Below are 44,318 nucleotides of genomic sequence, written 5' to 3' on the forward strand. Positions count from 1 at the left end.
GATCCGGAGCGTGGTCGACAGCCCCTCGGCGACGATCTTCATCTTGGCCAGCAGCGCGTAGCCCGCGGCCGCCAGCGAGCCGACGACGATGACCATCAGACCGCGCTTGTTCTCGTTCGCGCCCTCCGCGGTGTCGCCGACCTTGAGCACCTCGGCCGCGGCGACGCCCTCGGGGAAGGGCAGGTCCGAGCCCGTGACCAGGGCCCTCCGCAGCGGGATCGAGTACATGACGCCCAGGACGCCGCCGATCAGGCAGACGAGCGTGGTGGTCCAGTACGGGAAGTTCGCCCACCACCCGATCATCACGAGGCCGGGGAGGATGAAGACGATGGCCGAGAGGGTGCCCGCGGCCGAGGCGATCGTCTGGACGATGTTGTTCTCGACGATGGAGTGGTTCGCGAAGTAGCGCAGCAGCGCCATCGAGATCACGGCCGCCGGGATCGACGTGGCGAAGGTCAGGCCGACCTTCAGGCCCAGGTAGGCGTTGGCCGCGGTGAAGACGAGCGTGATGATGCCGCCGAGGATGACGGCGCGGGTCGTGAACTCGCGGACGCCGGATTTCGGCGCGGCGGGTACCGGTGTGGACATGGATGTATCCCTTCTCAAGGACGTGGCCGGTTCGGCCGAACGTGAAAACACTAGGTCCCAGCACGCGATCGCACGACTCGAACGCGCGAGGTCGTGTGTAACGGTCACGAGTCGTAGGGTGGAAGCGTGCGATTCGGAGTGGTGATCCTGCCCCAGTACCCGTGGCCCGAGGCGCGTCGGCGCTGGCGCAAGGCGGAGGCGCTGGGCTTCGATCACACGTGGACCTACGACCACCTATCGTGGCGCACCCTCGCCGATCAGCCCTGGGGCGCGACGGTCCCGCTGCTCACCGCGGCGGCCACCGCGACCGAGCGGATCCGGCTGGGCACCTTCGTCACCTCCCCCAACTTCCGCCACCCCGTCCCGTTCGCGAAGGACCTGGCCGGCGTCGACGAGATCGCCGGCGGCCGCCTGCTGCTGGGGATCGGCTCCGGCGGCACCGGATTCGACGCCTTCGTCCTCGGGCAGCCCGAGCTCTCCCCGCGCGAGCGGCACGACCGCTTCGTGGAGTTCACCCGGGACCTCGACGTGCTGCTCCGGTTCGAGCAGGACGGACCTATCTCCTTCGACGGTCCGCTGTACCGCGCCGTCGATGCGCGTATGGTCGGCGAGCCCGCGCAGGCGCCGCGCATGCCCTTCGTGCTCGCGGCGAACGGCCCGAAGGGGCTGCGCCTCGTGGCCGAGCAGGGGCAGGGCTGGGTCACCACCGGGCCCGACGGTGACGGCGGCGACGCCTGGTGGTCCCGCGTCGCCGGGCTGTCGAAGCGGCTCGACGACGCGCTGGACGCGGCGGGGCGCGACCGGGGCACCGTCGACCGCTACCTGTCGATCGACTCGGGCGGCACGTACTCGCTGAGCTCTACAGGCGCCGCCGACGACGCCGTGGGCCGCGCAGCGGAGCTCGGCTTCACCGACGTGATCCTGCACTGGCCACGCGACGGCGAGCCCTACGCGGGCACCGAGGCCGCCCTGGACGCCTTCGCGGACCGCCACCTCACCGTCGGCGGCCACTGACCTCCGAGGTTCGGCGCCGACTCGCTCGGACTATTTCCTGTGGGTACCTAAATGTACTTTGGGCTTCCGTTACCGCGACTTTCCCTGACGCTCACGTCGCCCTGACACATTGACCGGGATTCAGCCACACAGATCCCGCTCAGCCCTCAGCCTCAGGGAGACCCCATGCGCCTGCCCAACCTGCGCCTGCTCACCGATCACGACGGTAAGTCGGCCCGCTCGCACACGACCTGCAAGTACAAGTGCGGCAACCAGTGCTTCCGCGAGCACGACAACCAGTCCGACAACGAGTACTTCGGCGACATCACCCGGCGCACCGTGCTCCGCGGCGCGGGCGTGGCGGCGCTGGGCGCGGGCGCGGTCACCGTCCTCGCGGCGTGCGGCGACAACGGTTCCACCGGCGCGGGTGCCTCCTCCAGCGCGGCGGCGGGGAACGGCGCACCGTCGGAGAACGTGAACGCCCCCGGCCTGAACTTCAACGCCATCACCCCGAACAAGGCCGACGCCGTGACGGTGCCCGAGGGCTACGAGCAGGCCGTCATCATCCGCTGGGGCGATCCGGTGGTCCCGGGCGCGCCGCAGTTCGACTTCGACAACCAGACCCCCGAGGCGCAGGCGCAGCAGTTCGGCTTCAACAACGACTTCACGGATCTCATCGCCGTGGACGGCAAGCCGGACACCTTCCTCATGGTGTGCAACCAGGAGTACACGACCGGCACCGCGATGTTCAAGGGCTACAAGGAGGGCGATCCCACCGAGAACCAGGTGCGGGTCGAGATGGCCGCGCACGGCATCACCGTGGTCGAGGTCAAGGGCGAGCCCGGCTCGGGCAAGCTGACTCCCGTTCTGGGCGAGTACAACCGGCGCATCACCGCGTCGACGGAGTTCGAGCTGCGCGGCCCCGCCGCGGGCACCTTCTTCACCCGCACCGCCGCGGACCCCACCGGCACCCGCGTGCTGGGCACCATCGCGAACTGCTCGGGCGGCATCACGCCGTGGGGCACCATGATCTCCGGCGAGGAGAACTACACCAACTACTTCTCCGGCACCGACAAGCCGCCGCTGGACGGCCTCAAGGAGGGCTGGAAGCGCTACGGCGTGGGCAAGGACGAGGACGCCCACCACTGGATGAAGTACGAGGACCGGTTCGATCTGTCCAAGGAGCCCAACGAGATCAACCGCTTCGGCTACCTCGTGGAGGTCAACCCGCACGACCCGAAGTCGACGCCGATCAAGCACTCGGCCGTGGGCCGGATGAAGCGCGAGGGCGGCAACATCTACGTCACGCCCACCGGCGAGGTCGTCACCTACTGCGGCGACGACTCGAAGTTCGAGTACATCTACAAGTTCATCAGCTCGCGGAAGATCCAGCCGGGCAAGGGCGCCGCGGCCATGGAGTCGAACATGCGGATCCTCGACGAGGGCACGCTGTACGTCGCCAAGTTCGAGGGCCAGCAGGTGGAGAACGGCAAGGTCCCCGAGGGCGGCTACAAGGGCACCGGCAAGTGGATCCCGCTGCTCACCACCAAGGCCGACGGCAGCGCCGAGTCGCACGTCGACGGCATGCCGGCCGAGAACGTGGCGCTGTGGACCCGCGTCGCGGGCGACAAGGTGGGCGCCACCAAGATGGACCGCCCCGAGGACATCGAGCCGAACCCCAAGACCGGCAAGATCTACTGCGCGCTGACCAACAACAGCGACCGCGGCACCGAGGGCAAGGCCGGCATCGACACGCCGAACCCGCGCGTGAAGAACAAGAGCGGTCAGCTGCTCGAGATCACCGACAACCACACGGGCACCGAGTTCTCCTGGGACCTGCTGCTGGTGTGCGGTGACCCCGCCGCCGCCGACACCTACTACGGCGGCTTCGACAAGACCAAGGTCTCGCGGATCAGCTGCCCCGACAACGTCACCTTCGACTCCCACGGCAACCTGTGGATCTCGACGGACGGCACCAACGCCACCTTCGACAGCAACGACGGCCTGTTCGGTGTCGTCCTGGAGGGCAAGGACCGTGGCCTGACCAAGCAGTTCCTCACGGTGCCCTTCGGCGCCGAGACCTGCGGCCCCGTCGTGCGCGACAACCGCGTGCTCGTCGCCGTGCAGCACCCGGGCGAGACGGACGACGCCACCGCCGACAAGCCCACCTCGCACTGGCCCGACGGCGGCTCCAGCCAGCCCCGTCCGTCGGTGGTCGCGGTGTGGAAGAAGTCGGGGAACATCGGGTCGTAACCCCTCGCTCCTCCGGTCCGACGGTGCCGGGCTCGCCCACGGGCGGCCCGGCACCGTCGGATTTGTGCCTAGTATCGGGGCATGAATTCCGTGTCCGATGCGCCCGGCGCACCGTCGACCCCGCCCTCCGACGCCGAGGTGGACGACCTCGCCGCGAGACTGCGATCCCCCTTGCTGCAGCTCCACTTCCTCATGCGGCGCAACACGCCGGGACCGGATCTGACCCCGGCGCAGCAGTCCGCGCTGCAGAGCCTGCTGCGCCTCGGCCCCGTGCGGATGGGTGAGCTGGCGCGGTTCCTGCGGATCCGGCTGCCCTCCGCGACGAGCGCCGTCGACGGACTCGAGCGCCTGGGGCTGGCGCAGCGCACCCCCGACCCGGACGACGGGCGCGCGGTCGTGGTGCAGCTCTCCGAGCACGGCGAGCAGCTCACCTCGGAGCTCATCGCGGCGCGCAACGCGGTCCTCGCCGAGCACCTGCACGAGCTGACGGACGAGGACCGCCGGAACCTGGACCTGGCGGTGCCCGCGCTCAACAAGCTCATCGACCGGTACCGCGACGGCGACTGAGGAATCGATCACACCGACTTGTCCTTAACACGGGGTAATAGTTAGAATTTCGTAGTAACCCGAGAGGAGCTGCGATGACGACCACCGCCGAACGAACCCAGACAGAGCACGCGCACGCCAGCCTGCGCGACACCCTGTCCCATCAGCCCAAGGCGGTGTGGGTCACGGCCTTCGCCGCGGTGATCGCCTTCATGGGCATCGGCCTCGTCGATCCGATCCTGGTGTCCATCGCCGACTCCCTGCACGCGACGCCCAGCCAGACCACCCTGCTGTTCTCGTCCTACCTCGGCGTCCAGGTGGTCGCCATGCTGTTCATCGGCTGGTTCACCTCGATGTTCGGCGCGAAGCGCACCGTCATCGCGGGCCTGCTGCTCATCGTGATCGCCGCCGGGGCGTGCGCCCTGGCGAATTCGATCGGCGCCCTCGTCGCGTGGCGCGCCATCTGGGGCCTCGGCAACGCGCTGTTCATCGCGACCGCCCTGGCCGTGATCGTCGCCGCCGCCACCGGCGGCCAGCAGGGCGCGATCCTGCTCTACGAGGCCGCGCTCGGCGTGGGCCTGGCCGTCGGGCCGCTGCTCGGCGCCGTCCTCGGCGGCGTCTCCTGGCGCGGACCGTTCGCCGGCACCGCCGTCCTCATGCTGATCGGCGCCGTGCTGTGCGCGACGATGCTGAAGCCCGATGCGGCCGAGGCGAAGGAGAAGCGGCAGCGCGAGGGCACCGTCTCCCCCCTGGCTCCGCTCAAGGCGCTGCGCCAGCGCGGCCTGTTCCTCACCGGACTCGGCTCCGCGTTCTACACCGCCGCCTTCTTCACCATCCTCGCCTGGTCGCCGTTCGTGCTGCATCGGAGCGCCTACTTCGTCGGCGCCGTGTTCGTCGGCTGGGGCCTGCTGGTCGCCGTGAGCGGCGTGTGGCTCGCGCCGAAGGTCGCCGCCGCCCTCGGCGAGCGCACCGGCTCCATCGTGGCCGTGCTGGTCTACGGCGTGCTGCTGGTGGTCGCCGCCATCGGCCATGAGAACGTCGCGGTGGTCGTCACCGTCGTCGTGCTGTCCGGCATCCCGTCGGGCGTGCTGAACACCCTGTTCACGGGCACCGCGATGTCGATCGCCGACGCGCCCCGCCCCGTCGCCAGCGCCGGCTACAACTTCCTGCGCTGGGCCGGCGGCGCCCTCGCCGCGACCTTCGTGGCGCACTTCGCGAACTGGTTCGGCAGCCCCGCCGCACCGTTCTACATCGGCGCGATCGCCTGCGTCGTGGCCGCCGTGGTCCTGACCCAGGTGCGCGGCAAGGACGCGGACTCCCACGAGGTCCCGGCCGAGGCCGCCCTCGTCGGCGACGCGGAGTTCTGAGCGCTCGTCCCAGACCCGAGAACCCCGGCGGATCCCAAGGATTCGACCGGGGTTCTCCCGTACCCGGGGCCTTCGGTAGCGTGACCGCATGACCGACGACGCCCGCCCCCTCGCCCTCGTCACCGGCGCCTCCCGCGGGCTCGGCGCGCACATCGCGCGCGGGCTCGGCGGCACGCACCGGCTCCTGCTCGGCGGCCGCCCCTCCCCCGCGCTGGACGGCCTCGTCGCCGAGTTCGACGGTGCCGCACCGTTTCCGGCCGACCTCACCGATCATTCCGCGGTCCGGGAACTCGTCGCACCGATCGACCGGCTCGACGTGCTCGTGCACAACGCCGGCGTCGGCCGCATCGGGCGGATCGAGGACACGCCCGCCGCCGACTGGCGGGAGATGTTCGAGGTCAACCTGCTCGCGGTCGTCGAGCTCACCCGCGCCCTGCTGCCGGCGCTGCGCGCCGCGGGCGGCCACGTCGTGCTGATCAATTCGGGCGCCGGCAAGCGTGCCAACCCCGGGTGGTCGGCCTACGCGGCCAGCAAGTTCGGACTCACCTCCTTCGCCGAGGCGCTCCGCGCGGAGGAGCCCGCGCTGCGCGTGACCAGCGTCTTCCCCGGGCGGATCGACACGGACATGCAGCAGGGCATCTTCGCCGCCGAGGGGCGCGAGTACGCCACCGAGGGGCTGCTCCGGCCCGAGAGCGTCGCCCGCGCCGTGGTCCAGGCGATCGAGACCCCGGGGGACGCGCACCCCACGGAGATCGTGCTCCGGCCCCGCTGATCCCCGTGGCCGGGGTTCGTCGATCGGCGTAGGGTCGGGACGGTGAGCAGCGAGTTCTGGGCCGAGACGGACGACTACCTCGAGCGGACGGTGGCCGTCGACGCGGCCGCGTTCGAGCCGATCCGCGCCGCGCAGGCCGCGGGCGGCCTCCCGGACATCGCCGTCTCCGCGACGCAGGGCAAGTTCCTCTACCTGCTCGCGTCCATCGCGCGCGCCGACCGGATCCTCGAGATCGGCACCCTCGGCGGATACAGCACCGCCTGGCTGGCCCGGGCCGTCGGGCCGTCGGGATCGGTCGTCACCCTGGAGTTCTCACCCGAGCACGCCGCGGTCGCGCGGGCCAGCCTCGACGAGGCCGAGTTGGGCGACCGCGTCGACATCAAGGTCGGTGCCGCGCTCGATACCCTGCCCTTCCTCGAGGGCCCGTTCGATCTCGTCTTCATCGACGCCGACAAGGCCAACAACCGCGCCTACCTGGATTGGGCTCTGCGGCTGAGTGTTCCGGGCACCGTCATCGTGCTCGACAACGTGGTACGTCGCCTGCAGGACGAGGGGCCGGACGCCGACGGTATCCGCGGCGCCCTCGAGCGCCTCGGCTCCGACCCGCGGCTGGATGCCACCGCGCTGCAGACCGTCGGGATCAAGGGCTGGGACGGCCTGGCGATCGCCGTCGTCCGCTGACTAGCTCCGATACGCGGGCAGGGTGATCGGGGACTTGTAGAGCGAGTTCACCCGCTCCCCCGCCAGCCAGTCCTGCAGCCGAGCGGCCTCCGCGTCGAGGGCCTTCCGCGCCGCACGGGGCGTGCCGGGCGCGAGGACCAGCCCGACGGCGCCCTCGTCGTCCTGGACGTAGGCCCCGACGACGCGGCCGTCCCACCACGCCGTCGTGCCCGCGTTGCCGGCGCTGTCGTAGATCGCAGTAGCGAACCCGTGATCGAGGTAGAAGGCGCGCTCCTTCCATCCCATCGGCGTGGGATCCAGTGCGGGCAGGAGCGCGGCCCACGGCTCCACCGGCGCCACGGGATCCACGTCCTCCGGCAACACCCAGCCGGTGCCGTCGCGCTCCAATCGCACGTGGACCGCACCGATCTCGGCGAGCGCGGCGCGGATCGCCGTCTTGGTGGCGCCGAACCACCACACCACGTCCGTCTCCGTGACCGGGCCGAAGGCACGCAGGTACTCGCGTACCAGAATCGCGTAGGCCTCCGCCGGATCGATGCGCTCGGCCGGCCCGCCGAGCCACTCGTCGGCGCGGGACCACTGGTTCCGGTTCACCCGCCAGTGGCTCTCGTTGTGCCCACGCACCAGCTCCCCCGCCGCGCCGAGCCAGGTGAGAACCCTGGGCGCCAAGTGCATCTCGCCGCCGTACTTCTTGCCCTCCGACATCATCACCTTGCCGTCGAGCTCGGGCACCTGCTCGCGGAGCCGCACGGCGCTGAGCTCGCAGCCGCGGAGGGCGTCGAGGACCGCGGCGCGCGCCTGTGCGAGCCAGGCCTCGCCGTCATCGGCGATGCCGCCGCGGACCGCGTCCTTGGCGATCTTCGCGTGCTCCTGGGCCGCGACGCGGTCTGACGGGCCACTCAGCGCCGGGCCGTACAGATCACGCGGGAAGACGAACATGGTGCGGCGCATGGCGAGCTGCTTGACGAGCGAGCGCTCCTCCCAGAGTTCGCGCTCGTACTCGTCACGGGCGAAGTCGTGCATCCGCGCGTGCACCGACAGGTACGGCGTCGCCGGCTCCGTGGCGTGCAGGACGCCGACGGCGCGCACCGCGTCCAGCACGGAATCGGTGCGATGCTGCGGCGCGAGGGCGTGGCGGCGAGCCATGCGAGCGCGGCGCTCCGCATCGTCGATCAGGCGCATCCGGCGCTCCCCTCATCCGAGGACTCCAGGCTAAGGCATCGTCGCCCCGTCGGAAACATGTTCGAGTATATTGTTCTTTCTCGCACACGAGCGTAGAATTGCAGTAACGAAGGGAGGCGGCTCATGATCGATTCCGGCACTGCGGCTGAGTATCTCGATGCGCTCGCCTCCTTCGAACGGGCCGCCGACCGCTTGGCCTCGCTGAGCCCCGTCATGCTGTCCTCGCAGGAGGTCCTCGGCAGCCTCCGGCGCCTCGAGCGCGCCGCGCGCACCGTCCCCAGCAGCCAGTACTGGCTCACCGAGGTGGCCATCGAGCAGGACCTGCCGGCCCAGCTCGGCTACACGGGCGCCAAGGAGCTCCTGGTCGATCAGCTGTGCCTGGCGGGCGTCGAGGCACGGGACCGGATCCGCGGCGCCCGTTCGCGCGCGCCGCGGCAGGAACGCGGGCACGCTCCCGATCCGCGCCTGCCCCTCGTCGCCGCCGCCCAGCGCGCGGGCACGCTGTCCGAACGGCACGCCCTGGCGATCGAGAAGGCCTTCGACACCTGCTCCCCCAAGCTCTCCCATCCCGACCTGCACGATCTTGAGGACATGCTGGTCACCGCCGCCGTCGGCGGGTGCACGCCGGAGGACGTCGTACTCCTCGGCCGGCGTGCGTACGAGCTCCTCGACCCCGACGGTGCCGAACCCTCCGCGGAGGACGTCGCCCGCAAGCGCGAGTTGACCGTCGGCAGGCAAGGCGACGACCTCATGTCCGCGCTCGGCGGGGTGCTCTCACCGGAGGCCCGCGCGCTGATGGACACGATGCTGGAGAAGCTCGCCCGCCCCGGCGTGAACAACCCGGCGGACGCGGAGCACCCCGTCGACATCGACGATGCGGAGGCCGTCGCCGAAGCGGCGAAGCGGGATCGACGAAGCGCCGTGCAACGCAACCACGACGCGTTCGTCGCGGCACTCCGGATCGTGATCGGCTCGGGTGCGCTCGGGCAGCACCGCGGGATGCCGTGCGTCCCGATCATCACCCTGGGGATCGATCAGCTCGAGTCCGAGACCGGCATCGCCACTACCGCCACCGGTGGTCGACTACCCGTCGAGGACGCGCTTCGGATGATGGGCGCCAACCCCAAGTACGGTCTGCTGCTGGATGTCGCGTCGCGCCCGCTGTACCTCGGCCGCGAGAAGCGCCTGGCGTCCGCGGACCAGCGCATCGCCCTCTACGGATCCGAGCAGGGCTGCAGCGCGCCCCGGTGCGATGCGCCTGCCACCCGCTGCCAGGTGCACCACAAGACCGAGTGGCGCGACGGGGGCGCCACCGACATCACGGTGCTGACCCTGGCCTGCGATGCCCACCACGGCAAGGTGGTCCCCAGTGACGACGAGGTGCGCCGCGGATTCGAGACCGTCACGCTGCCCGAGGGCGACGAGTATGCCGGCCGCACCGGGTGGCGCCGCACCGGCGATCCCACCGGTGAGTACCGCGTGAACCACTCGCACCACGCGGAGGAGCTCTACCGGCTGGCGCAGGAGCACCACCGGCAACGGCACCAGCAGTACGCCGACGCGTGGCGCGCGCAGGACGAACGCGCCCTCTACCGCGACTTCGTGGGCACCATCCACGACGACATCGCCGCGATGCTGGACGGGCCGAATGGCCCTCCGCTGCTGGAGGACCTGCTCTCCGACCACGACGCCGACAACCATTGGCGCGAGGATCCGCCGTGCCAGCTCGCTGTCGTGGCATGACCCGAGGTGACATTCGGCGACTGCTCAGCCGCGCCGGCGGAGCGCACGGCGGGTCAGCACATCGGGGCCGTCGGCTCCGTGCAGGGCACGTCCGCACGGGGCGGGCTCAGCGCGTACCGAGGGCTCCCAGGTTCCGGGTGAATCGACCCAGGCCCGGCCCGGTCAACTCGTCCAGGACGACGGTGCGGCCGCCCATGGCGAGCAGCAGCGCCTCGGCCGTGCCGCGGACCTCGGGCCCGCGGCCGAAGGACCAGTCGAGGTCGTCGGCGACGAGGCGCACTCCCCTGCCCCGGAGCACGCCCCGCACCGGCGGCGCCCAGAGTGCGAAGTTCAGCGCCGGCCGGATGCGCTCCCCGGGGATCGTCCGCGGCAGGCTCAGCGGTCGGCGGACGTCCTGCTGGTGGATCATGCCGTCCAGCAGGGAGATACGGCAGCCGAAGCCGGAGGTCAGTCCCGTGGGCCGCTGGTGTGCGCGGAGGGCGGACACGACGTCGCCGGTGGTGAGCCCGGCGAGCTCCGCGAGGCGTGCGTCGTTCGAAGAACTGCCAGGATGCGCGCGGCCGGTGACCATGCGCTGCAGCGTCTCCCGCCCTGCGAGCAGGTCGTAGCTGATGTGGTGCAGCACCACGTCCCGGACGCTCCACCCCTGACACAGACTGGGCGCACTCCACTGCGCTTCCGTGAAGCCCTCCACGAGTTCGAGCAGACTGCGCCGCTCCTCGGTCGCGAGGTCCGCCACGGATCCGATCACGGGTTCTCCTCCTCCGCGTGCCACAGGTCGTCGTCCCGATCCTTGACGAAGATCCGGCCGCGAGGTTCCACTTCGACGGCATCCGTGAGCCAGAAGGTGTCGCCCGGCGCCCACCCCGCGATCACCGAGTGCACCCCCGGCTCCACCTCGATCGCGGTGCCACTCGCCGCGAGATAGGCCCCGACCTGCAGGTGCACCGCGTCGTACTCCTGCGCCACCGCCGCCCAGTCCGGCATGACCCAGCGGGTGTCCGCGAGGCCGGTGGTGCGGTACCAGTCGTGGCGCTTCGAGGCGGTCACCTCCAGCGGATACTCACGACAGAGATCCGCCCACACCGCTGCGGAATCGATCTCGAGTACCCGGCCGGCGCCACTGACGCCGTGCACCGTCGCCCGAGTCTCGCCTAGCCCGTCCTCCACCAGGTACAGACCGGTGGGGACGCACGCCTGCGCCGAACACGTCTGAATCAGCTGGTGCGGCGGACAGGACCACCAGATCGCGCTGTAGGCCGCACGCGGATCGCTCGGGCGTTCCACCGCCGCCCGTGCCTCCTCGGATCTGGTGTCCTCGGCCCACGTCGTGAGGACGGATCCCGCTGGCAGCCGAGCTCCTTCGCGCCAGCCCTCCCTGCGCACCTGGAACTGATCCGCAGCCATCGGATCCGTCCACCACTGTGCGATCGGAGACTTCGCGATGAGATCGGCGATTCCATTGATCTCGGGCGCGATCTCCGGTCTCGCCGCCAGAATTTGCGCGCCTTCGGGTTCCTGCCAGTACATGGCCTGCTCGACCGCAGTCTCGAGTGCGAGGTGCACAAAATGCTCCTCGACGTCGCAGACCGACGCCAAAGCCTCTTTCAGCGCGATCATCTCCGCACTCACATCGATCGGCTCATCGTCCCCGTCGCCGATCCGGAGCCGGACGGTCGGCCCCGGGTCCAGGTGATGACGCAGCTCGAATCGTGCTCGGGTAAGGGCAGGATCCGTGAAGGACGGCGTCTCCACGCACACCTGCCGACCGCGAGGGCCGGCCATGAGTTGCTCGGCGAGAGAACTCATGCCCGGACTCCTCTGTTACGGAACGATGTTGACGAGCTTGCCGGAGACGACGATCACCTTGCGCGGCGCGCCGTCGAGCAGCTCGGCGATCCTCGGGTCCGCCAGGGCGGCGGCCTCGAGGGCCTCGTCGGAGGCGTCGGCGCCCACGGTGATCCGCGACCGGACCTTGCCCTTGACCTGCACCGGGATCTCGACGGTGTCCTGCACCAGCCACTGCCCCTCGGCCACGGGGAAGGGGCCGTGCGCCAGCGACTCGGCGTGGCCCAGCCGGCTCCACAGCTCCTCCGCGATGTGCGGGGCGACGGGCGCGAGCATCAGCGTCAGCGGCTCGGCGAGCGAGCGCGGCGCGCCGCCGGGGTACGCCTTGGTGAGGTGGTTGGTCAGCTCGATCAGCTTGGCGATGGCGGTGTTGTCGCGCATCTCCGCGTAGTCCTCGCGGACGCCGGCGATCGTCTTGTGCAGTACGCGCATCGAGTCGTCGGACGGCGTCTCGTCGGTGACGCGGACGGCGCCGGTCTCCTCGTCGATCACCGCGCGCCAGGCGCGCTGCAGGAAGCGCTGCGCGCCCACGACGTCCTTGGTCGCCCAGGCGCGGTCCTGGTCCAGCGGGCCCATGGACATCTCGTAGACGCGCAGGGTGTCGGCGCCGTAGTCGCGGGCGATGTCGTCCGGAGCGACGGAGTTCTTCAGGGACTTGCCCATCTTGCCGTACTCGCGGTTCACCTCCTGCTCGCCCAGGAAGAACTTCCCGTCGCGCTCCACGACGTCCTCCGCGGGCACGTAGACGCCGCGGGAGTCGGTGTAGGCGAAGGCCTGGATCATGCCCTGGTTGAACAGCTTCCGGTACGGCTCACGCGAGGTGACGTAGCCCAGGTCGAAGAGCACCTTGTGCCAGAAGCGCGCGTACAGCAGGTGCAGCACGGCGTGCTCGACGCCGCCGACGTACAGGTCCACGCCGCCGGGATCGCCCGCGCCGTTGACCTCGGGCCGCGGGCCCATCCAGTAGGCCTCGTTCTCCTTGGCGCAGAAGGCCTCCGCGTTCGTGGGGTCCACGTAGCGCAGCTGGTACCAGGAGCTACCGGCCCACTGCGGCATGACGTTCGCGTCGCGGGTGTAGTCCTGCAGGCCGTCGCCGAGATCCAACTCGACGTTCAGCCAGTCGGTGGCCTTCGCCAGCGGGGGAGAGGGCTGCGAGTCCGAGTCCTCCGGATCGAAGGCGACGGGCGCGTAGTCCTCGACCTCCGGAAGCAGCACGGCCAGCTGGGATTCCGGCAGGGCGTGCGGCGCACCGTCGGCGTCGAAGACGATGGGGAAGGGCTCGCCCCAGTACCGCTGGCGCGCGAACAGCCAGTCGCGCAGCTTGTACTGCACGGTGCCCCGGCCCGCGCCGGTCTTCTCCAGGTACGCGATGACGGCGGCCTTCGCCTCCGCGACGGCCAGACCGTTGATGTCGAGGTCGGCGTTCGCCGAGTTCACCGCGGGTCCCTCGCCGATGTAGGCCTCGTCGGCGACGCCGGCCTCGCTGCCCACCACCTCGACGATGGGCAGGCCGAACTTGGTCGCGAACTCGTGGTCGCGCACGTCGTGGCCGGGGACGGCCATGATGGCGCCGGTGCCGTAGCCCATGAGCACGTAGTCGCCGATGAAGACGGGGATCTCGGTGCCGCTCAGCGGGTTCACCGCGAAGGTGCCCAGGAAGACGCCCGTCTTCTCCTTGCCCTCCTGGCGCTCCAGGTCGGACTTGGCGGCGATCGACGCCCGGTACGCGGCAACGGCCTCGGCGGGGGATCCGGCGCCGCCGGTCCAGCGCTCGTCCGCCCCGGCGGGCCAGGCGTCGGCGGTCAGCCGGTCGACCAGCGGATGCTCGGGGGAGAGCACCATGTAGGTGGCGCCGAACAGGGTGTCGGGGCGGGTGGTGAAGACCTCGATCCGCTCGCCGGCGGCGGTGAAGGCCACACGCGCGCCGCGGCTGCGGCCGATCCAGTTGCGCTGCATGGACTTGACCTTCTCGGGCCAGTCCAGCACGTCCAGGTCGTCGATCAGGCGGTCCGAGTACGCGGTGATCCGCATCATCCACTGCCGCAGCTGCTTGCGGTACACGGGGAAGTTGCCGCGTTCGCTGCGACCGTCGGCGGTGACCTCCTCGTTGGCGAGCACGGTGCCCAGCCCGGGGCACCAGTTCACCAGCGAGTTGCTCTCGTAGACCAGGCGGTGATCGTCGAGCACGGCGGCGCGCTCGGCCACCGTCAGGCCCGACCACTCCCGGCCGTCGTCCAGAGCCCGCGCGCCCGAGGCGAACTCGGCCTCCAGCTCGGCGATCGGCCGCGCGCGGTCCTGGGCGACGTCGTACCAGGCGTTGTAGATCTGCAGGAAGATCCACTGCGTCCAGTGGTAGAACTCCGGGTCCGTGGTGGAGACGCGGCGGCGCTCGTCGTGGGCGAGGCCCAGCGAGCCGATCTGCTCCAGGTACCGCTCGATGTTCTTCTCGGTGGTCACGCGCGGGTGCGTGCCGGTCTGCACCGCGTACTGCTCGGCGGGCAGGCCGAAGGCGTCGAAGCCCATCGTGTGCAGGACGTTGGCGCCGTTCATCCGGTGGTAGCGCCCGAAGACGTCCGTCGCGATGAAGCCCAGCGGGTGGCCGACGTGCAGGCCCGCCCCCGAGGGGTACGGGAACATGTCGAGGATGAACAGCTTCTCGGGGGGCAGCGCACCGTCGGCCACCGCGAGCGGCCCGACGGGGTTCGGGGCGTTGAAGACGCCGCCGTCGCGCCACTGATCGCGCCACCGCTGCTCGATGGCGCCCGCGAGCTCGGCCGTGTACCGGTGGGCGGGGCCGGCCGAGGGAGTCTGTTCAACGTTCTGCGTCACCCCACCAGCTTAGTGACGGTCCTGGTCGGCCCCGCAAACACCTGCATGAACGCGATTTGCACGGGTCTCTAAACTAGAGATCGTGTTCGTGCTGGTTGTGATCCTCGCCCTGGCCGCCGTGGCGGCCGTCGTCGTCGGCGGCGCCGGGCTCGCCGGCCGCCTCCCGGAGAACGGCATCGTGGGGGTCCGTACCGAACAGACCCTCTCCGACCCGCTGCTCTGGCGCACCGCGAATCGCGTCGCCGGGCCCGGTCTCGTGGCCGCTGGCGTCATCTTCGGCGGCGGCGCGCTCATCGGACTCGCGATGGACGCGCCCTGGTCGTACGTCGCGATCGTCGTCGCCGTGGTCGCGGGCCTGTTCCTCGCCGGTTTCGGCGCGCTGCAGGGCGCGCGCGCCGCGTCGATCCAGGCGCGCCTGCAGATGCCCGAGGCCACCTGCTGCAGCGCCGACGACGAGGCACCGTCGGACGACCCCTCGGCGGATTGCGGCGTGACCGGCGGCTGCGGCGCGTGTGCCCTCAAGGGCATGTGCGACCACGAGGCGCGGCCCGCCTAGCCGATGCGGAACCTCCTCGGCAAGCTCTCGATCGACGGCTTCATCCTCGCGATCTTCGCCGCCGTCGGCCTCGCGGCCCTGTTCCCGGCGGAGGGGCGCGCGGTCCCCGTGGTCGACGGTGCCGTCACCGTCGCGATCGCGGTCCTGTTCTTCCTGTACGGGGCGCGGATCCACCCGATGGAGGCGCTGGCCGGCCTCAAGCACTGGCGCCTGCACGTGGTGATCCTGGGCTTCACCTTCGTGGTCTTCCCGATCATCGGGGTGCTCCTGCGCTTCGCACCGGAGGTGCTCCTGCGGCCCGAGCTGTACGCGGGCGTGCTGTTCCTGACGCTGCTGCCGTCGACGGTGCAGTCGTCGATCGCCTTCACCTCGATCGCGGGCGGCAACGTGCCGGGCGCGATCGTGAGCGCCTCGGTCTCCAACCTGCTCGGCGTCTTCATCACGCCGCTGCTGGTGCTCGCGCTGATGGCGACCACCGGCGAGGTGCAGTTCCACAGCAGCTCGATCGTCGACCTGTGCCTGCAGCTGCTGCTGCCCTTCATCCTCGGCCAGCTGCTGCGGCCGTGGGTGGGGGAGTTCGTGGCGAAGCACGCGGCCGCGCTGAAGTACGTCGACCGCGGCTCGATCGTGCTCGTGGTCTACTCCGCCTTCTCCGCCGGCATGCGCGAGCACATCTGGAGCCAGGTCTCCTGGGTGGGCGTGGTGCAACTGATCGTGCTGTCCGTCGTGCTCGTGGTGGTGATGCTGTGGCTCACGCGGAACACCGCCGAGAAGCTCGGCTTCGACCGCGCCGACATGATCGCGATCCAGTTCTGCGGCACCAAGAAGTCCATGGCCACCGGTCTGCCGATGGCGGCCGTCCTGTTCGCCGGACAGCCCGTCGGCCTGCTGGTACTGCCGCTGATGATCTTCCACCAGGTCCAGCTGATGATGTGCGCCTGGTTGGCCGCGAAGTACGGGCGCGAGCTGGAGCCGGAGACCGTGTCGGCCTGATCGGTCCGCCGCCCCGTCGCGCCGCGTACGCTGCCCGAGAAGCAGCCGACGATCGGGGTGGGGCGAGTGGGGACGAAGATCGCGATGTGGCGGATCGACGGGGAGCCGCGGCGAGTGCAGCCGGCGAAGCTGGCCCTCGAATCGCGCCTCGAGGACATCATCGAGACGCAGACCGACGTGCTCGGCCAGCCGATCCTCCTGATCGGACGCCAGGTTCCCACCAAGTACGGGAAGTTCATCGACCTGCTCGGCGTCAACGCCGACGGCGACGTGGTGGTCATCGAACTCAAGCGCGACCGCACGCCCCGGGACGTCGTGGCGCAGGTCCTCGACTACGCCTCGTGGGTCCAGGATCTGGAGAATCCCGAGGTCCGTGCGATCTTCGACGACTACCAGCGGCGTACCGGCGGCGCGGCCTCCTTCGACGAGGCCTTCGCCGAGGTCTTCGGCGACGGCGCGCCCGACGACCTGAACACCCGGCACCAGCTGATCGTCGTCGCCAGCGACATGGACGACGCGACCGAACGACTGGTGGCGTACCTGTCGGGCGGTTACCAGGTGCCGATCAACGTGCTCCTGCTCGACTACTTCGCCGACGGTGACCGCGAGTACCTGGCCCGCACCTGGCTCATCGACGATGCGAGCGTCACCGCGACCCGCAGCGGGGCGGCGTCCGCGGCGAAGAAGCAGGCGGCGTGGAACGGCCACGACTGGTACGTGAGCTTCGGCGAGGAGGCGGGCGGGCGCAGTTGGGACGATGCGCGGACGCACGGGTTCGTCTCCGCGGGCGGCGGCGAGTGGTTCTCCCGCACGATGCGGCAACTGCCCGTCGGCGCCCGCGTCCTCACCCACATCCCCAAGTCGGGCTACGTCGCCGTCGGTGAGGTCCTCGCGCCCGCCCGGCCGTTCGAGGACGCCGTCGTCGACCGCGACGGCTCCGAGGTGCCCCTGTCGTCATTGGCGCTGCAGGGCACCTACGTGTTCCCGGAACGCGACGATGACCAGGACCAGCGCGAATGGGTCGTCCCCGTTCGATGGCTCACGGCTGTGCCCCGCGCCGAGGCCTTCTGGAAGCCCGGCTTCTTCGCGAACCAGAACTCCGCCTGCAAGCTCCGGAACGAGTACACGATCTCCGAGGTCTCCAGCCACTTCGGTCTCGACTGAGCCGCTGCGGATCCGCCCGTTGACCACCCGGTGGTCGCCCACGAACAGGTCCGGCTGGTACTTGGCGATCTCCTCGGCCGGCAGGCTCGTGGCGCCGGGCGCCTTGATCACCGGCACGTCCTTGAGCAGCTCGCGCTGCCACGCGGCGGGCAGCGGCTGGGTCAGCTGGACGATCGCGACCGGCTTGATGCCCAGGGCCAGCACGTTGTCGATCGCGTAGCCCTGCGCCACGATCCGCTTCGCGCCCACGGGGTAGTCGATGGTGCCGTTGGCCTGGGCGATCGACACAGTCGAGGCCGACGGTGCCGCCGGCTCCGTCGCGCCCGATCCGCAGCCCGCGAGCAGGGCGAGCGCCGCGGCGGCCGCCGCGAGCCGGCGCATCATGCCACCGCCTGCTGCTGCGCCGCGTTGACGAGGAGCGGCTCCAGCTGCGGCAGGATCCATTCGCGACTCAGCGGGGTGGGCTGGTTCAGCGCGATCACGGTCTGCAGGTCCACCACCTGGGTGGCGCCCGAGGTCACCTGCGGCAGGCCCGCGTAGCCGGGCAGGCGCTGCAGATCCGCCGCGGTGGCGCCGTTCGGGTAGATCACCATGAGGTTCGAGGCGATCTGGGGGAGCAGCTCCAAGGAGACCGGGGTCCGGCCGCCCTGCTGGCCCGCACCGACGGCGAAGCGCGGGTTGTCCTTGATCGCCTTCGGGAGGGTCATCCCCAGCTCGGCGAACATGGTGTTCGTCGGGTCGGCGGCCGAGGAGACGAAGTTGAACGTGCTCGACGCGGCGATGTACTGCGCGAGGACCGCCGACTTTCCCCGCAGTCCCGGATGCCGCTCGCGGACGGCGGCGAACCGGGCCTTGTCGTCCGCGAGGATCTTCGTGACGGCGTCCTGCTTGCCCAGGATCTGACCGAGGGCCTTGAGCTGGACGTCCCAGGCCGCGCTCGTCCCGTTCTCGCTGATGCCGCCCAGCACCTTGGTGACGGCGGACAGCCGCTCGAAGGTGGGCCGGTCGACCACGTAGTTATCGCCGGCGAACAGCTCGGGGCGGTACTTCGCGATCTCCTCGACCGGCATGGACTTCTTGTCCGGGGACTTGATGATCGGGATGCCGTCGAGCTGTTTGCCGTGCCAGGGCGCGGGCAGCGGCAGCCCGCCCTCCACCACGGCGACGGGCTTGATGCCGAGGGCCAGGATGTTGTCGATCGAGTAGCCGGTGGCGACGATGCGGGTCGGGCCGACGGGGAACTCGGTGACCCCGTTGACCTGCGTGATCGTGACGGTGCTCGCCGCGGGGGCGGCACCGTCGGAGCCCGATCCACCGCACGCCGTCGTGACCAGCCCGACCACCGCCACCGCGGCGACGAGCGCCGAGTTGAACCGCCTCATGACACCCTCCATCGAATAGGAAGGTAAGACTAGCCTAATCTTCTCGCGGAGTGACGGCCGATCGGTACCAGAGGTAGGCGGCCAACGGGATGACGGCCGCGAACAACACCGAGTACAGGACCCCGACCGGGGTCCGGGCCGAGAACAGGCCGTGGTCGCTGTAGAACAACGCGGCCAGCGGAAGCCCAACGGCCGCCATGTATCCCAGCGGACGCCCGAGGAAGACGCACACGGCGATCACGGCGTACGCCAGCGCCGCACCGATGGAGCCGGCCGACGTGTTCGTCACCGGGGACTCGAGCGCTTGCGCCACGTGCGCGACCGTCACGACCGTCAGCAGCAGGCCGAGCGTCACCCTCGCGAGCCGGGGGCGCGGACGTGACCCGTCGACCACTGCCATCCGCCGATTCCTTTCCGAAAGACCGTGCTCGGAATGCTACGACGACTACTGCTGTCAGACCGGTCGAGCGAGCCGCGCGGCCCGCGGCCTACCGGCAGCACTCCTCCCGCATGGTCGCCCGGATCACGAACACGGCAACCGGAACGACGAGGAGCTCGACCACCGGGTCCATCGCGTCGATCGGATTCCCGTAGTAGGCGAACGACCGGTAGTCGCCGAGGAGCACCACCCCGATCAGCGGGAAGATCGCCGCTGCGAGGTTTCCCCACCGCTCACCGAGCAGCACCATGCCGACGAGAACCAGGTACACGACCCCGAGGCCGGCACACGCGGCATCGTCCGCGGCGCAGGGCAGCGAGCCGATCCGCGCGAGGTGGACGAACGCCGCCACCGCCAGGAGACCGGCGAGCAGGAGCCGGCTCGGGGGGTGCCCAGCGAGTGCGCGCTTGACGGCGGTCATCTCGTCGCTCCTTTGGTCAGTCCGACCTGACTAAGATACGACAACACATGTTGTCACGCACGGCGGAGTGACGTGTCCGACAATCGTCCGGTTACCCTGACCATCATGTCCAGGGGGAGATCCACGACCACCGATTCGCTCGCGATCGTCGATCCCGGCCCCGACGCGCGGATCCACCTCCTCGCCCGCCGGGTCGGCGTGATCGTCGCCGACCTGCTCCTCGAGGAGGTCCATCAGCGCGATTCCCGCCTCCGCACCGGGCACATGCGGGTGCTCGCGCTGATCGACGCCGAACCGGTGCGGATCGTCGACGTGGCCGCCCACCTGGGGACCACCAAGCAGACCGTCGCGCCCACCGTCGACGAGCTCGTCGCCTGGGGCTACGTGGCGCGCACCGTCGACGAGAACGACCGGCGCGCGCGCATCCTGACGCTGACGCCCGAGGGCGAGGAGCTGACCGCGGCGATGCTCGGCCGGTCCGTCGCGCTGGACGAGGAGTTCGGCCGGCTCCTCGGGAACGACGTCGAGGTATGCCGATCCGCGCTGTGGCGGATCATCGAGTCGCAGCGGACGCCGCGCGACTGACGGTCAGTTCACCGACACGTCCACCGGGTGGGTCGCGAGCAGCGCGGTCGGCAGGCCCTGGCGGCGGAGCACCCTGCCCCACAGGTCCACCCGCGAGGGCACCAGGACGTCGGTGTGCAGGGAACCGCAGGGGATCCAGTCGTCGCGCTCGAGCTCGTCGTCGAGCTGACCCATGCCCCAGCCGCTGTACCCGGCGAAGACGCGCACGCCGTCGAGCAGCTCGTCCATCATCTCCACGTCGGAGTCGAGGTCCACGAGCACCACGCGGCCGGCGACGGGCTGCAGGCCGCGGATGCCGTTCACGTCGACGCCGGCCTTGACCACGCCCAGGCACAGCGCCGCGGACTGATTGACCGGGCCGCCGACGAAGACCGCCTTCGGCTTCGCCGCCAGATCGTGCCACCGGGGGAGCACCCCGTGGACCGCGGACTCGCTGGGTCGGTTCAGGACCACGCCCAGGCTGCCCGACTCGTTGTGCTCGATCAGGTAGACGACGGTGCGCGAGAACGTCGGCTCGACCAGCTCCGGCGAGGCGACCAGCAGCGTGCCCGAGGACACCTCGAAGCCCGCGTTCCCGGGCTCGCCGGAGGACGCGCCGCCCTGCGCCGGCTCATTCGAACGATCGGGACCCACGCCCCCATCATCGCACGTCGAGAACCATCGGGGTCCGCCGACGCGGAAGCCCTCGCGTCGATACGCTGTAACCCGTGACGACCAGCGGAACGGACGCGCCCGCCGCCGCTGCGAAGCCGGCGTGGCGGACCTTCCGCGACCTGCCCGACCTGCTGCGTCTGCTCGGCGTCCGCCTCCTGAGCCAGTACGCGGAGGGCCTGTTCCAAGCGGGCCTCGGCACCGCCATCGTCTTCAACCCCGAGCGCAACGCCACCCCGGCCGCCATCGCCACCGGCCTCGCGGTGCTGCTGCTGCCCTACTCGGTGATCGGGCCCTTCGCCGGCGCCCTGCTGGACCGCTGGGACCGGCGCCGCGTCTTCATCGTCGCCAACCTGGTGCGCGCGCTGCTCATCGCGGCGTGCGCGGGGGTGCTCGCGTCGGGGGCGGGGGAGACGGCGATCTTCGTCGTCGCGCTGGCCGTCGGCGGCGCCGGCCGCTTCGTGGCGTCCGGCCTCTCCGCCGCGCTGCCGCACGTCGTCGACCGGCCCCAACTCGTCGCGATCAACTCCCTGACCACGACCATGGGAGCCGGCGCGACCGCGGTGGGCGCCAGCACGGCCGTCGGGCTCCGGGCGATCTTCGGCTCCGACGACGGGGGCGGCGCCTGCGTCCTCGCCGTCGCCGTGCTCGTCGCGGTCCTCGGCGCGGCGCTCTCCACCCGCTTCCCCGCGGGCGTCCTCGGCCCCGACCACGACGTCTCCGGCAAGCACGAGAAGCCCGCGACCGCGCTCAGCGACGTCGCGGCGGGCCTCGCGCACGGCGCCCTCGCGGCCTGGCGCGCACCGTCGGTCACGGCGGCGCTGACCGGCATGGGGGCGCACCGCACCGTCTTCGGGTTCAACACGATGATGCTGCTCCTGCTCACCCGGCACCACTTCACCGACGGGACCCTGGGCCTCGCCGGTTTCGGCTCGATGGCCGGCGCGACCGCGCTCGGCATGTTCGTGGCCGCCGTGTTCACGCCCTTCGCGGTGGCCCGGTGGGGACGCCGCAACACCGTGGTCGGGGCGCTCGCGGTCGCGTGCCTGACCCAGCTCACGGTGCTCTCGCTGAACTTCGTGATGCTGGTCGTCGCCGCCGCGGTGCTCGGCCTCGCGGGCCAGGTGGTGAAGCTGTCGGGCGACGCGGCCATGCAGCTCGACGTCCCCGACGAGCGCCGCGGCCAGGTCTTCGCCTTCCAGGACGCCCTGTTCAACGTCACCTTCGTGGGCGCGGTCGCCCTCGCGGCCGCGGTGGTCCCGTTCGACGGCGTCTGCCGCCCCCTCGCCGCCTTCGGCGCGCTGCTGTACGCCGTCGCCGTCGGGCTCGTGGTCCTCCTCTACCGCCGCACGGGAACCACGGAGGCCGCCGGCGCGTCCAATTGATATGGGGGACGAACTGATCGACTACTGGTTCGGCGACGGAGACGGTGGTGTCACCCGCTGGACCTCGCCCGCGGTGCAGGGTTCGGTCCTGCTCGACTTCGACGGGGACGGGCGGATCGACGACGCCATGGTCGATCTCGACCGGGACGGCCGGGCCGACGTGGCAGTGCTGGATCTCGACGACGACGGGACCCGCGAAGCCGCCTTCCGCGACGACGGCTCCGGCCGCTGGGCGGAGCCCACGACCGCGCCCGGCGCGAGTTCCGGGTCGGGCCCCGGACCCGGGTCGCCGGGGCCGGGCGGCAGCGCCGATGGGACGCCCGGTGCTGCGGGAACACCGGCGCGGGCGGCACCGTCGGCCTGCCCGATTCCCGGCGTCACGGGCGCCCGCGCCCCGGAGGAGGATCCCGTGGCGGTCACTGCCGTGCCCGCGGAACCGGGGCAACCGGCGCGGCAGGCCGTCGCCGACACCGATTCCGACGGTGCGCCCGACGTCCTGCTCTTCGACACCGACGGCGACGGGACGGCGGACGGCGCGACCGATCTGCAGCAGTAAGAATCAGTTCTTTCGTTTCCTGTTCGCGGCCGATACGCTGGCCGCATGCGGAAGACCCTCCGGACCGCCGCGGCGGCCACTCTCCTCACCACGTCGCTGATCACCGCCACCGGCCCCGCCACCGCCGCGCCCACGCCGGCGCCGAAGCCGGGGAACACCGTGGTCGTCGACGTGCGGACCACCGTCTTCCTCACCAGCGAGGCCCCGCCGCGGACCACGGTCTACGCCGACGGACGCATCGTCACCAAGGCGGTCGCACCCGGGTCGAAGCTCGTCGAGCTGCGCGGCAAGCCCGCCGACGTCGCCGACCTGCGCGCCATCACCGAGCGCGTGCTCCGCAATCAGCCGCAGTACGACCGGAAGGCGCAGATCTTCGACGGCTGGATCATCTCCGCCACCGTGCGCACTACCGACGGCGCCGTGCTCAAGGCCACCGTCGACAACCCCGAGCCGCGCGGATGGTCCGCCCTGTCCAAGCTCCCGAGCGAGCTGGACAAGCGGATCGCCCAGATCCCGGGACCGCGCACCCCGTCCACCGAGCCCCGCTAGGAGCCCTGGCGCTCGGCCCACCACTTGGTCAGCTCGGCCTCGGCCTCGTCGCGGTCGAGGGGCCCGCGATCGAGGCGCAGCTCCTTGAGGAACTTCCACGCCGCGCCGACGTCCGGGCCCGGCTGCAGCCCGAGCAGCTCCATGATCGCGTTGCCGTCGAGGTCGGGACGGACCCGCGCGAGGTCCTCCTTCGCCGCGATGGCCTCGATGCGGCGCTCGAGCCCGTCGTAGGTGGCCTGCAGCCGCGCGGCGCGCCGCTTGTTGCGGGTCGTGCAGTCGGCGCGGACCAGCTTGTGCAGGCGGGGGAGCAGCGGCCCGGCGTCGGTGACGTAGCGGCGGACGGCGGAATCGGTCCACTGGCCGTCGCCGTACCCGTGGAAGCGCAGGTGCAGGAACACCAGCTGCGCGACGTCCTCCGTCACGGCCTTCGGATAGGCCAGGGCCCGCATGCGCCTGCGGACCATCTTCGCCCCGACCACCTCGTGGTGGTGGAAGGAGACGCCGCCGTTCGGCTCGTGCCGGCGGGTGTCGGGCTTGCCGATGTCGTGCAGCAGCGCGGCCCAGCGCAGGATCAGGTCGGGGTCGGACTCCTCGAGGTCGATGGCCTGCTGCAGCACGGTCATCGAGTGCCAGAAGACGTCCTTGTGCTGGTGATGCTCGTCGATCGCGAGCTTCATGCCGGGGATCTCGGGGATCACACGCTCGGCCAGCCCGGTGTCGACGAGCAGCACGATCCCGTCGACGGGGTGCTCGCCCAGGATGAGCTTGTCCAGCTCGGCCCGGACCCGCTCGGCGGTGATCCGGTCGAGCTCGGGGGCCATGTCGGTCATGGCGCGCTGCACCCGCTCGGCGACGGAGAAGCCCAGCTGGGAGACGAAGCGAGCGGCGCGGAGCATCCGCAGCGGGTCGTCCGAGAACGATTCCTCGGGCGTCGCCGGCGTGTCGATCTCGCCCGCGAGCAGCGCGTCGAGACCGTTCAGCGGGTCCTGGAAGTCCTCGGCGCCGTCGCGGCCGATGCGCACGGCCATCGCGTTGATCGTGAAGTCGCGGCGCACCAGGTCGTCGCGCAGGCTCTCGCCGAACTTCACGACGGGGTTGCGGGTGACCCGGTCGTAGGCCTCGGCGCGGTAGGTGGTGATCTCGATCAGCTGGTCCGCGAAGGCGGCGCTGACGGTGCCGAACTCGATGCCGGTGTCCCACATCGCGTCGGCCCAGCCGCGCAGCAGCGCCTGCACCTGCTCGGGGCGGGCGTCGGTGGTGAAGTCCAGATCGGTGGTCAGCCGGCCGAGCAGCGCGTCGCGCACGGAGCCGCCCACGAGGTACAACTCGTGACCCGCGTCGGCGAACCGGGCGCCCAGCGGGGCCAGGACGTCGGACAATTCGCGCAGCGAGATGTGCGCCGCCGCCAGCAGGCGGGTGCGGCGTTCGGCACGCACGTCCGCCGGGCCGGCGGGAGAGCTTTCGGTCACGACCGACCAGTCTACTGCCGGGGGAAAACGCGACGGTGGCGTATGGGAGCGCAACCGGCCAGTAGCATCGGGGGGTGACCTCCGCCGAATCCGCCGACTCCTCGGGCCGCCCGCAGCGCCCGGGTCCCGTCGGCGACTCCGCGGGCGGAGCGCCCTCCCGGCCGCGACGGCGACGTCGGCGCGGGGGCCGGGGACGCGGCCGCGGCCAGCTCGCGGCCGTCACCGACCAGCAGGCGAAACCGGAGACCGACGGCGCACCGTCGGAGCCCGCCCCGGCCGCGAAGCCCGCCCGTAAGCAGGGCACCCCCACGTCCAAGGCCAAGCGCCCGGTACCCGGGCGGGCCCGCCCCGACCCGCGCATCCGGACGGTCCGCGAGACCTCCGCGGGCGGCCTCGTCGTGGCCGGGCTCGACGGTGCCGACGAGCTGCGGGCCGCGCTCATCGGGCGCGTCGACCGCCGGGGCCGCACCCTGTGGTCGCTGCCGAAGGGGCACATCGAGACGGGCGAGACCGCCGAGCTCACCGCGATCCGCGAGGTCGCCGAGGAGACGGGCCTCACCGGCTCCGTGCTGGCGCCGATCGGCAAGATCGACTACTGGTTCGCCGTCGAGGGCCGCCGCGTGCACAAGACGGTGCACCACTTCCTGCTGTCCTGGGAGAGCGGCGACCTCTCGACCGAGGACTACGAGGTCTCCGAGGTGGCGTGGGTGCCGCTGGCCGAGCTCCCGACCCGGCTCACCTACTCCGACGAGCGCAAACTCGTCGCCACCGCGCGCACCGTCATCGACGACCTGACCGCCGACCCGGACGAGCTGGCCACCCGGTTGGCCGCCGCCCCGCGCAGCGAGCCCACGGCGTACGAGCGCGCCGCGGCCGAGCGCAACGCCGTCCGCAACGATCCGCCGAAGCCCCGCCGCCGGCGCGGCGGGAGGCGCTCCCGCGGGCGCCGCGGCGGTGGTGGCGGGAGCGGTCAGACGTGACCCGGTCGGCCCGCCTCCTGTGCGTGCTGACGCTCCTGATCGCGATCACCGGCCTGCCCGCGCCCAGCGGGGCCGGCCTTCCGGACGCGCAGTTCGTACGGATCAACGTCGACGAGGTCACCTCGCGGATCACCGACACCTCCCCGAACGAGGTGGTGGTGCGCGGCACCGTCGAGAACTTCGGCGACCGCGACGTGAGCGACCTGGACCTGCGGATCCAGCGGGCGCCGGCGGTGTCGACCTCCGCGCAGCTGCGCTCCGACCTGGTGGCCGACAACAACGTCTACGACACGCTGGGCCGGTTCGAGCCGGTCTCGAAGGTCCTCAAACCGGGCGAGAAGACGTCCTTCAACGTCGCCATCCCCGTGCGGCCCTCGCCCACGACGCGCGGCGCCACCCTCGGCATCGACCGGCCGGGCGTCTACCCGCTGCTCCTCAATCTCAACGGCAAGCCCGCGTACGGCGGCGCCGCGCGGCTCGACGACTCGCGGACCCTGCTGCCCGTCCTCGGCCTGCCCGACGGGAGCGCCGACACCCCCGGCGGCGTCGACAAGGCCGTCACCACCTCGCCCGCGCAGGTCACGCTGCTGTGGCCGCTGGCCGACAATCCGAAACTCGCGGGCGGCGTGCCCGGCGGCGGCGAGACGCCCGTCCGGCTCGTGGACGACGCGCTCGCCGGGTCACTCGGCGAGGGCGGCCGGCTCGACGGCCTGCTGTCGGCCTACGAGGACGCGACGCGCGGCCCCGACCCGCGGCGCACCGCCCTGCGGACGGCCGCCTGCCTCGCGATCGACCCCGACCTGCTGGTCACCGTCCAGGCGATGACCGCGCCGTACCGCGTCTCCCGCAATCCCGCCGACCCGCGCGGCCCCAGCACCGCCGGCACCGGCAGCGACGAGGCGAGCGCCTGGCTGGAGAAGCTGCGGCGCGTCGCCGCCGACTCCTGCGTGGTCGCGCTGCCCTTCGGCCAGGTCGACCTCGAGGCCCTCGGCCGCTCCGCCGAGCCCTCGCTGCAGCGCGCCGCCCTCGACACCCCGTCCGACGTCATCGACTCCATCCTCGGCGTGCAATCCGTGCGGGGCGTCGCCGTCCCCACCTCCGGCGTGCTCCTGTCCGACGGTGCGCGGCAGCTCCGGGCCTCCGACGTCGCCGCCACCGTCGTTTCCGCGACCGCGGTGCGGGCCCCCGAGCGCGGCCCCGGCACCCCGTCGGGCATCGTCCCGGTGGGCCAGGGCATCGGCGCGGCCGTCTTCGACCCGAGCGTCTCCGCGGCGCTCGCCGCGATGGGGAAGACCTCCGACGGTGCCGAGGACGGCGTCGCGCCCGGCCCGACGGGCACCGTGCCCAGCTCCTCGACGTTCACCATGTCCGAGGAGTCGGCGGCCATGCGGCGGCAGGCGGCGGTCGGCGCCGTGACCGCGGCCGCCCTGGACCCGACCCAGCGCTACGCCCCGCCCGACGGGTGGGCGGCGAGCACCGCCACCGACCCCGTCGCGCGCGTCACCGGCCGGTCGACGCTGATCGTGCCGCCCCAGGTGTGGGCCGCGGGCCCCGACGACGCCCGCGCGGTCCTCGACGCCGTGTCCGCGCAGTTCGGGGCCGGCCTCGCGGGCCCGCGCACGTTCCGCGACGTGGTCGCCTCCGCGCAGTCGACGGGGCGGGACCCGGCGCGCAACGCGGCGCCCTGGACGCTGCGGCAGCCGCCCGAGTCGACGGCCTCGCGGGTCCCCGACCGGATCGTCACGGCCGCCGCTGCGCACGTGCGGCAGGTCGACCAGCTGGGCGCCGCCCTCCTCCCGCTGCCGAAGACCCCGCTCACGCCCCGCATGTACACCTCGCCGCTGCGGGAGGACGCGGTGCGCGCGCTGCGCTGGGCGCCGTCGCGGCAGGCGGTCGACGGGGACGCCTCCATCCGGCTCACGGCCGCGCGGGCGTCGATGTCGGCGCAACTCGCCTCGGTGCGCTTCGTCAGTCCCGGTGGCGCGTACACCCTGGCCTCGGACAAGTCGCCGCTGCTCATCGTCGCGCGCAACGACCTGCCGCTGCCGATCCGCACCGTGATCGACTGGTCCGCCCCGCAGGGCGTGACGATCGACGCCTCCGAGGTGCAGGAGCTGCCGGCGCGCGGCACGCGGCAGATCGAACTGCCGACCACCGTCGACTACTCGCGGCAGATCTCCGTGCAGCTGACGCTGCGGTCGAGCAGCAACATGCCGCTGGGCGATCCGATCTCCGTGTCCGTGCACTCCAATGCGTACGGCCAATCGCTGTTCTGGATCACGTGCGGCGTGGGAATCCTGCTGGTCCTGCTCGCGGGGCGGCGCCTGTGGCGCCGGTTCCGCGGCCGGCCCGACCCCGCGGATGCGGACCGTCCCCCCGCGGACGAGCACGAGAAGCGGATCGCGAACAGTTACGCTGCACATCGACCGACCGCCACGCACGAGAATCCGGAACCGAAGGACACATGAGCCGCGCCGAGCCCCGGCACATCCCGCCGAGCAGCAGTCCCGCCGCCGGCGGGAAGGACGGCGGCGGCACAGCCAGCCTGCTGCGTTCCACCGGCTCGGTCGCGGTCGCCACGCTCACCTCGCGCATCACCGGCTTCCTGCGCACCGTGCTGCTCGCGGCCATCCTCGGGCCGGCCGTCGCCTCCGCGTTCAGCATCGCCAACGCGATGCCGCAACAGGTCTCCGAGCTCGTCCTCGGTCAGGTCCTCACCGCCCTGGTGATCCCCGTGCTGGTCCGGGCGGAGATGGAGGACAAGGACCGCGGCCAGGCCTTCTTCGAGCGCCTCTTCACGCTCTCTCTGACGATCCTCGGCGTCGCCCTGGTCGTCTCGCTGGCGCTGTCCCCGGTGCTGGTGGGGCTGCTGGTCGGGGGCTCCAAGGTCGACGAGGGCCTGACGCAGGCGCTCGTCATCATGTTCCTGCCACAGCTGATGTTCTACGGACTCTCCGCGCTGTTCACGGCGATGCTCAACACGCGGGACGAGTTCAAGCCCGGTGCGTGGGCGCCGGTGGCGTGCAATACGGTGCAGATCGCCACCCTGGTGACCTTCTACCTCATGCCCGGCGAGCTGACGCTGAACCCGACCGCGATGGGACAGCCGAAGCTCCTCGTCCTGGGCATCGGCAGCACCCTGGGCGTGGTGCTCCAGGCACTGATCCAGATCCCCGCCATGCGCCGCTCCGGGATCAAGCTCCGCCTGCGCTGGGGCGTCGACACCCGGCTCAAGCACTTCGGCACCATGGGCATCGCGATCGTCACCTACGTCTTCATCTCGCAAGTCGGCTGGTACGCCGTCACGCCGATCCTCTCGCACGCCTCCGACGGCGGCCCCGCGATCTACCAGTACGCGTGGATGGTGCTACAGCTGCCGTACGGCGTCATCGGCGTGGCCCTGCTGACCGCGGTGATGCCGCGCCTGTCGCGCAACGCAGCCGAGGGCAACCGCAATGCGGTTCTCGATGACCTCTCCGTGGCGACGCGCCTCACGATGGTGGCGTTGATCCCGATCGTGGCCTTCATGACGGTCTTCGGGCCGTCGATCGGCCGGGCGCTGTTCAACTTCGGGGAGTTCTCCCAGGACGACGCGAACTTCCTCGGGACCGCCATCTCGTTCTCGGCGTTCGTGCTGGTCCCCTACGCGATGGTCCTCATCCACCTGCGGGTCTTCTACGCCCAGGAGCGGGCGTGGATTCCGACGGGGATCGTGATCGCGATCGTCGCCGTGCAGATCGGGCTGTCGTACCTGGTGCCGGTCTTCGTGGAGGACGACCATCGGATCGTCGAGTTCGTCGGCACCGCCCGCGGCCTGGCGTACACCGCCGGCGCGATCATGGGGTGGTACCTCCTGCGCCGGACGCTCGGCCCGCTGCACCTGACGAACGTCGCTCGCACTCTGGTCCAGACCACGACCGTGTCCGTTCTGGTCACCGTGACGATCTATCTCGTCATGCGACTGCCCGTCCTCAAGGCGATCGATCGCAGCGGGCCCGCCGGGGCACTGCTGTACCTTGCAATCGCAGGCACCCTCTGCATGACGTTGATCTACGCGCTGCTCGCCCTGTGGCGAGTACCGGACGTGCTGGCGATCCTGGCACCCCTGCGGCGCATCGCGGCCCGGTTCGTCCCGGCGTTGCGGCCGAGCGCACCGTCGGAACCGGAGCGCGCGGCCTCCCGCGCCCCCGACACCCGGGAGCTGCGGCTCGACGAGCTGGAGGCCTACGCGAGCCTCCGGCGCGAGGAGATCACCGCCCAGCTGCCGCGGATCGCCGACGACATCGGCCTCCCGTATGCTGGTCAAAGCCATGTTCCCCGGCGTCCGCGGGCGAGCGCAGAACAACCGACCACGGGCCTTCGATACCGCAGAAGAGGAGCATTCGCAGTGACCGAGGACGACTCCGCACGCATGTCCGGCCACGAGGCACCCAGCACCGGTCAGATGCGACTGCCGTCCCAGCCCCCGGCGCAGCAGGCGGGCCTTCCGGCGGCGTCCGAGCCCGCCGATCCCGTGGCCTGGGACGACAACGCCCCGCGCGGTCCCGAGCTCATCCCGGGCGCGGTCGTCGCGGGCGGCCGGTACCGCCTCATCGAGCACTTCGGCGGCATCCGCGGACTGCAGTTCTGGCAGGCGCGCGACATCAACCTCGACCGCGACGTGGCGCTGACCTTCGTCGATTCGGAGCAGACCGCGCCCGTCCCCGAGCGCGGCGCGCAGATCAGCCTGCGCGGCGAGGGCCCGCAGTCCATCCTCTCCCGCACCCTGCGCCTGGGTCGCGTGCACTCCAACGGCCTGGCCCGCGTGCTCGACGTGGTGCGCGGCAGCTCCGGCGGCATCGTGGTGGCCGAGTGGATCCCCAGCAGCTCGCTGGCCGACGTGGCCGGCACGCATCCGTCGGCGATCGGCGCGGCGAAGGCCGTGCGCGCCCTCGCGGGCGCCGCGGAGGGCGCGCACCGCGCCGGCGCCGCCCTGTCGATCGATCACCCGGACCGGGTGCGCATCTCGCAGGACGGGCACGCCTTCCTGGCCTTCCCCGGCACCCTCGCGGACGCCTCGAAGGAGTCGGACGTCCGCGGCCTCGGCGCCGTGCTCTACGCGCTGCTGCTCGAGCGGTGGCCGCTCGACGACGCGACGGGCCGCATCGTGACCACCGGCACGGGCACCGTCGCCGGGATCCAGCAGGCGGACGCCGACGCGAACGGCAACCCCGTCGAGCCGCGGGACGCCAAGCGCGACATCCCCTTCGAGATCTCCGCGGTCGCGACCCGCACGCTCGAGGGCGGCCAGGGCATCCGCACCGCGGCCACCGTGCAGCAGCTGCTGGACCAGGCCTCCGTGGTGGACGTGAAGACCGACCTGCTCGCGCCCGTACGGGAGGAGTCCCCCCGGGAGGCTCCGCGCCAGGCCCCGGCGGCGGCCGCCGCGCGCCCCGCGCAGCCCTCGGTGCCGCTGGATCAGCAGCCCACGCCGGCCAAGCGGATCCAGTCGAAGCAGACGCTGCTGCAGCGCGTCTCGGGCGGCAAGAAGAACGTGCCGCTGCTGGTCATCGCGGCGTGCGCGGTGGCGCTGCTCGTGATCATCGGGCTCACCCTGCTGATCAGCAGCCTCACCGGCGGCAAGGACACCCAGTCGGGCGTGGGCTCGCTGTACACCTCCAGCGCGACGGCGAACGAGAGCGCCGCTCCCGCACCGGCTCCCGGCGTCGGGTCCCCGGTGAAGGCGACCGATGTCGCGCTCGTGGACTTCGCCTCCTCGAAGGACTCGGCCACCAACCTGGCGAACGTGCTCACCGGCAAGAACCCGCCGTGGAAGACGGACACCTACAAGGCCGGCCCAGTCTTCGGCAATCTCAAGAAGGGCGTCGGCTTCCTGGTGACGCTGGACAAGGCCGTCTCGCTCACCCGCGGCACCATCGTCTCGCCCAGCGCGGGCACCACCGTGGAGGTCCGCACCTCCACGAAGGACACCGTCAAGTCGCTGGACGACACCTCGCTGGTGTGGTCCGGCTCGCTGCGCCCGGGCTCCAACGACTTCCACGTCAGCTCCGTGGCGCCGCGCGCCCGCTACGTGCTGGTCTGGATCACCGGGCTGACCAAGCAGTCCGGCAACGACTGGTACTCCACCATCAACCAGGTGTCGTTCCAGGGTTCCTGACGTCCGCGGCATCGGCCGTCGCGGCCTCGACCCTCGACGGTCCTTCATCCGGTACCGAGATCACCAGCGGCCGAGCGGTTCCCACGTCCCGGTAGTCGAGAAACCGCACGAGCCAACCGGCGCGCGTGCGCAGCGCCGCTTCCACGCGCACGTCCTCCGGGATCTGCAGCCCGCGGGAGCGGGCGTGGTCCGCGGCGGCGGCCCGAGCCTCCTCGGGCGTGCGCCCGGGCACCCCGTCGTACCGCGGGCCGTCGCCCGTCCACTGGGTCAGGCCGGATTCCTTGAGCACGCCCCAGGATTCGTCGAGGAGACGCTCCGGCGCGAGCTCTCCGAAGGCGGCCCACCACGTCGGCGCGTCGAGCCATTCGTACTCGCACATCCGCACCAGGTGATGCAGCGCCTCGTCGTGCTCGAGGCGACCGCCGAGCGCGGCCGCGACCTCCGCGGACGTGCCGACCGGGGGAAGTGGCGCGCCGGGCAGGGGAGCCTCGGCGGCGAAGGCACCGTCGTCCCAGATCCCCGTCCAGGCGTACCGGCCGGCACAGACCCGGTGATCGAGCACCGCGACGTGTTCGAGCCACGGTGGTCCGCCGGCGACACGCTCCGCGGGTCCCGGGGCGCCCGGGACGCGCCAGCCGAGGTCGCCGCAGGACAGCACGGCCCGGTCGGGCCCGAACCAGGCCAACGTGGCGCCGGCCGTCGACGAGGAGTCGTACCGGGCGACGCCGCGCGTCCCGCCGTCGACGGTGACGCGGAAGGGCAGCGGCGCTCCGGCCGCGGCGAGCACGGGCTGCGCCGCCGCGAGCAGGCGCCAGCGGGCGCGGATGAGCCGGAGCGGCACGGCACTGTCGGACATGACCGGATCCTCGTCCATGGTGCTGAACGGGCGCTTGTCGCGGACTTGTCGGTGGGGTGCTCTACGGTGCGGAGACGGCGCCCGCCGGGCGCGCTCGATTCGAGGGGGACGAGATGACGGAGCCGACTGACGGCGTGGTGATCGGCGAGGACGGGCTGGCCCGGCCGGCCTGGGCGGCCGACGGGCTGCTGCGCGAGTACTACGACACCGAGTGGGGCATGCCGATCCGCGACGAGCGCGGGCTGTTCGAGCGGATCGCCCTGGAGGGCTTCCAGGCGGGCCTGTCGTGGGCGACGGTGCTGCGCAAGCGCCCGGCGTTCCGCGCGGGCTTCGCGGACTTCGACCCCGACGCGGTGGCGGCGTTCGACGAGGGGGACATCGAGCGCCTGCTGGCCGATGCCGGCATCATCCGGAACCGGCAGAAGATCGAGGCCACGATCGGCAACGCCCGGGCCGTGGTCGCCCTGCGGGAGGACGGCGGCCTCGTCGACCTGGTGTGGTCCTTCCGGCCCGAGCGCACCCCCGAGCCCCGCACGATGGCGGAGGTGGCCGCCACGTCCCCGGAGTCGGTGGCACTCTCGAAGGAGCTGCGCCGCCGGGGCTTCCGGTTCGTGGGGCCCACCACCATGTACGCGCTGATGCAGGCGGTCGGCATCGTCGACGATCACCTCGTGGACAGCCACCGCCGCGGCAGCTCGGGGGTGTGGACGGGGTGACCGCCGCCCGGCGGCCGGGCCCTAGTGGCCCGTCCCGCCGGCGAGGTGCCCGTACCGGTGCCGGGTGGTGCTCACCGCCTGCTCGCGCAGCACGCTGAGCAGTTCGCGCCGGCCGGACAGCAGCACCGGTCCGCGGAGCACGCTGTGTCCGTGCTCCGCGGCGGCCATCGCCACCTCCGGTTCCGGCGCGCCCAGCAGGCGGATCCGGACGGGCTCGGCGCGTCCGGCGAGCCCGTCGGCGTAGTCCCGCGCGGTGTGCTCGGGCGCCTCGAAGGGGATCCGCGGGGCGTCGGGGCTCACTGTGACGTCGAGGCGGGTCCCGGTGCGGGCGGCGGCCAGCTGCAGCCGCACCAGGTCGCGCGGGCGGGCGCCGGCGCCGACGCGCACCTCCAGGTGGGGGAGCGGCCGGTATCGGAAGACGTTGGTCTCGCTGGCCAGGCCGGTGGGGTCGTGTTCGACGCCGAACTCGGAGTTCCACGCGCGCTCGTCGGACGCGGCGGCGGCGTGCAGCCAGCGCGCGTCCTCGGCGGCGAGCTCCCCGGCGGCCGTGATGATCCGCTCGCTGAAGACGGTGGGTGCGACCTCGGGTGCGGTGAGCACGGCGGTGTCGGCCCAGCGCCCGAACTGGGCGACGTAGTTCGGGCCGCCGGCCTTGGCGCCGAGGCCGATCGCGGAGCGCTTCCAGCCGCCGAAGGACTGCCGCTGCACGATCGCGCCGGTCATGTGCCGGTTGATGTAGAGGTTGCCCGCCTCCACCTTCTCGCGCCAGTGGTCGATCTCGTCCGGGTCCAGGCTGTGCAGGCCCGCCGTGAGGCCGTAGCCGGTGGAGTTCTGCAGGCGCAGGGCCTCGTCGAGCGTCGCGGCGCGCATGATCCCGAGGACCGGACCGAAGAGCTCGGTGGTGTGGAACCAGCTGCCCTCGTCGACGCCGTCCAGCACGCCGGGGGACCAGAGGCGGCCGGCCCCGTCGAGCCGGCGCGGTTCGACGAGCCAGCGCTCGCCGGCGGCCGGGGTGGTGAGGCCGCGCAGCAGCTTGCCGGCGGCGGGCTCGATGAGCGGCCCGACGGTGGTGGCGAGGTCGTGGCCCTCGCCCACGACGAGGCTGCGGACGGCGTCCTGCAGCTGCCCGAGGAACCGCTGCGACGAGCCGACGCTGCCGACCAGGATCGCCAGCGAGGCCGCGGAGCACTTCTGCCCGGCGTGGCCGAAGGCGCTCCGCACCAGGTCGTTCACCGCCAGATCGGGGTCGGCAGCCGGCGTCACGACCATGGCGTTCTTGCCGGAGGTCTCGGCGAGCAGATCGAGCTCGGGGCGCCAGCCGCGGAACAGGGCGGCCGTCTCGCTGGCGCCGGTGAGGACCACCGCGCCGGCGTCCGGGTGGGTGACCAGGCGGCGCCCGGCGGCGGCCTCGTCGGCGTTGACGAGCTGGACGAGGTCCGTGGGGACGCCCGCGGCGTGCAGGGCGGCGATCGCCGCGGTCCCGCAGCGGAGCACCTGCGGCGCCGGCTTGATGATCACGGCGGCACCGGCGGCGAGGGCCGCGAGCACGCCGCCGAGGGGGATCGCGACGGGGAAGTTCCACGGCGGGGTGACCACGACGAGGTGGTGCGGGGTGAAGGCCGCCTCGTCGTCCCGGAGGTCCACCGCGCTCTGTGCGTAGTAGCGGGCGAAGTCGATGGCCTCCGAGATCTCCGGATCCGCCTCGGCGACGGTCTTTCCCGCCTCGTGCGACATGACGGTGAGCAGCTCGCCGCGGCGGCGCGACAGCTCGTCGGCGACACGGCGCAGCAGCGCCGCCCGCTCGGCGGCGGGAAGCGCCGCCCAGGCCCGTTGCGCCGTCAGCGCGGTGGCGACGGCCGCGTCGACGGCGGTCGGATCCGTCACCCGCGCAGGCGGTTCGACGGTGTCCGGCGCCGCGAGGGCGGCGCGCGCCCACGCGCGGTTCGCGGGGGTGGAGGGGTCGGTGTCGGGCTCGCCGACGAACGGCCCGTCGGCCGGAGCCGTGATCCCGGTCGCGGTCGCGCGGTCCTGCACCCGGTTCGGGCCGTCCTGCACGGCGGTGCGTCGGGCGAAGGCGGTGCGGAAACGCTCCTCCTCCAGCGCGATCGCGTCGGGGTCGGGGCTGAACATGGAGTACAGGAAGTTGTCGCTGGAGGCGTTCTCCTCGAGCCGGCGCACGAGGTAGCTGACCGCCACGTCGAAGTCGCCGGAGTGCACGACCGGGGTGTAGAGGATGAGCGAGCCGACGTCGGCGCGCACGGCGGCGGCCTCCATGGGCGCCATGCCCTGCAGCATCTCGATGTCCAACTGGCGCTGCACGTCCCGCTGCTCCGCCAGCTCCACCGCGTAGGCGACGGAGAAGAGGTTCTGCGAGGCGACGCCGATGCGGAGGGCGTCGGCGTTCTCGGGGCGCAGCGCGGTGTCGACCATGCGCAGGTAGTTCGCGTCGACGTCGGCCTTGCTGCCGTACGTGGCGAGCGGCCAGTCGTGCACCTCGGCGTCCACCCGCTCCATGGCGAGGTTGGCGCCCTTGACCAGCCGCACCTTGATCGGAGAACCGCCTGCGGCGACGCGGCCGCGCGCGAAGTCGGTGAGCCGGGCGAGGGCGCCCATGGCGTCGGGGAGGTAGGCCTGCAGCACGATTCCGGCGGTGAGGGATCGGAACTCGGGCTCGTCGAGCAGGGCGGTGAACACCTCGATCGTCAGGTGCAGGTCCTTGTACTCCTCCATGTCGAGGTTGACGAACTTCCCGCCGTCGCGGGCCGTCCGGTACAGGGGCCGCAGCCGCTCGACGATCCGGTCGCGGTTGCCCTCGAGATCCCACGGCACGAGCTGGGCGACCACGGACGAGACCTTGATGGAGACGTAGTCCACGGACGGGTCGGCGAGCAGCTCGTGCGTACGGGCGAGCCGGCGATCGGCCTCGCCCTGACCGAGCACGGCCTCGCCGAGCAGGTTGAGGTTGAGCCGCACGCCCGTCTCGCGGGCGCGGCGCAGGCGCCGCTGCAGGTGGTCGCCGTCGGCATCGAAGACCAAGTGGCCCACCAGCTGTCGCAGCCGCAGCCGCGCGACGGGCATCGCGATCGACGGTGCGATCCCCGCGGCGACGGTGCCCGCGCGGAGCAGCGCCGCGTCGACGGGGCTCATGAAGGCCCGCCCGGGCGCGCCACCGGCGGCGGGGGAGACGAGGCGCCGCAGTGCCTTCGCCGCGACCCGGTCGTCCTCGGGGCGCGCCACCTGGTCGACGAAGCCCATCGTGAACTCGACACCGCTCGGATCGTGCAGCAGCGCCGCGAGACTGGAAGTCGCGGCGGCCTCCCGGCGGCCGACCTCGGCGGGGCGGGGACCGCGGCTGGTGCGCAGCCAGCGCTGCGCGCGGGCGACGGCGGCGTCCACGACGCGGTCGGGAGCCGCGGCATCGGCGCCGGGGGAGCCGAAGGACGGCAGGGGAGCGGACGGACGTGACGAATCGACCATGAGAGGCCTCCTGAGTAGCTCGCGCAGTGAATTGGAGATTCCACAGCGACGGGTGCGCCACCTGGCCTAGACGTGAGTGTAATACCGCTCACACGGAATCCGCGAGCCCCATGCGCTATCGCAAATCCGCTGGCGTATTCCGTGTCGAAGATTGAATAGCAAAGAAATGGTCTCGGAACGGTATCGGGCCCCTCTACGATCCCGTGCATGACCGAGTGGGGGAACACCATCTCGCGGTCGGCCGGGTCGGGGGATCCGGTGACCGAAACGCCGCACGACGCCGCGTGCGCACCCCCGTCGGGTGCCGGGACCGTGTCGGGCGCCGGGACCGTGTCGGGCGCCGGGCACGCCCCGGTCTCCGACGAGAAGCTGTTGGCTGAGGCCGCCCGCGGCGACGGCGACGCCTTCGCGGAGCTCTTCGAACGGCACGCCCGGCAGCTGCGGGCGACGGCGCTGCGCACCATCCGCGATTACACGGACGCCGAGGACTGCCTGCAGGACGCCATGCTGCGGGCCTTCCAGCTCTCGCCGAGCTTCCGCGGGGACTGCAAGGTGGGGAGCTGGCTGCACCGGATCGTCGTCAACGCGTGCCTGGACCGGGCGCGACGCAATCAGGTGCGCACGTCGCTGCCCATGCCCGACGACCTGAGCGGCCTCGCCTCGGACGAGGGCCGCGGCGCGGAGGAACTGGACCGCCGCCTCTCGGTGGAGGCCGCGCTGCGGATGCTGCCCGAGGACCAGCGGGCCGCGGTGGTCGCCGTCGACATGTACGGGCTGTCCGTGACGCAGGCCGCGGAGCAGCTCGGCGTCGCGCCGGGCACCGTCAAGAGCCGCCGGGCCCGGGCCCGCGTCCGGCTCGAGCGACTGCTGCGCTGATCCGGCCGTTTCCCGGCCCTGCGTGCGGGTCGTTCGCCAGCCGCACAACAAATATTGAAATCGATGGGAACCGATCGGCGGGCCGGTGCGTCCAATTCATGAGAGGAGGTTTCCGATGGGGAAGGCAGTTCCGCCGGCGGACGGCGAGGACGACGACCGGCCGCTCAGCCGCGCACAGGAGGCGCGGCTCGACGCGGCGCTGGCGGAGTACCGCGACCGCACGTTCGCGCAGTGGTCCGCGCCGGACGGTTTCACCGCCGACTCCCCGCTCGGGGACCGCCGGATCTCGGCCGCGATCCGCGCCGCTCGGCCGCCGGTCCTGCCGCGTCGCCGGCTGAGGTACTCCCTGGCGGCCGCGGCGGCCGCCGTCGGCGTGCTGGCGGGCACCGTCGCCCTGAGCACCGTGCGGGACGCGCCCGCCGAGCCCGAGAGCGGCGTGCTCCTCGCGGCCGCGACGCCGGGCGGCGACCGCGGTCCCTTCGCCGACGTTACGGCGCTCGCCCGCTGCCTGGACACGGCGTCCGTGCCCGCTGCACAGCGGACCCTGCTCGGCGCGGGGCCCGTCCACGTCCGGGACGACCGCGCGACGGTGCTGCTCCTGCCCGGCGGCAGACTGGGCGACCTGCGGCTGCTCGCGGTGACCCCGTCGTGCGCCCGGGGGGAGGTCTCGTCGGTGCTGGTCGACCGCGTCCTCACCGGTGGCGGGGCCGGCCGCGCGGCCACGCCGTAATCTGGGAGGAGGCGGCGCGGGAACATTGTCGGGTCCGGCGCCGTTGGCACACATGTCGGCCCGGGACGACCGGGCGCTTCTTCAACAGGTTGGGTGGGTAATGACTGCAGCGGGCACCGATATCGCGGACGTGATCATCATCGGATCGGGTCCGGCCGGATACACGGCGGGCGTCTACGCCGGTCGCGCGGAGCTGACCACCATCCTGTTCGAGGGCACCAACTTCGGCGGCGCGCTGATGACCACCACCGAGGTCGAGAACTACCCCGGCTTCCGCGAGGGCATCATGGGCCCGCAGCTCATGGACGAGATGCGCGAGCAGGCCATCCGCTTCGGCGCCGATCTGCGCATGGAGGACGTGGAGTCCGTGCAGCTCGACGGCGAGATCAAGGAGGTCGTCACGGCCGAGGGCACCTACCGCGCCCGCGCCGTGATCCTCGCGATGGGCGCCGCCGCCCGCTACCTCGGCATCCCCGGTGAGGAGGCCCTGCTCGGCCGCGGCGTGAGCTCCTGCGCCACGTGCGACGGCTTCTTCTTCCGCGACCAGGACATCGCCGTGGTCGGCGGCGGCGATTCGGCGATGGAGGAGGCGATCTTCCTCACCAAGTTCGCCAAGTCGGTCACGCTGATCCACCGCAGCGAGAACTTCCGCGCCTCGAAGATCATGCTCGACCGCGCCCGCGACAACGAGAAGATCCGCTTCCTCACCGACGCCAAGGTCAACGCCGTGCAGGGGGAGAAGTCCGTCGAGTCGCTGCTCGTCGAGAACACCGTGACCGGCGCCGTCTCCACGCTCGAGGTCACCGGCCTGTTCGTGGCCATCGGCCACGACCCCCGGTCCGCGCTGGTCGCGGGCCAGGTCACCGTCGACGACGAGGGTTACGTGCAGGTGGAGGGCCGCAGCACCGCCACCGGCGTGCCCGGCGTCTTCGCCTCGGGCGACCTCGTCGACCACACCTACCGCCAGGCCATCACGGCGGCCGGCAGCGGCTGTTCCGCCGCGATCGACGCCGAGCGCTGGCTCGCGCACCACCGCGAAGCCGCCGTCGCCCAGTAGTCCGTCCCCCGAAGAACCGCACCGAGGAGTACCGCCATGGCCGAGATCGTCACCCTCACCGACGACACCTTCATCGAGCAGGTCCTGCAGTCCGAGAAGCCCGTCCTCGTCGACTTCTGGGCCACCTGGTGCGGCCCGTGCAAGGTGGTCGCACCCGTGCTCGAGCAGCTCGCCGCCGAGCACGGCGACAAGGTCACCTTCGCGAAGATCGAGGTCGACCAGAACCCCACCGCGCCCCGCGACTACCAGGTGCTCAGCATCCCCACTCTGATGCTGTTCCAGGGCGGCAAGCCGACCGCCAAGCTGGTGGGTGCGAAGAGCAAGTCGGCGATCCTCAAGGAGCTCGACGGCCTGGTGTGACGCGCCGTCGCGTTGGGTCGGAGGGCCCCGAGGCCGTATCGTGTACTCGATTTCCCGTCCTGCGGGCCGCCCGCCCGCAGGAAGCTACCGAAGGGTCCTCCATGCCACGCATCAGCCTCGGTGATCACGGTGGCGCCGTGGCGGAGATCCGCGGCATCCTCGCCGACCAGGGCTTCCTCCGGGACTACGTGGCCCCCACCGACCTGGTGGTCGGAGGGTGGACCGTCCCCGAGGCCGTCTTCGACCGCCGCCTGGACCGCGCCACTCGCGCCTTCCAGCAGCAGCGCGGCCTGCTGGTCGACGGTGTCGTCGGCCCCGCCACGTACCGGGCGCTCCGCGAGTCCACCTATCAGCTGGGCGCGCGCACGCTGAGCTACATCGCCTCCGCGCCCCCGTCGGGCGACGACGTGGCGGCCCTGCAGGCGCGCCTGCAGAACCTCGGCTTCTACGCCGGCATGATCGACGGCCTCTTCGGCCCGCAGACCCACCTGGGCCTCTCGGCCTACCAGCGCGAGTTCGGCCTCGTCGCGGACGGCATCTGCGGGCCCGCCACGCTGCGCTCGCTGACCTTCCTCGGCTCCCGGGTGACGGGCGGCTCGCCGCACGCCATCCGCGAGGAGGAGCACGTCCGCAGCTCCGGCCCGCGGCTGTCGGGCAAGCGCATCGTCATCGATCCGGGCCTGGGTGGCCCCGACCGCGGCGTCGCCGTGCGCGGGCCCGACGGCCGGCCCATCACGGAGGAGGAGATCCTCTGGGACCTGGGGTCGCGGCTCGAGGGCCGCATGGCCGCCGCCGGCATGGAGACCTACCTGTCGCGCCCGCGCGGCATGGACGCCGACGACAGCACCCGCGCGTACACGGCGAACACCTTCGACGCCGACATGATGATCGCGCTGCGCACCGCGCACTACCGCAACGACCGCGCCCACGGCGTGGCCTCGTTCCACTTCGGCAACACGCACGGCGCCAGCTCCAACATCGGCCGCAACCTGGCCGGCTTCATCCAGCGCGAGATCGTCGCGCGGACGCCGCTCACCGACTGCCACTACCACGGCCGCACCTGGGACATCGTGCGCCTGACGCGCATGCCCACGGTGCAGATCGACATCGGCTACACGACCAACCCGCACGACGCGGCCGTCCTGGCCTCGCCGCAGATGCGCGACACCATCGCCGAGGCGATCCTCGTGGCGGTCAAGCGCCTGTACCTGCTGGGCGAGAACGACCGCCCCACCGGCACCTACACCTTCGCCGAGCTCCTCGAGCTCGAGGAGAACGCCGAGAACCGGGCCTGACGGTCCGCCGCCCGCGCGCCCGGCGCGGGGGAGCGCACCGTCGGGGCCTGAGCGGCCCCGTGCGGCGTCAGCGCTCCCCGGCCCTCCCCACGGGTGCCGCGGCGTCCCCCGTGCCCTCCAGCGCGGTCCTGAGGGCCGCTTCGGCGGCGCCGGCGGCCAACAGCTGCTCCAGGGCGTGCTCGACGCCCGCCTTCCAGCCCAGCCCCTCGGACAGTTCGAGGCGCAGCCGCGGGAAGCGGTGGTGCGGCGCGACGGTCTCGAAGCCCATCTGCTCCAGGAAGTCGGCGTCGGTCAGGGGCGGGGTCTTGCACCCGCACGGACCGCAATTGATCTGCGCCACAACGTCTTCCGTCAACATCCCGACGGGGGTGAGCAGAGCGAAGGCCTCCACTGCGCGGACGCCGCGGCGCACCAGGTCGGTGCACACGGCGGTCACCAGCTCCTCTTTGACGCGCACGTCCATGCCCGGTTCGGCGCCGGCCCAGGTGAGCAGGACCGCGTCGGGGCTGACGGGGGCGGTGGGGAAGTCGGCGACCCGGGGAACGCTGCGGGGCGGCGCGTAGAAGGCCACGCCCACCACCCGTTCGGTGCCGTCGACGGCGTGGTCGATCGCGACCTGGCCGCAGGAGCCCCACTCCAGCATGAGCATCGACAGCCACGCCTCTTTGTCGAACTCGGTGTCGGTGAGGGTCTCACCGTCCGGCGCGACCTCCCAGTAGACGCAGCGGCGGATGTGCCGCGGCAGGTCGTCGAAGCCGCCCAGGGTGAGGGGGACGATCGTCAGCGCCATGCCGCGTCACTTCTCGGCGAGCAGGGTGACGATGCGCTCGAGATCGTCGACGGAGCCGACCTCCACGACGATCCTGCCCTTCCGCTTCCCCATGGAGACGGTGACCTTGGTGTCGAGGCGATCGGCGATCCGGTCGGCCACCTCGCGCAGGCCCGGGTCGGCCGGCTGCGGACGCTTGGGCGCCGCGGGTACGACGGTGCCGTCGCCGCGGTTCGCGAGGGTGACCGCCTCCTCGGTGGCGCGCACCGACAGGCCCTCGGCGACGATCCGCGCGGCGAGGAGGTCCTGCGCCTCGGCGCCGGCCTCCAGGGCGAGGAGCGCCCGGGCGTGACCGGCCGAGAGCACCCCGGCGGCGACGCGGCGCTGCACGGCGACGGGCAGCCGCAGCAGCCGGATGGTGTTGGTGACGACGGGCCGCGAGCGCCCGAGGCGGGTGGCGAGCTCGTCGTGGGTGACGCCGAACTCCTCGAGCAGCTGCGCGTAGGCGGCCGCCTCCTCGAGGGGGTTGAGCTGCACCCGGTGGATGTTCTCGAGGAGCGCGTCACGGAGCATGTCGCCGTCGGCCGTCTCACGCACGATCGCGGGGATGGCGGCGAGGCCCGCCTCCTGGCTGGCGCGCCAGCGCCGCTCGCCCATGACGAGTTGGTAGCGCAGCTCTCCCTGCGGCCGGGGGAGCGGGCGAACCACGATCGGCTGCATGAGCCCGAACTCGCGGATCGAATGGACGAGCTCGGCGAGCCCCTCCTCGTCGAAGACTGAACGGGGCTGCTGCGGGTTCGGCTGGATCGCCGCCGGGGGGATCTCCCGGTACACGGCGCCGGACTCCGCGAGGTCCGACGGTGCCGGCTCCTCCGACGCGGGCCGGGCCTGCCGCGCGGGCCGCTCGCGCGGGCCCTCCGGGGCCGGGGTCGCCGGCCGCGCACCGATGATGACGTCGGCTGCGGCGTTGCCGAGCCGGGGGCCCTCCTCGGGGCCGGTGGGGATGAGTGCGGCGAGTCCGCGGCCGAGGCCGCCCTTCTTCTGCGCGGCCATGACTACACCGCCTGCCCGGCGCCGCGGAAGGCGAGCTCGCGGCCCGCGTCGAGGTAACTCATCGCGCCGCGGGAGCCCGGGTCGTAGTCGAGGACCGTCGTGCCGTAGCCGGGCGCCTCCGAGACCTTGACGCTGCGCGGGATCGTCGCGCCGAGCACCCGCTCGCCGAAGTGGTTGCGCACCTCGGCGGCCACCTGGTCGGCGAGCTTGGTGCGCGCGTCGTACATCGTGAGGAGCACGGTCGAGACGTGGAGGTCCTTGTTCAGGTGCGACTGCACGAGCTCGATGTTGCGGAGCAGCTGCCCCACGCCCTCGAGCGCGTAGTACTCGCACTGGATCGGGATGAGCACCTCCTTCGCCGCGACGAGCGCGTTGACCGTGAGGAGACCCAGCGACGGCGGGCAGTCGATGAAGACGTAGTCGATGTCCTCCGCCGCCGCGACGCTGAGCGCGTTCTTCAGCCGGGTCTCACGGGCCACCATGCTGACGAGCTCGATCTCGGCGCCGGCGAGGTCGATCGTCGCGGGCACGCAGAAGAGATTGGGGGAGTGCGGGCTCTGCGCCATCGCCTCCTCCAGCGTCGTCTCGCCGAGCAGGAGCTCGTAGGTCGACGGGACGCCCGAGCGGTGGTCGACGCCGAGCGCCGTGCTCGCATTGCCCTGCGGGTCCAGGTCGACGACGAGGACGCGCAACCCCTGCAGCGCGAGCGCGGCGGCGAGGTTCACCGCGGTGGTCGTCTTGCCGACGCCGCCCTTCTGGTTGGCGATCGTCAGGACGCGGCGCTCCAACGGCTTGGGCAGGGTGCCCGCCGCCCCGGGAGTCAGGACCTGGCTGGCACGGCGGGCGGCCGCGGCGATGGGGGTGTCATCTTCAGTGGTTCCACGTGAAACGTCGAAGCCGGATTCGTGATCAGTCACGCGCTCTCCTCAGCTGTTGACCCCATCCTAGTTTCTCCGCGGGGGTGCGACGCTCCTATGGGTGTCAAGTAGTCCACGGGTGCTCAAGTAGGCGGTAGAGGTCGCGGGCGATGTAGCGCTTGA

Annotated in this window: 38 protein-coding genes (1 of these 38 only partly in view); 23 read left to right on the top strand and 15 right to left on the bottom strand. The window is 71.9% G+C overall.

The window, feature by feature from the left end; all coding sequences use genetic code 11:
- On the bottom strand, positions 1-588 hold the start of the coding sequence (locus ACLQ3K_RS23750) for an OPT family oligopeptide transporter (protein ID WP_426001908.1). Its footprint begins 1,395 nt before the window's first position; 588 of the gene's 1,983 nt are visible here — the first part of the coding sequence; its start codon is at positions 586-588; its stop codon lies beyond the left edge, outside the window.
- A 126-nt stretch (positions 589-714) separates the two neighbouring features.
- Between ACLQ3K_RS23750 and ACLQ3K_RS23755 the strand changes: the two genes are divergently transcribed.
- The 6 genes from ACLQ3K_RS23755 to ACLQ3K_RS23780 all read left to right on the top strand — a co-directional run bounded on the left by ACLQ3K_RS23755 (position 715) and on the right by ACLQ3K_RS23780 (position 7,200).
- Positions 715-1,602: an LLM class flavin-dependent oxidoreductase gene (locus ACLQ3K_RS23755; protein WP_426001909.1), complete on the top strand. Its 888-nt coding sequence runs from the start codon at positions 715-717 to the stop codon at positions 1,600-1,602.
- A gap of 165 nt (positions 1,603-1,767) precedes the next feature.
- Positions 1,768-3,834 carry a PhoX family protein gene (locus ACLQ3K_RS23760; protein ID WP_426001910.1) on the top strand — a complete coding sequence of 689 codons (2,067 nt, stop codon included), beginning with the start codon at positions 1,768-1,770 and terminating at the stop codon, positions 3,832-3,834.
- A gap of 81 nt (positions 3,835-3,915) precedes the next feature.
- Positions 3,916-4,401, top strand: coding sequence for a MarR family winged helix-turn-helix transcriptional regulator (locus ACLQ3K_RS23765; RefSeq protein WP_224644730.1), 486 nt, complete (start codon positions 3,916-3,918; stop codon positions 4,399-4,401).
- Between the two features lie 74 nt (positions 4,402-4,475).
- Complete coding sequence (locus ACLQ3K_RS23770; protein WP_426001912.1) at positions 4,476-5,747, top strand: MFS transporter; 1,272 nt, start codon at positions 4,476-4,478, stop codon at positions 5,745-5,747.
- 88 nt (positions 5,748-5,835) lie between these two features.
- Complete coding sequence (locus tag ACLQ3K_RS23775; RefSeq protein ID WP_426001913.1) at positions 5,836-6,519, top strand: SDR family oxidoreductase; 684 nt, start codon at positions 5,836-5,838, stop codon at positions 6,517-6,519.
- Between the two features lie 42 nt (positions 6,520-6,561).
- Positions 6,562-7,200, top strand: a complete 639-nt coding sequence (locus ACLQ3K_RS23780) for an O-methyltransferase (protein ID WP_426001914.1) — start codon at positions 6,562-6,564, stop codon at positions 7,198-7,200.
- Here ACLQ3K_RS23780 and ACLQ3K_RS23785 read toward each other — a convergent pair whose 3' ends face one another.
- Positions 7,201-8,382 (bottom strand): winged helix DNA-binding domain-containing protein, encoded by a 1,182-nt coding sequence (locus ACLQ3K_RS23785; protein WP_426001915.1) that lies wholly within the window; start codon positions 8,380-8,382, stop codon positions 7,201-7,203.
- A gap of 123 nt (positions 8,383-8,505) precedes the next feature.
- On the opposite strand from ACLQ3K_RS23785, the gene ACLQ3K_RS23790 reads away from it, so the two are divergent.
- Positions 8,506-10,125 carry a DUF222 domain-containing protein gene (locus ACLQ3K_RS23790; protein WP_426001917.1) on the top strand — a complete coding sequence of 540 codons (1,620 nt, stop codon included), beginning with the start codon at positions 8,506-8,508 and terminating at the stop codon, positions 10,123-10,125.
- Positions 10,126-10,231: 106 nt separating this feature from the next.
- On the opposite strand, the gene ACLQ3K_RS23795 is transcribed toward ACLQ3K_RS23790, so the two are convergent.
- The 3 genes from ACLQ3K_RS23795 to leuS are packed head-to-tail and all read right to left on the bottom strand — an operon-like array spanning position 10,232 to position 14,802.
- Positions 10,232-10,876, bottom strand: a complete 645-nt coding sequence (locus tag ACLQ3K_RS23795) for a maleylpyruvate isomerase family mycothiol-dependent enzyme (RefSeq protein ID WP_426001918.1) — start codon at positions 10,874-10,876, stop codon at positions 10,232-10,234.
- Positions 10,873-11,934 (bottom strand): hypothetical protein, encoded by a 1,062-nt coding sequence (locus ACLQ3K_RS23800; RefSeq protein WP_426001919.1) that lies wholly within the window; start codon positions 11,932-11,934, stop codon positions 10,873-10,875. The genes ACLQ3K_RS23795 and ACLQ3K_RS23800 overlap by 4 nt, the downstream gene beginning before the upstream one ends.
- A gap of 15 nt (positions 11,935-11,949) precedes the next feature.
- Positions 11,950-14,802: a leucine--tRNA ligase gene (gene leuS / locus ACLQ3K_RS23805; protein ID WP_426001920.1), complete on the bottom strand. Its 2,853-nt coding sequence runs from the start codon at positions 14,800-14,802 to the stop codon at positions 11,950-11,952.
- Between the two features lie 82 nt (positions 14,803-14,884).
- Here leuS and ACLQ3K_RS23810 point away from each other — a divergent pair, with 82 nt between their 5' ends.
- The 3 genes from ACLQ3K_RS23810 to ACLQ3K_RS23820 all read left to right on the top strand — a co-directional run bounded on the left by ACLQ3K_RS23810 (position 14,885) and on the right by ACLQ3K_RS23820 (position 17,515).
- Positions 14,885-15,358: an SdpI family protein gene (locus tag ACLQ3K_RS23810; RefSeq protein WP_336672054.1), complete on the top strand. Its 474-nt coding sequence runs from the start codon at positions 14,885-14,887 to the stop codon at positions 15,356-15,358.
- A gap of 3 nt (positions 15,359-15,361) precedes the next feature.
- Positions 15,362-16,351, top strand: a complete 990-nt coding sequence (locus ACLQ3K_RS23815; protein WP_336672056.1) for a bile acid:sodium symporter family protein — start codon at positions 15,362-15,364, stop codon at positions 16,349-16,351.
- Between the two features lie 66 nt (positions 16,352-16,417).
- Positions 16,418-17,515 (top strand): endonuclease NucS domain-containing protein, encoded by a 1,098-nt coding sequence (locus ACLQ3K_RS23820; protein WP_426001921.1) that lies wholly within the window; start codon positions 16,418-16,420, stop codon positions 17,513-17,515.
- A gap of 380 nt (positions 17,516-17,895) precedes the next feature.
- On the opposite strand, the gene ACLQ3K_RS23825 is transcribed toward ACLQ3K_RS23820, so the two are convergent.
- The 3 genes from ACLQ3K_RS23825 to ACLQ3K_RS23835 form a co-directional block, all read right to left on the bottom strand.
- A complete protein-coding gene (locus tag ACLQ3K_RS23825) occupies positions 17,896-18,897 on the bottom strand; it encodes an ABC transporter substrate-binding protein (protein ID WP_224644742.1) in 1,002 nt (333 codons plus the stop codon).
- A 34-nt stretch (positions 18,898-18,931) separates the two neighbouring features.
- Entirely contained in the window at positions 18,932-19,297 is a 366-nt protein-coding gene (locus ACLQ3K_RS23830) for a hypothetical protein (protein WP_426001922.1), read from the bottom strand.
- A gap of 88 nt (positions 19,298-19,385) precedes the next feature.
- Positions 19,386-19,757 carry a hypothetical protein gene (locus tag ACLQ3K_RS23835; RefSeq protein ID WP_426001923.1) on the bottom strand — a complete coding sequence of 124 codons (372 nt, stop codon included), beginning with the start codon at positions 19,755-19,757 and terminating at the stop codon, positions 19,386-19,388.
- A 105-nt stretch (positions 19,758-19,862) separates the two neighbouring features.
- Here ACLQ3K_RS23835 and ACLQ3K_RS23840 point away from each other — a divergent pair, with 105 nt between their 5' ends.
- Positions 19,863-20,342, top strand: coding sequence for a MarR family winged helix-turn-helix transcriptional regulator (locus ACLQ3K_RS23840; RefSeq protein ID WP_426001925.1), 480 nt, complete (start codon positions 19,863-19,865; stop codon positions 20,340-20,342).
- A gap of 3 nt (positions 20,343-20,345) precedes the next feature.
- Here ACLQ3K_RS23840 and ACLQ3K_RS23845 read toward each other — a convergent pair whose 3' ends face one another.
- Positions 20,346-20,900, bottom strand: a complete 555-nt coding sequence (locus ACLQ3K_RS23845) for a YqgE/AlgH family protein (protein WP_426001943.1) — start codon at positions 20,898-20,900, stop codon at positions 20,346-20,348.
- Positions 20,901-21,049: 149 nt separating this feature from the next.
- Here ACLQ3K_RS23845 and ACLQ3K_RS23850 point away from each other — a divergent pair, with 149 nt between their 5' ends.
- Genes ACLQ3K_RS23850 through ACLQ3K_RS23860 form a run of 3 tightly spaced genes read left to right on the top strand, consistent with a single transcriptional unit; the run spans position 21,050 to position 23,483 of the window.
- A complete protein-coding gene (locus ACLQ3K_RS23850) occupies positions 21,050-22,378 on the top strand; it encodes an MFS transporter (RefSeq protein ID WP_426001926.1) in 1,329 nt (442 codons plus the stop codon).
- Position 22,379: 1 nt separating this feature from the next.
- The gene (locus ACLQ3K_RS23855; RefSeq protein ID WP_426001927.1) at positions 22,380-22,934 is read left to right on the top strand and encodes a hypothetical protein; all 555 of its coding nucleotides are present in this window, start codon (positions 22,380-22,382) and stop codon (positions 22,932-22,934) included.
- Between the two features lie 45 nt (positions 22,935-22,979).
- Positions 22,980-23,483 (top strand): hypothetical protein, encoded by a 504-nt coding sequence (locus ACLQ3K_RS23860; RefSeq protein ID WP_426001928.1) that lies wholly within the window; start codon positions 22,980-22,982, stop codon positions 23,481-23,483.
- Here the strand turns inward: ACLQ3K_RS23860 and ACLQ3K_RS23865 are convergent.
- The gene (locus tag ACLQ3K_RS23865) at positions 23,480-24,952 is read right to left on the bottom strand and encodes a CCA tRNA nucleotidyltransferase (RefSeq protein ID WP_336672067.1); all 1,473 of its coding nucleotides are present in this window, start codon (positions 24,950-24,952) and stop codon (positions 23,480-23,482) included. The two genes, ACLQ3K_RS23860 and ACLQ3K_RS23865, sit on opposite strands and share 4 nt — an antisense overlap.
- 74 nt (positions 24,953-25,026) lie before the next feature.
- Here ACLQ3K_RS23865 and ACLQ3K_RS23870 point away from each other — a divergent pair, with 74 nt between their 5' ends.
- From ACLQ3K_RS23870 to ACLQ3K_RS23880, 3 genes are read left to right on the top strand one after another with little or no spacing between them, the layout of a single operon-like run.
- Entirely contained in the window at positions 25,027-25,932 is a 906-nt protein-coding gene (locus tag ACLQ3K_RS23870; RefSeq protein ID WP_426001929.1) for an NUDIX hydrolase, read from the top strand.
- Entirely contained in the window at positions 25,929-28,400 is a 2,472-nt protein-coding gene (locus tag ACLQ3K_RS23875; RefSeq protein ID WP_426001930.1) for a glycoprotein, read from the top strand. The genes ACLQ3K_RS23870 and ACLQ3K_RS23875 overlap by 4 nt, the downstream gene beginning before the upstream one ends.
- Entirely contained in the window at positions 28,397-32,089 is a 3,693-nt protein-coding gene (locus ACLQ3K_RS23880; protein ID WP_426001932.1) for a lipid II flippase MurJ, read from the top strand. The genes ACLQ3K_RS23875 and ACLQ3K_RS23880 overlap by 4 nt, the downstream gene beginning before the upstream one ends.
- Here ACLQ3K_RS23880 and ACLQ3K_RS23885 read toward each other — a convergent pair.
- A complete protein-coding gene (locus tag ACLQ3K_RS23885; protein ID WP_426001934.1) occupies positions 32,061-32,945 on the bottom strand; it encodes a hypothetical protein in 885 nt (294 codons plus the stop codon). The two genes, ACLQ3K_RS23880 and ACLQ3K_RS23885, sit on opposite strands and share 29 nt — an antisense overlap.
- A 113-nt stretch (positions 32,946-33,058) precedes the next feature.
- Here ACLQ3K_RS23885 and ACLQ3K_RS23890 point away from each other — a divergent pair, with 113 nt between their 5' ends.
- The gene (locus ACLQ3K_RS23890; protein ID WP_426001936.1) at positions 33,059-33,661 is read left to right on the top strand and encodes a DNA-3-methyladenine glycosylase I; all 603 of its coding nucleotides are present in this window, start codon (positions 33,059-33,061) and stop codon (positions 33,659-33,661) included.
- 21 nt (positions 33,662-33,682) lie between these two features.
- On the opposite strand, the gene ACLQ3K_RS23895 is transcribed toward ACLQ3K_RS23890, so the two are convergent.
- On the bottom strand, positions 33,683-37,138 hold the full coding sequence (locus ACLQ3K_RS23895; RefSeq protein ID WP_426001937.1) for a proline dehydrogenase family protein: 3,456 nt from the start codon (positions 37,136-37,138) through the stop codon (positions 33,683-33,685).
- Positions 37,139-37,345: 207 nt separating this feature from the next.
- Here ACLQ3K_RS23895 and sigM point away from each other — a divergent pair, with 207 nt between their 5' ends.
- The 5 genes from sigM to ACLQ3K_RS23920 all read left to right on the top strand — a co-directional run bounded on the left by sigM (position 37,346) and on the right by ACLQ3K_RS23920 (position 41,456).
- Complete coding sequence (gene sigM, locus ACLQ3K_RS23900; RefSeq protein WP_426001939.1) at positions 37,346-38,014, top strand: RNA polymerase sigma factor SigM; 669 nt, start codon at positions 37,346-37,348, stop codon at positions 38,012-38,014.
- A gap of 115 nt (positions 38,015-38,129) precedes the next feature.
- A complete protein-coding gene (locus ACLQ3K_RS23905; protein WP_224644757.1) occupies positions 38,130-38,744 on the top strand; it encodes a hypothetical protein in 615 nt (204 codons plus the stop codon).
- Positions 38,745-38,844: 100 nt separating this feature from the next.
- Entirely contained in the window at positions 38,845-39,801 is a 957-nt protein-coding gene (gene trxB / locus ACLQ3K_RS23910; protein WP_426001941.1) for a thioredoxin-disulfide reductase, read from the top strand.
- Positions 39,802-39,837: 36 nt separating this feature from the next.
- Positions 39,838-40,161 (top strand): thioredoxin, encoded by a 324-nt coding sequence (gene trxA / locus ACLQ3K_RS23915; protein WP_224644759.1) that lies wholly within the window; start codon positions 39,838-39,840, stop codon positions 40,159-40,161.
- 101 nt (positions 40,162-40,262) lie between these two features.
- Positions 40,263-41,456: an N-acetylmuramoyl-L-alanine amidase gene (locus ACLQ3K_RS23920; protein WP_224644760.1), complete on the top strand. Its 1,194-nt coding sequence runs from the start codon at positions 40,263-40,265 to the stop codon at positions 41,454-41,456.
- A gap of 67 nt (positions 41,457-41,523) precedes the next feature.
- On the opposite strand, the gene ACLQ3K_RS23925 is transcribed toward ACLQ3K_RS23920, so the two are convergent.
- From ACLQ3K_RS23925 to ACLQ3K_RS23935, 3 genes are read right to left on the bottom strand one after another with little or no spacing between them, the layout of a single operon-like run.
- Positions 41,524-42,246 (bottom strand): acetyltransferase, encoded by a 723-nt coding sequence (locus ACLQ3K_RS23925; protein WP_224644761.1) that lies wholly within the window; start codon positions 42,244-42,246, stop codon positions 41,524-41,526.
- Between the two features lie 6 nt (positions 42,247-42,252).
- Positions 42,253-43,278 carry a ParB/RepB/Spo0J family partition protein gene (locus ACLQ3K_RS23930; RefSeq protein WP_426001942.1) on the bottom strand — a complete coding sequence of 342 codons (1,026 nt, stop codon included), beginning with the start codon at positions 43,276-43,278 and terminating at the stop codon, positions 42,253-42,255.
- Positions 43,279-43,280: 2 nt separating this feature from the next.
- Positions 43,281-44,195: a ParA family protein gene (locus ACLQ3K_RS23935; RefSeq protein WP_224644763.1), complete on the bottom strand. Its 915-nt coding sequence runs from the start codon at positions 44,193-44,195 to the stop codon at positions 43,281-43,283.
- Between the last annotated feature and the right edge of the window lie 123 nt (positions 44,196-44,318).

The organism is Tsukamurella sp. DT100 (assembly GCF_049844855.1).
Classification (GTDB): domain Bacteria; phylum Actinomycetota; class Actinomycetes; order Mycobacteriales; family Mycobacteriaceae; genus Tsukamurella.

Coding starts and splice junctions, on each gene's coding strand:
- ACLQ3K_RS23760 (WP_426001910.1), top strand. CDS start 1,768: ATGCGCCTGCCCAACCTGCGCCTGCTCACCGATCACGACGGTAAGTCG.
- ACLQ3K_RS23765 (WP_224644730.1), top strand. CDS start 3,916: ATGAATTCCGTGTCCGATGCGCCCGGCGCACCGTCGACCCCGCCCTCC.
- ACLQ3K_RS23770 (WP_426001912.1), top strand. CDS start 4,476: ATGACGACCACCGCCGAACGAACCCAGACAGAGCACGCGCACGCCAGC.
- ACLQ3K_RS23775 (WP_426001913.1), top strand. CDS start 5,836: ATGACCGACGACGCCCGCCCCCTCGCCCTCGTCACCGGCGCCTCCCGC.
- ACLQ3K_RS23785 (WP_426001915.1), bottom strand. CDS start 8,382: ATGCGCCTGATCGACGATGCGGAGCGCCGCGCTCGCATGGCTCGCCGC.
- ACLQ3K_RS23790 (WP_426001917.1), top strand. CDS start 8,506: ATGATCGATTCCGGCACTGCGGCTGAGTATCTCGATGCGCTCGCCTCC.
- ACLQ3K_RS23800 (WP_426001919.1), bottom strand. CDS start 11,934: ATGAGTTCTCTCGCCGAGCAACTCATGGCCGGCCCTCGCGGTCGGCAG.
- ACLQ3K_RS23815 (WP_336672056.1), top strand. CDS start 15,362: ATGCGGAACCTCCTCGGCAAGCTCTCGATCGACGGCTTCATCCTCGCG.
- ACLQ3K_RS23825 (WP_224644742.1), bottom strand. CDS start 18,897: ATGAGGCGGTTCAACTCGGCGCTCGTCGCCGCGGTGGCGGTGGTCGGG.
- ACLQ3K_RS23830 (WP_426001922.1), bottom strand. CDS start 19,297: ATGGCAGTGGTCGACGGGTCACGTCCGCGCCCCCGGCTCGCGAGGGTG.
- ACLQ3K_RS23835 (WP_426001923.1), bottom strand. CDS start 19,757: ATGACCGCCGTCAAGCGCGCACTCGCTGGGCACCCCCCGAGCCGGCTC.
- ACLQ3K_RS23840 (WP_426001925.1), top strand. CDS start 19,863: ATGTCCAGGGGGAGATCCACGACCACCGATTCGCTCGCGATCGTCGAT.
- ACLQ3K_RS23855 (WP_426001927.1), top strand. CDS start 22,380: ATGGGGGACGAACTGATCGACTACTGGTTCGGCGACGGAGACGGTGGT.
- ACLQ3K_RS23860 (WP_426001928.1), top strand. CDS start 22,980: ATGCGGAAGACCCTCCGGACCGCCGCGGCGGCCACTCTCCTCACCACG.
- ACLQ3K_RS23880 (WP_426001932.1), top strand. CDS start 28,397: ATGAGCCGCGCCGAGCCCCGGCACATCCCGCCGAGCAGCAGTCCCGCC.
- ACLQ3K_RS23885 (WP_426001934.1), bottom strand. CDS start 32,945: ATGTCCGACAGTGCCGTGCCGCTCCGGCTCATCCGCGCCCGCTGGCGC.
- ACLQ3K_RS23890 (WP_426001936.1), top strand. CDS start 33,059: ATGACGGAGCCGACTGACGGCGTGGTGATCGGCGAGGACGGGCTGGCC.
- ACLQ3K_RS23895 (WP_426001937.1), bottom strand. CDS start 37,138: ATGGTCGATTCGTCACGTCCGTCCGCTCCCCTGCCGTCCTTCGGCTCC.
- sigM (WP_426001939.1), top strand. CDS start 37,346: ATGACCGAGTGGGGGAACACCATCTCGCGGTCGGCCGGGTCGGGGGAT.
- ACLQ3K_RS23905 (WP_224644757.1), top strand. CDS start 38,130: ATGGGGAAGGCAGTTCCGCCGGCGGACGGCGAGGACGACGACCGGCCG.
- trxB (WP_426001941.1), top strand. CDS start 38,845: ATGACTGCAGCGGGCACCGATATCGCGGACGTGATCATCATCGGATCG.
- trxA (WP_224644759.1), top strand. CDS start 39,838: ATGGCCGAGATCGTCACCCTCACCGACGACACCTTCATCGAGCAGGTC.
- ACLQ3K_RS23920 (WP_224644760.1), top strand. CDS start 40,263: ATGCCACGCATCAGCCTCGGTGATCACGGTGGCGCCGTGGCGGAGATC.
- ACLQ3K_RS23925 (WP_224644761.1), bottom strand. CDS start 42,246: ATGGCGCTGACGATCGTCCCCCTCACCCTGGGCGGCTTCGACGACCTG.
- ACLQ3K_RS23930 (WP_426001942.1), bottom strand. CDS start 43,278: ATGGCCGCGCAGAAGAAGGGCGGCCTCGGCCGCGGACTCGCCGCACTC.